The sequence below is a fragment of the Paenibacillus sp. p3-SID867 genome (assembly GCF_025142895.1).
GTDB lineage: Bacteria > Bacillota > Bacilli > Paenibacillales > Paenibacillaceae > Paenibacillus_AQ.
In genome coordinates, this window is sequence record NZ_JAMBDM010000003.1 from 461,370 (window position 1) to 519,040 (window position 57,671).

Genomic DNA, 57,671 nt, shown 5'->3' on the forward strand with positions numbered 1-57,671 from the left:
ATCGATAAACACTATACGGATCATTTGTCGCTTGATGTCTTGGCCGATGTGAGCCACGGCAGTCCGTACCATCTGCACCGGATATTTAAGCGTGTCAAAGGTCAGACCCCGATGGAATACATTCAGGATTACCGGATTGGCAAGGCCAAGGAGCTCCTGACAAATTCCAGCTTGGCCATTTCGGATATCGGCCATAAGGTGGGCATGGAGAATACGGCTTATTTTATCACGTTGTTTAAGAAGAAGACGGGGATGACGCCCCTTAGTTATCGCGGGAAATATTTGAAAAATACAAATGCGGAGGTGCAAGATCATGAAATCCAATCATTCGATTACCATTAACTGGACCCAACTGCGTCATGATAACTGGAACGTATACATCGCGGCGACGGAGCAGGGCTTATGTTACGTCGGATCACCGGATAAACCTTTAACAGAGCTGGAGAACTGGGTACAGGCGAAATTCCCTGGCTGTGAACTCGTGCAGAACGATGAAGCCATGCAGCCGTATGCTGCCGAGTTGGTGGAGTATTTTCAGGGGAAACGCGCTCGGTTTGAGGTGGCTATGGATTATAAGGGGACCGCGTTTCAAATGGCGGTATGGAATGCGCTGTGCCAGATCCCGTATGGACAAACCTTCACGTATTCGGACATCGCCAACCAGATTGGAAAGCCGGCAGCTGTTCGAGCTGTAGGAGCGGCTATAGGCGCTAATCCGCTGCTGATAACCGTGCCTTGTCATCGGGTAATTGGCAAAAGCGGTGCATTGACCGGGTATCGCGGGGGGCTGGCCATGAAGACCCGGCTGCTGGAGCTTGAGGGTGAGCGAGCCAGGATGAGGGAGAAGGTGAATAATGCCTAATTCATTGCCGCAACGCATAGCAGGGCTCGATTGGACGGGGATACAAGGAGCTTTGGATGAGCAGGGATATGCGGTTGTTCCAAAGCTGCTGCTGCCTGACGAGTGTGCGGAGATTATCAACACGTATTCGGAAGAGGAGCGGTTTCGCAGCACGATCAATATGGCTAGGCACCGGTTTGGGCTCGGAGAGTACAAGTATTATCAAGCACCGCTGCCAGAATCGCTGCAGCAGCTTCGGGAAGGCTTTTATCCTGAGCTTGCGTTGACCGCTAACCGCTGGTTGACGCAGCTTTGACATGAGGAGAGATATCCGGTGAGCTTGGATGAGTTTCTTGGCATGTGCCATGCGCAGGGGCAAGAGCGTTCGACGCCGTTGATTTTGAAATATGAAGAAGGCGGCTATAATTGCTTGCATCAGGATTTGTACGGAGATGAATTTTTCCCGTTTCAAGTGGTGTTTGTTCTGAATGAGAAGGAAGTCGATTACACGGGAGGAGAGTTTCTGCTCATCGAGCAGCGGCCGAGGGCACAGAGCCGGGGACATGTGATCACGTTGGAGCAAGGAGCGGGGCTAATCTTTCCGACCAACCATCGTCCCGTTCAGGGAACGCGAGGGTATTACCGGACCACGCTCCGTCATGGCGTCGGTACGATTACGTCGGGGACCCGATACAGCCTCGGGATTATTTTTCATGATGCAAAGTAGAGGGGCGCGTGTGTCCACTCATTCATTATGGGATGTGAGGAGAGAAATAGTATAATAGAAGAAAGTGTAGGAATGGGGTGTCCCAGGTGAAACAAGAAGTGCTCTACAAAACGCCGAAGACCCTGCTCAATAAAGGAACGGGATTCCTGAATGGATACAGCCATACCTTGAATTCGTATACGGGCTGCACCTTCGCTTGTTCTTATTGCTATGTCCGGCAAATGCCGGTATCGATGTTCCGCAATCAGGAATGGGGGAGCTGGGTTGACGTTAAGGTCGAATCTGCAGCTATCCTCCGAAAAGAACTGAAGCGTGCCAAGTCCAAGGGACCTGTCACGATTTTCATGTCTTCCAGCACCGATCCTTACCAGCCGGTTGAGGCCAAGGAAGAAGTGACACGCGCTTTGCTTGAGGTGATGGTCAGCGTACCGCCGGATTTTCTGCTCGTTCAGACGCGCAGTCCGTTGGTCCGGCGGGATATTGATCTGCTGCAGCAGTTAGGAGAACGCGTCCGGGTAAGCATGACGGTCGAGACGGACCGCGAGGAGATACGCAAGTATTTTACGCCGTCAGCGCCGCCGATCCAAGCGAGATTGAAAACTATCGAGCTGCTGAGGGACGCCGGGATTCCCGCTCAGGCAGCTATTGCACCCGTGCTTCCGAGCACGGAGGCTTTCCCGCAGATCCTGCGGCCGCTCGTTCATCGCGTGTGCATCGACGATTATTTCATGGGGGATGGCAGTGGCGGGAAACGTACGAAAAGACTGCCTGTTCAGGCTCTGTACGAGGAGCTTGGGGGGCAGGAATGGTACGATCCCGCCGCTTATCAAATGGTCTACGATCGATTTAGCAGGGAGTTTCCGGAAGAGCAGTTGTTTGTGAGCCAGAAGGGTTTTGAACCTTAGGGTTTAGATTGGCGAGTTTAGAAGATGATTCGTTACCCATGGATAGATTGATTATGATAGGTTTAGACAGAGGACCAGAAGTTCGTTTCTGGTCTTTTTTTTGTCATGTCTGGCGGTAGATGATTATGGTATGATAGGCGAAAATAACCAGTCAAACGGTAGAGGAGCGAATGAACAATGAAGATGGATTTGACGGATAAAATTGCGTTAATTACAGGAGCCGCGGGCCAATTAGGGCGTGTCATGGTCAGAACCTTGGCGGAATGCGGCGCGGATGTGGTTATCCATTACCGGGGGAGCCAAGCCAAGGCAGAAGAGCTTCAGCGCGAAGTAGAGTCGATGGGAAGACGGGCTTTCCCCGTGCAAGCCGATGTGACGGATCAAGCTTCCGTGAATGCCATGCGGGATGCGGTGCTTGCACACTTCGGCGTGCTGCCCCATATCATTGTTGCCAATGCCGTTGAATCCTATCAATGGACATCCGTCTTGGAGCAAGCGCCGGAAGATTACGAGAGTCAGTTCCAATCCTGTGTCATGCAAAGCGTCTACCTGGCGAAGGCTTTTGTTCCTGCCATGATCGAGCGTCAAGGCGGCCGGTTCATCGGGATCAACACCGAATGTTCGATCCAAAACTTCCCGAGCCAATCGGCCTACGTTGCGGGAAAACGCGGCATGGACGGTGTCTATCGCGTGCTCGCCAAAGAGATCGGCGAGCATGGGATCACCGTCAACCAGGTCGCGCCAGGCTGGACGATCAGTGACCGCGATCGGGAGAACGGAACCGAGCACAGCGCCTCCTATGAAGCCTCCGTTCCATTGAAACGCCGGGGAACGGATCAGGAGATTGCCAATGCCGTGGCATTCCTGGCTTCGGACTTGTCATCGTTTATTACCGGGGCATATATTCCAGTGTGTGGCGGGAATGTGATGGTAGGGATCTAGAGGTTTCGTTAATGGAGTGAGCTCAGCCGTGTTCATGAACTTCGCGGATTCTCATTGTGATGGGGATTTGCGAAGTTCGTGGATATGGAGTTATGCGAAATTAATTCTTGCAAGGATGATGATAATGATGTTCTGGAAATCACCGGAAGTAATAAATGAAGAGCAATTAAAATCGACAAAAGCAATGATAGATAAGTGGCTAATATTAATTGATAAGATTAGGGGGAATCTTCTTCAAAACTCTACTATTCTTGAAAACAATAAAGACTATGCAAATCAAAGACATATAATATTGTCAGAGTTAAGTATGGCCCAATTCTTCACTTTCAGTTCAATATCAACATTAATTTCGAATGCACATTATTCGGATGCATTCACATTGTTAAGAGTATTATACGAAGGACATTTACATTTATGGAATTTGTGGAATTGTGATGATGAAGAGTTTCAAAAATACGTAGCGTTAGTGGTAATGCATGAATGGGGAGTAGCCAATGAAGTTCTATCTATAAAAGATACTATACTTAAAGAAGAATACTACAGTAACGAGAGGTTAAAAACCTTAAAACAACGTTATGATGAGGCAAGACTGTTATTCAATTGCAGGGAAGGCAAGATCCCAAGGAACTATACAACCAAGACGATATTAAAGTTAGCTCAAGAAGTTGATGAATCAGAAGGTGGTAAACCTTTTAGGCAATTAATGCATAGCAGATTATACTCGTCTGGGTCGGAATATGTGCATCGCAGTTTCTATGGATTGCGAGAAGGATATACAGTAGTAGAACACAATGGAAAACATGTATTGATTCCAAATCCGCGTAGAGGGATAGAGACTTGTTGGTGGGCGACCTCCATAGAATTAGATACAGTAATATGGCAATCGACTTTTTTAGGAGTAGAGGATGTTAGTAAGATAATGAAAGAACTTAGAAATGAAGTAAGAGAATTAGCTAAAGAATGGTTGTTGTGAGGGAGGAATTAACTCCGCCTAACGATGTGTTAACGCATCGGCGGACAAGCCCCCTCGGTCCTGGAAGATAAGTCGAAGAAGCTATTGCCGGGACACGTCCATTCACCCAATCGCATCGCGGCCGGCTGAGATCGTGCTAGTCGCACGACTCTGGCAGCTTAGGGTGAGTGGACGTCGGTGAACACGGAAACGTTAGCTGAAATACCTGCAAAGAATAATAGATGAAGGAGAGATACGAATTGAGCGATAACTTTAATGACGTAATACATTCTGCTTCTGGAATAAGTGAATCTTTTGGTGAAATTGTTGAAAGCGGATTAGATTATGTTCCATATCTCGGGAAATTGCTTCAAACAGTTAAGATAAACAGGCTTATTAGACGGTTTAATGAACACAGTAGAAAGCTCGAAAATATAGGTCGACTATCGAGTGATACGGTTTTAGGTGCCGAATATATTCGAGAAAGAATTTTTCCGATTGTTTTCTCCGATCTCTTTGAGGAGCATGAGGATGCAAAGGTGAATTTAATTTTAACTGGCTTTGAGAATGTATTTATAGAAGAGAATAGCTATGAGTCACTGGTGATTAATTACTATGATACTTTGCGCTCACTGAGATATGCCGACATTAAGAGACTATATTATTTTTCGAACATCACAAAAGAATATCCTTTTGCGTTAATTGAGAGTGATGAACATGTATTACAACGAAACATAGATAAGAAGTTAGAATCAATAGGTTTGATACTTATTGAGAAGACATGGAATGATTTTGGAGACGAAACTGATACAAACAAAGATAGAGTAAAGATCACATTATATGGGGATAGGTTTCTGCGTTTTATATTAGAAAAAGAAGAATTAGAAGAGTATTTAAAAAACAGATAATTTGTAGTTAAACCACGAAGGCAGTTACATCAGCTAACAACAGATTCACGCTGCGGGCATTCGCCCTTGGTTGGAAGAAGAGAATAGCGAAGAAGTAACTCACCAACACATTCCATTCCCTGCATCAACTTTTACAGGATTTTGTAATAAACACGATTCTAAAATATTCAGTCCGATAGAAAACAATGAATATGTACCGAATGATACTAGACAAAACTTTTTATTTGCTTATCTAGCTTTTGCACTTGGATACTATGAGCGATACAGTTCATATAATTTAATGAACGCTAGATTAGAGAAAGATCCAAGTATGTTCAACACAGAATTAGGTGAGAGAATTAGACTATACAATAGTCATTTGAAGTATATTGATACTCTTAAAATGATCATGAATACAAATTTAGATAACGAAAGATTTGATAGAATTACAACGGATTTACTTGTTTGGCCTAATGAATACGGCATAGCTTCTACTTCTATGTTTTTTATCACGAATGACAATGAAGGAAAGACAGTAAATAAAATTGGATCATATATTTCGCCTTTCTTTTTTACTATATTTCCTCAAGCAGGAGCAACATATGTATTAATGGGGTATCTGACTAAAGATAAGTTGAAGTACCATTTTATTAGAAATCAAATTGTGAATTTACCAATAGAAGAGCAGAAAATAGCTATATCAAATTTAATAGCTTTACATATCGAAAACGTATTTTTTTCTCCTGAGTATTGGGACGGGTTACCAATTCAGAGTAGGGAGAGATATTATGAGATTTGTAATAAAACAATGGGAAGAAATAAACCTAATAGATTGGTAGCCTTTAAGGATTTTAACTTATTTATATGATCAGTTCAGTGGAGTCAGTGAAGTTATTCAGGCGATAAATTCAATCAGCCGAGACTGACGACCTGGAGCTACAGTCCTTAAGCTGCTTGAACATCAGGATTGCCAAACGTTATGCAAAATAATCGAACACCAGATATCAATAAATTTTTAACACCTGATGGGTGTATTTATAATGAGATACTAATTAACATAAAAGGAAAAAAATATTTGTTGTCGAAATGAGTAATATATGAACGAATAATATAGATTTAATGCTTAATAATCATATAAATCCAAAAAACTGAGAGGTGACTTTTAATGAGTAGAGACTGGGAATCAGTATTTTCCTCATGGGCTCAGGGACCTAGCAAAACTGAGCAAGAAAAAATAGATAATGCAGAAAGACAAATTAAGGAAGCGATCAGGAATAGCGAGAAGCTAAAGGCGAGGAACATTGTTGTATTTACTCAAGGTTCTTATAGGAATCGCGTAAATGTAAAAAGGGATAGTGATGTTGATATTGGCGTGCTTTGTTATGATACATATTTTCCTGAATATCCTGATGACAATGTTAAATCCGAACTTCAAAAATCCTTTACGCCCGCAACCTATACATATCAAGTTTTTAAAAATGAAATTGAGGAGGCATTAGTTGCAAGATTTGGTAGAGTAGCGGTTACTAGGGGCAATAAAGCATTTGACATTAAGGCAAATAGTTATCGTGTTGAGGCCGATGTAGCTGCATTCTTTGAACACAGACGGTATCGCAAGGACTTATCCTATTTATCTGGAGTAGAATTAATTCCTGACAATAATCGGCCACCCAGAGTAAGAAATTGGCCTCAGCAACATTATCATAATGGAGTCAGCAAAAATGATGCTACAGCTAGGAGATATAAAAGAATAATTAGAATAATTAAGACTCTCTGTAATGAAATGTCCGATAAGGGGATATCAGCAGCATTTAATATTCCTGGTTTCTTAATTGAATGCTTAGTCTGGAACGTACCTAATGATTGTTTTGGTTACACAAATTATAAAGCAACGGTTCGATCTGTTCTAGCCTTCTTGTTTAATAATACAATGAATGATGAACAATGTAATGATTGGGGAGAAGTGAGTGAATTAAAGTATTTATTTCGTACTTCTCAGCCATGGACAAGACAAGGTGCACATGGATTTATTAGTGCTGCTTGGGATTATGTGGGGTTTGATTAATGCGGAATATCATTCTTAAGAACTTTATTTACATTTTAGTTGGTTTTTCTGCAATTGCATGGTTTGTAATGGGTTCTATCTCAAATTCAGATCTATCTAAAGCCGGAGACTTTTTTGGATTGTTACCAAGGGTTGTAACGATTGACTTGCTTTTCATTACTATTTTTATTAAATGGGGATGGAAATTACGAATCTTTAAAGGTTGGTTAGTTCCGTTCCCTAATTTAAATGGAACTTGGTTAGGGGAGATACAGTCTAATTGGGTAAATCCTGAAACTGGCGAATCGACACCCCCAATACCAGCGATGTTAACTGTCAAACAAAGCTTTTCTCACATAAGTTGCTTGATGCAAACAAAAGAAATGCGAAGTTATTCAATTATCGAGGGCTTTTGTATAGATGATAATAGACAATTAAAGCAGCTTTCATATATCTACACCTGCAAACCCAGAAATAAATATAATAATCGAAGTCTCCCGCATGATGGTTCTCTAGTGTTTAATATTATTGAATCATCGTGTAGAAAGTTAGACGGCAGGTACTGGACTGAAAGACGTACTTTTGGGGAGATATGTATGGAGTTTTATAGTGATAAATTATTGGAAGAACTACCTCTGGAAATCAGTCAACATCCTGTAAGTGAGGCAGGAAGAAAACTCGGTTAGCATTAAGATAAGAAAGAACTATAAATAGAGTTTTCATCTATTAAGTAAAAATGTATTTATCGAACTTGTAAGTTACACTTAGATGTCGATTACATCGCATAACAAAATGTTCACGCATCGTGGCATACGCCCCTCGGTCGGAGAGGCATTTCAGAGAAGCATAATCAGGCGACACATCGCACCACCCTAAGGATCTAAAGTCCTTAGGGTGGTGTGATGTCGTGAACACGGGAACGTTATCTGAAAGACACGTGAATCTTAAAAAAAACATAAAAAAGGAAGATCATATGAAGCGAATAGACGTCGCATATTCTTTGATTACAGATAAAGACAAAACAAAAATCCTTATGGTGAAGAATCACAAAAACGGTACTTGGTCATTGCCAGGTGGAGGCGTTGAAGAAAACGAGACCTTAGATGCGGCTGCAATCCGTGAAGCTAAAGAAGAAACAGGATTTGATATTAAAGTCCACGGGATAGTGGCTATCAATGAAGAAATATTAACAAAACATGATGAACACGTAGTGTTTATTACTTTTAGAGCTGAAATAATAGGCGGACAACAAGCGATAACTAGACCAACCGAAATTAGTCATGTTGAATGGGTTGATATTGATAGAGCAGATGAATTTATGCCTTATTATCAAGAAGGATTAAAGAATATTGCAAAGAACGAGATTGGAATCAAGTATTTTAATGAAGGAAAAGTTTAAAGGAATATTTCAAGAAATCGAGGAGGATCTGTCGTCCTTCAGATAACACGATATTCACACATAGAGCCATTCGGCTCTCGGTCCGGAATGAGGGATTTCGGGGGAGAGGGATCAGGCGGACAACAACCCTGCACTGGCAAAGTCCGTCGGACCCGGGGCATTCGCCCCTCGGTCCGGCAGAGGAGACTTAAGAAGTAGGAAGAGACGGACACATCCGACTGCGCCGGACGTCGTAGATACTAAACGTTAGAGGAATTCAATGTAAAGGGGTACCATCTTTTGAATTCGATATTAATAGATTTTCCAAGCCAATTTTTCACTGATAGATTACTGATCAGAAGTCCATATCCTGGAGATGGAAAGATAGTATATGAATCAATAATGGCTTCACTAAATGAACTAAGAAGATGGCTTCCTTTTGCACAGAAAGAACAATCAGAAGAAATAATTGAAGCTAACTTAAGAGAGGCTTATTTGAAATTTTTAAAAAGAGAAGATCTTAGATTTCTTATCTTTCATAAAGATACAAATCAATATATTGGATCTTCAGGGTTACATAATCCTAATTGGAATATACCTAAATTCGAGATCGGATACTGGATAGACAGTCGACATAGTGGACAAGGATATATGACTGAAGCAGTGCAGGGTATTTCTGACTTTGCTTTTAAAGTATTAAAAGCTCGAAGAGTGGAAATCCGATGCGATACATTGAATGATAAGAGTAGGTCAATTCCAGAAAGATTAGGATTCACATTAGAAGGGACACTAAGAAATGAAGATACATCTGTTGATGGGAGTGCGTTAAGAGACACATTTATTTTTGCAAAGATTGATGAGAAGAACTTGTAAGTAATTCTACGAAGGCGTTGACAACCCATAACATAATATTCATGCAGCGGGACTGAAGACCTTCGGTTCACCATAAGCATTTCGGAAGTGGGTTCAGGCAGTCACACCTGAGAGGCTAACTTTGCAAGCGCAGTTAGTCTCTCGGTATCGTGAATACAAGATCGTTTGCTGAGACCTGTGCTAAAAATTGAATCTCATAACGAGGTGATTATCTTTGAATAAAGATAAAGAATTTTTGTTAATAGCCTTAGAAGAAGCTCGCTCTGCTTACGCTGAAGGAACATATCCTGTAGGAGCAATTATTGTTGCCCCTTCAGGTGAAATAATTGCACGTGGAAGAAACCGTGTATATAGTGCGTATGATGCTACCGCTCATGCTGAAATTGATGTAATCAGACAGGCGGGAAAAAAGCTCTTCGAAAAAGATTATAAAAATCAATGTACACTATATTGCACTGCTGAACCATGTCCAATGTGTGCTGGTTCACTGATAATTGCAGATATTAAAAGAGTGGTGTGGATCGCAAACGATAATTACCTTGGTGCATTTCGGAAATACAAAGAAGGACCTCACTTTAAGAATAGATTTGACCAGATAGAAATGACTCCCGCACCATATCCGGATTTAGAAGAAATACAAAGAAAGTTATCAATGGAATGGGACATTAAGAGAGGCTATACAGAGACGCATTGGAAGTAAAAAATATTTGATGTAGATTCAAAGAGGCATGGCTAATTCATGTGAAATCACTTGCATTCAGAAGATACTTGAGATGCTGGAAAAACATAAAGAAAAACTGATTGTAGTAAAGAGTAATAAGGAAATGATTTTGAGAGTAGCATATGAATGTGACATTCGATTACATACAAGAACGTTATGAGAACTCTATGCAAAGGAGAATAACATGGGATCTAGAATCATGCATTATTGTATTTCTGCCCGTCTTGCTAAAGAATTAAAGATTGATGATGATCAATTTTTCTTAGGTGGCATTGCTCCTGATGTGAATAAAAATATGAAAACTCCTAAAACCATTTCTCATTTCGTAAGGACAAATAATGAAGAACAAATATTTGCCGATTATTTGGGATTCCATGAGAAATATCTGAGATATATGAGAGAACCATTTTATCTAGGTTACTTTTATCATTTAATATCTGATGTTATATGGGTTGAAGAAATTTATTACAAGAAAATAAAGTGGTTGCCTCAACCGGATAAAAAAGAAGCGCAGTTAAAGTATTATAGAGATTTTTGGAGACTCAATGGAAAATTGATTGATTATTATTCCATTGAATATAGACCGATGGAAGTCAAGTCCATCGAGATAGAAGAGATTGATTATAGATACCTGCCAGAAATAATAAAGGATTTAGAAAATGATTTTGCAATGAAAGATGAGGCGAAAGAACAAGAATTGGAAATTCTTGAATTTGAAGAAGTCATTGATATTCTTGAAAGAACAGTAAAGGAATGTGTTGAAATTTCGATGAAGACGTAGACTTCCGATAACGTAATATTCACGCTGGCCTCGGCTGAGGGGCCGAGCTTTGACCGCTAGGGGGCTACTGGTCTGGAAACAGAATCAGGTAAATATAATCTATTCCCGGAAGACCATGAGTGTATATCATCCCACAACTTAACAGCTTCAAAGATTCCGATTAACTAAAAGAAAATTTTGATCACATTATGACTAGTCGAGTGGGCACTTAGCTGGTTTATGAATTTCCGAGAAGTTGTGTACGTCATAAAGAGGTGAACGATCTGAAGATTAAGGTAGGCATATTTATAATTCTTGTTGTATTGATAGCATTGATAGTTATTTTCCAAAAGGATAAACCAAATGACTACGCATCAATAGAAGAAGCAATGATTAATTCAAACATTGTTTATGATGAATTATATTATATTACTGAGTATAGAGGAAACTGCATTATTTTTTACGGCGAAGAAGATGTTTTGTCGGTTGGCATAGCAACCAAGAAAAGATCAAAATATCAGTGGATATATGGGTTTGGGAGTAAACATTTTAATGAAACTGAGCCTATCCTTACTAGAGCTTTCACAAACTTACCAACTAAGATATCTGGAAATGATAAACTTGTTTCGCTAACGTTTGGTGTAATAAATGATAGGGATATTGAAAATTTAAAAATCCAATACAAGGGTCAGGCAGTAAGAGATGCAACTATAATTCCAACATCAAAAGGTCCAATATGGTTTTGTTTTTCAGATATTCCAGTTAATTACGACCCGGATGTAGTAAGAATTTATAAACATGGAGAGACAAAGACCGGATGGTATTAAAATGAAGATTAATAGGTTTTTGGGGTAGAAGGGTATCAGCTAGCAACTTATCCATTCGTAGATATAAATTCATGCCTATGGGGGTGATTATGTGATTATCATGATTAATGGTGCATTCGGCTCTGGCAAGACTTCGGCAGCTAACATGCTTCAATCCTTAATCTCAAATAGCATGATTTATGATCCTGAAGAAATCGGATACATGTTAAGAAATATCATTAATGAAGAAACTAGATTTGAAGAAGAACGAACTGATGATTTTCAGGATCTGGAATTATGGAGAATCCTCACTGTTAAGACAGCTCATGAATTAATGAATAAGTATAAGAAACATCTTATTGTTCCGATGACGATTTATAAAGCTGATCATTTCGAATACATATTAAATGGATTTAAAAGCTTTGATCAAGACGTTTTTCATTTTTGTATCATTGCGTCTGGAGACACAATCAAAAAGAGAATTGAAGGACGTGGTGACCATTTTGGAACGTGGTATCAGACACATACAGAAGCTGGTTTACTTGCATTTCGGGATAGCAGATTTCGAGAACATATTGAAACGGACCATATAGGAACTGAAGAAGTTGTTAGACTAATCCTAAAAAAACTTGGTAAGAGCAATGTGTGAAGAGTTTAATGGAGGTTACTGGCCACACATAACACGATATGCGCCTTTTGGTCCGCCTCAAGACCCAGATCGTTCTGGAGGTGATACGGGCGGCACGCCCCGTACAACCTAACCCATCACGGCCGCTCACTTACGTTCGTTTTAAAGTTGGGTTGACGTCGTGAACATGGAAACTTTATATGAAATCAGTTTAAGAAAGTAAGGGAGAAAAACAATGATTCGAGAAGCGGAACCAAAAGATGCAGAACAAATTGAGGAATTATATAAGGAGTTATTACCTAGCAACACTGAAATATATGTGTCCAATGAAAGATTAAGTGAAGTCCAAAATAATCCGAATAGCTTCTTATTCGTCTACGAACTAGAGCAAAAGATTGTGGGAACTGCTCATTTGCATCTTTGCTTGGATGCATTAGTGGGGTCCAGGCCGTTTGGTGTTGTAGAAAGAGTTATTATTTCAAGAGCACAACAAGGAAAGGGATATGGTTCAGAATTAATGAAATATATTGAAGGTTTATGCGTCGAGAAAAACTGTTTAAAGATATTTCTTACAAGTGGAAGTTCAAGGACTGAGGCTCATGTATTTTACGACAGGTTGGGATATGACGGTAATTCAAGCAGAGCATTCAAAAAATATCTGTAATAAAAAGGAATACCTGTCGATACGAAGTTTGAGCTTCTTGAACGTCGAGAATACGATAGAAGTTAGGCTGGGAATTTCTGTTATACGACTAGGGGGAGAAATAATGAAGCAGTTAGCACAATTGGAAGCCTATTTACAGGCATCTGAGTATATTGATTATTTTGATGCTCAAATACAAGCAGTGATTTTATCTTTTACAGAAGAAACTGAAACTAAAAGAATACAGGCAGCATTTGAATTTGTGCGCGATCAGATTGATCATTCTTTTGATATTAAAAGCGAAGAAGTAACAAGGAAGGCCTCTGAAGTATTGAACAAAAGACATGGAATATGCTATGCCAAATCTCATTTATTATCAGGAATACTGCGAGGAATGGGTATACCTTCAGGCATTTGTTATCAAAGGTTAACCCTATTCGATAAACCCGAGGATGGGTACTGTTTGCATGCTTTGAATACAGTGTATTTGAGGGAGCATGACAGGTGGATACGTTTAGACGCAAGAGGAAATAAGGAAGGTATAAATGCGCAGTTTTCAATAGATAAGGAGAGATTAGCCTTTCCTGTTAGAGAAGAATATGGCGAGAAGGATTATGAGATTAATTACGCACAGCCCCATCCAGTCATTATTCAAACACTAGAAACCTATTCAAATGCTAAGGAGATGTACCTAGGCGGATTGCCAGAAGACCTGAGTCAGTGAAACTGTGACGCGTTTAGTAAGTGACTCAAGGATACGAAATTGCTGAAATACATATATAAAATGAGGTGCATGAATGCTTTTTCATTTTAGCGAAGAGGCTGATATTGAAATCTTCATCCCACGAGAAAAACAGAACCGACCGGACTTTCCGGCAGTGGTGTGGGCAATAGATGCGGAACATGAATTCTCATATTACTTTCCAAGGGATTGTCCGCGAATTGTATGTAGAAGAACAGAGGATATCAGTGAGAGAAACAATGAGTTGTTTTTTAACAACACGTTGGCTGACATTATCGTAACTGTAGAAAATGATTGGTACGCAAGAATCAATCAACAAACGTTGTACAAGTACCAATTTGAAGACGAGGGGTTTGAAGTTTTTGATAAAACTGCAGGCTATTATATTTCCTATCAAACCGTAAAGCCAGTGGGGATAGTGAAGGTTGATAGACTGGTTGAGAGACTTTTAAGCAAGGGAATTGAATTAAGGTTTACACCGAATTTATGTCCTCTTAGGGAATCAATAGTTTCTTCAGATTTTAAGGGATTTGGAATACATAGATTTAATAATGCCAACAGACTATAGGGGGATTTAACAACTGCATTCATGTAGCTTAGAAATATCCCTGCTGTCTCTTGGCCATTAAGGGGCTGACATTTGCCTAACGAATAAATGCCAATGCCTTTAAAGGAGAACTGTAACGAATATGATCATATTAATCAGCGGGAACAGCTGCACGGGTAAGACCTATATGGCTCAACAATTGCTCGAGAGGTATCACGCTCCATATCTTTCGATCGACCATTTAAAAATGGGCTTATACAGGGCGGATATGAGCTGCGGTTTCACCCCCCTGGATTCAGCAGAGTTTATCGGTGAGAAATTATGGCCGATCCTCAAAGAGATCATCAAGACGAACATAGAGAATAACCAGAATCTAATCATTGAAGGCTGCTACATCCTGCCTCACCATCTTCAAGATATCGAGCCATCCTACTCAGCGCACATCATACCGGTATTCTTGGGTTTCACAACCACCTACATCCAGCAAAACTTCCAATCCAACATCATTCAACATCGCAATGCAATCGAAACACGTACTTATCCTGAAGCAAGAACCATTACTGATTATATACTGGAGCATGATGCATTCCGTGAAAAGTGTTTGGCATCAGATGTCCCTTATTTTGAGATTAAAGAGAACTACGAAGAAGAGATCTCAAAAGTATACGACTACATCGAGGATGAAAAGGAGAGAATCGCGAGTGAAATCGATGTGGAGTAGCCTATGAAAAAACAATTATTACTTATCCTTGTTGTCGTCCTTTCCGTGTTTTTATTATTTCATGTTAATCAATGGATGAAGAATGAATATGAAATATGGACGGCCATTGAAAATCGGGAGTGGGAAGCAAGAGGGATTGGGGTGTATTTTTATGAAGAAAACAATCAAAAATATGGTCTCTACATGATTTATGGAAGTGGACTTCCCGTCATCTCTTCTCATAAATCCAAGGTCAGAATTATAAATGATGTTGAGATTGAGATGGAGATTCCAGATCATTCTATAAATTTGCAATCAACAGATCAACAAGTACAAGTATCCAGATTAAAATGGGATCAGGGTAAGTTGACCATGGACGGGCTGATATTTGAAGTCTCGGAGACTTCGGAGAAACATAAGTGGGTTTTAAATCTACGGGCGAAATAATATCGCTGTAATCGAGGAAAGGAAGAAGCCGTGGAATTATTCTTATATCATTATTATGATGCAGCAACCGGTCCCTTTCGAAATCTATCCGCACTATCTATCGAAGAAGCGAAGCAAGTACAGAGAAGACTCCAACAAAATAAAAATATGTTTGCGAGTCAACGCGGGGATGATTATATCGTAATCCGACGCGGATTAGAATCGCGTGCCAGAGATCTATTTATAGCCAAGGGTGGACGGCCGACCAATAAATATCCACATTACATGACACTTGGCCCTTGCGAATGGATTAAGCAGTGGTATCAGAGAGGGAGGGAAGTTAAGATACCCCTCGATGATGTTGATCCCGAGATGATTAGTTTTACTTATGGTGACTTATTTCCCACGATGCGCTTTAAAGACGACAAGCCTTACAGAGGGAAGGTCTACTTAAAGAACGAAATCCTCCGATTGGTAGACGAACATGGTTGGCCGCAAGAATGGAATAAAGACGGGGATCAAGGACCAGAACGATATATAGAAGTACAGGTATGGGACGATCGTGTGATTCGTCTTTTTTTGAATAATACTATGGAATGAGATGTAATTATAAAATCTAAAGAAGGATGTGAGTACTTATATTGATCGTAATGGATTTGTTAGAAAAGGATACTGATAAGATAAATCAAACAGCGAGGTTACTGCATGAGAGTTTTGAAGCATGGCCCACAATAGATTCTGCCATACATGAAGTTTTGGAATCTCTAAGTGATGATTCTATAAGTAGAGTATTAGTTAATGGAGATGATGAAGTTATAGGGTGGGTTGGCGGGAGAAGTCAGTATGACGGTAATGTGTGGGAACTGCATCCGTTAGTTATTAGAAAAGATAGTAGAATGCGAGGCTTAGGAAAGTCATTAGTGATCGACTTTGAACGTCAGGTCTACCAACGTGGAGGTATAACCATCATATTGGGTACGGATGATGAGTATAATCAAACCAGTCTATCTAACGTGAATTTGTATCAAGATACTCCGGCACACCTATCCAATTTTGAAAGTCTAGATCATCCAGCGAACTTTTATAGAAAGTTAGGTTTTGCAATCGTCGGTGTTATACCAGATGCGAACGGAATAGGAAAACCGGATATTATCATGGCAAAGCGTGTTAAACCTGTAGATTAGATTAAGTATAGAGTTTCCTAATGAATGCGACTGCCATTACATGGAGGGCTCCAGACGCTGCAAAGCTTATGCAGTTTTATCGATATGAAGTTGCCAGGCATTGCTTGGGTTTTGATGAACATGAGACAACGGGAGGCGTTCTTATTGCTGATCTCACAGATGAATCCAGAGATATTGACGAGAGAACAGATCACAACGGTGGTGTTCGGAGCGGAAACGGAAGTTGATGATGGTACGCAGTCTGGTGATTGTATCTTTGTGTTTGGCGGAAAAAACCTGGACCGGGTATGGAAAGCGGTTGAATTATACACAAACGGACGCGCCCCCTATCTATTATTCACGGGTGGAGACCGATTTGGCGAGTGGGAGCAGCCCGAGGCGGTTATGATGCGGAATGAAGCCATAAAAATGGGCATTCCGCCAGAATCCATTTTTATTGAAACGATGTCCAACCATACGAAGGAAAACATTATGGCCTCCCTAACCGTGCTTGATCGGGCATTGGGGTTACAACGAATCCGTCGACTCTTGCTCGTCAGTGCGCCTGGACATATGCGCCGATGCCAACTGATGCTCAGGACCTTTATGCCCCCTTGGTATGAGTATATATGGTGTCCGGACCATCGCTCTCTTGGGAGACGGGACAATTGGTGGACCGATCCTGACGAAGAGAAACGGGTGCTGAGTGAGCTTAACAAAGTGATTGGCGGGGTAAGTGGGCGATATTTTGTTGATGCGGATATTGAAATTTGAAAATAGTGCTGCCTCACCAGGAGTTGGGTGAGTATCACCATTACATACAATGATCGAAGCGGCCGTTCTCCTGAACACATTTCAAGGAGGACGGTTGTTTTTTGTGTTGCCTAGGCCAGGGGATATCTTGTTTGAAAATCTTCTTACATATACAAATTGATCCTTCAGAGCTATTGATAATAATTAACATATAAAGTAAATTTTTTACATATAAATCAACTTATGAATTATGTAAATGAATCAAAAATGAGTAAATAAAATGCATCGATATGGATTTAGAGAATTAACAAGATAATTGTATGTGATAAAGGAGGTGATGCCGTCTTATGCAAGATAGGCTAAAAGCTGAACGATCAATTTATTTATTGAGGAGGGATTAATGGATGAAGAAGGGTTTATTCAGAGTGCTGGACAAATCGAGAGTGATGATGTTGCCTTTATTGGTCGTCGTGTCTATGATGATGAACTTTTTTCCTCTTGAGGTTTCTGCAGCAGATCGGGGTGCTTGGGCCACCAATGTGTCATATGCCGTAAACGACAACGTGACATATGATGGGAAAACGTACAAAGCTATTCAAGCTCATACCTCATTACCCGGATGGGAACCGCCCAATGTGCCTGCATTGTGGCAGTTTGTCCAAGGTGGTGGAGGTAATGATACTGCAGCTCCGACAACGCCTACGAATGTAATTGTAAGCGCAGTCACTTCTTCAAGCGTTACTTTATCCTGGCAAGCCTCTAGGGACAATGTAGGCGTGACAGGATATGATTTATACCAAGGCACATCCCTTGCCATTTCTGTTACCGGTACGACAGCCACAATAACGGGTCTTTCACCGAACACGACATATTCTTTTAAGGTCATTGCTAAGGATGCTGCCGGGAACCTTTCTCCTGCCAGTGCGATCGTGAATGCAACAACTTCAGAAGGAACAGGAGGTCCCCAGCCGACGAAGCATATATTGTCAGGGTACTGGCAGAACTTTGTTAATGGTGCGAGCAAATTGAAAGTGAGAGATATACCGGATCAGTACGACATTATTGTGTTAGCGTTTGCCGAGATGGATCCTGCTAACCCTGGTGGTGTCACTTTTACTGTAGATCCTGCGCTATCCGCAGCGCTTGGCGGGTACACCAATGCTGAACTGATTGCGGATATTCAGGCCAAACGCGCTCAAGGCAAGAAGGTCATCATATCCATTGGAGGGGAACTGGGGAACATTAATTTGAATAATCCATCCCCGAATGTACCGAACTTTGTGAACAGCATGTACGGCATCATCACTCAATTTGGGCTTGATGGGATAGACATCGATCTGGAGCATGGCATGAATGTACCTAATTTAACCAATGCGATCCGCCAACTGAAGCAAAAAGTAGGAAATGACTTTGTTCTGACGATGGCTCCCCAAACGATAGACATGCAGAATCCAAACACCTCCTATATGCAGCTTTATAACAATCTGAAGGATATGACAACGGTAATTAACGTCCAGTATTATAATTCTGGATGCATGCTAGGCCGTGACGGTAAATGCTATTCCCAAGGCACGGTTGATTTTCTGACGGCTCTTTCGGACTTAACGCTGCAGTGGGTATCACCTTCCCAATTGGGATTAGGAGTGCCTGCTACCTCAGCAGCAGCTGGAGGCGGATATGTTTCTCCAACCGTCGTAAATAATGCCCTAAATTGTCTGGCAACCGGAAACAGCTGTGGGAGTTATAAACCGGTTGCTAAATACCCCGATATACGGGGAGCGATGACTTGGTCCATTAACTGGGATACGACCACGAATTACACACTTGCCAAAACGGTGAAACCATTCTTGAACACGCTGCCTTAACACTGATGAAATTTGTACAACTTAAGTAGATCTTATATTTAATATAAGGAAACCTCTCTTTGATATGTGGTGGTATAACACCTTCATTATCAAGAGAGGTTTTTGTTTGGTTTCCAAACTCCAACGGAGAAGGCGGAATCATGCTGTAGAAGCAAAGCGGTCCCCTTTGTCCCCGGATTTCAACCATGTCATAGGATCATAAGAAATCTGGGGGCAACAGGGATCGGAAGCATGATTCGCATTCGTAGTGCTGAAGTGCTGAATCGCTGCATATTTGAAACTCAAGGCTCCCATATCACCGTCGGGTACGGGAGTTGGTCATAAGCACTGGCCCAGTAATAGGAGTCGGCCATGATGCGCCGTGGCAGGAAGCCGATCTCGCCTCGGGATACGGAGATGAGCTCAGACTGCGATTGGAACACGCCGTCCGCAGTTGTCGCGGCATTGACATATTTGCCTGCCATATGGGTGAACCGTCCGCTGATCTTGGCTGAAACAGGCAGCCTTGTGTCCTTATCGACCATCTGCATGGTTACTCTGGCGATACCGGCAGAATAGGTGATGGTCATCTGATCAATGACCATCGGTTTCATTGTGGATGGCGCTGTTGTGGCTGAGGCAGCCGCGCTGGGAGCTCCTTCATTGCCTGTGATATCGACCGCTGTGATTTTATAATAATAGGTGGTGTTCGGCAGCAGCCCGGTATCTTTATATGAAAGTCCTTTAGAGATTCCGGCGTAAGTAGCGGGCCCGATCTCAAAGTCGGCTTCGGTACCGCGGTAGATCCGATATGCATTTACTGCTGTGTTGTCCATCGCCATATTATAAGTTATATTAATCCGTTGAAAATCAAACGTGGCCGCTGTTGCTCCACTGACCGTGCTCGGTGGTTCATGGTCAGCAGGAGGCTGCCAAGCGTAGCCACCAGGTCCCCATTCGCTTGGAAAATCAACGATCGAGGAGTAGTGATGGAGAGCAATGCCTCCAAACGCTGAATCGTTCAGAAAAGCATCATAAACCTTGTTTAACTCCTGCTCCATATAAGTTCGCCCTTCTTCATGGAAGCTGATGGTTTCCGGATCCCCGCCATCGGCGATGTCTTTCGTCTCGACTCCGATCACAACCGACTTCGGCTTGCCGATCGTATTTGCATAGGCCACCTCGTTTAGCGCGTGTGCGATAATGCCGGCGCTGCCATCAGCCTGATCTCGGTAATTCATAATCGAGATATAATCGGCCGTGTCCTGAATATGCTCAGACAGCCATTTCGTTTTTCCGTTCCAAGAGATATTGCTGGCGTCGGCAGAAGTATCGTACCATCTTGGAATCGCTGCGCCGACGGACAAGGTGAGGCCCGATGCCTGTTTGCGTTCCATCAGCAGCTGCAGCATATCCAGGTACTGAATCTGAACAGATGGCTTTGCTGTTTTGAAATCCGGCAGGATATACGGTTCGGTATCCAGGTTTACGCCATCAAAGCGAGCCGATTCGCCGGAAGCCAAATTGTAATTCAAGATCTGCTCAAATTCCCTAACGGCTTGAGTCTGATATCGACTATAGGCTCCGAAGTAAGGTGGGGAGGTGCCGCCGGCGATCAACGCTTGAACATAGAAACCTTGTTCATGAGCCCACTCGATGAATTGTTGAACCTCACTTCGATGATCCTCCAGCATTTTTGCCCCGTTATATTGACCTACAGCCAAATAAAGTGTCGTAATTGGACGTTGATTAAAGGTGGTTGTATCCTTTGCCATGGAAGAGAGGGCTGCTCGGGAATTCGGATTAAGTACCAGTGGGTAGGAGGCATTTTCCCAGATCCAGATCGCACGATCCTGATCCGGCAGCGGTTCCGGGTGATAGGTGTTGCTAGTCACTGTTTCAGGGTTCGTCGCGGAGGGATCGTATACATCATTTATTACGTTAACGGGAGTTGAGTTGGCAAGATCCATATAGACAGCGTCTGTCACCGTCGCGGGATGCTTGCCTTGGTTAGCCGGAGGCATCCCCCCTGTTCTTGCATAGACCGTTAGGCTATAGCCTGTATTGCCGTAAGAATCGGTTGCTCTTGCCTCCAGACTGTGAACCTGGTGAGGGGATTGACGCGAATCGAATGTATATTTATATCCGTTTTTGGCAGGGGGGGCCTGCAGCCAATCGCCTCCGTTGATGCGGAGCTCAACTTGGGCTATCGGATTTTTACCCGCTGCAGATATGTGAATATCCATTTTGTTGCGCTGCAACGTTTGCTCGCTTGGGCTGGTAATCTGCACTTCCGGGATATGAGCTGCAGGATTATCGACATTTAGGTGAATCCAAGGGGACCAGATACCATAACGCGTAACCGCATCGTTTGCTTTAAGGACCATTTCGACTGCACCGTCCAACTGACTTGTATCCAGCTTGTAAGACCAAGATCCGCTGTCATCGCCATTCGGGTCATCCATCTGAACATCCGTCACAAATTCACCGTTAACGATGAGCTGAAGTTCATACACGCCGGAGTAGGTTCCGAATAATTCAGCCACACCCGGCTGAAGCGTTTGCCCGTCCTGATGAGAATCAATAGTAATTAACGCCGCTGCCTTAGCGTGGGGAGGCGGGATACAGATTGTAGAAATCAGAACTGCCGCCAGCAACAAAAGCCCGCACCTACGTAAATGTGAAAGCATCTTTGTAGTCACATCCTTGTCAGTATGATGTAAACCTAATGGACTCTACGGCAGTTACAATGGCTTGCTTATCCTGTGAGCATACACTTTGCGTCAATATGAAGCGCTTACTTTTTAATATTACGAAAAAAATCGATTAGAACCGATGTCAGAGACGTGGCAGGTTATTATTTTTGAAGGGGAGCAGGATCGACTCCGTATTCGATAAGCCGATGAATGGTACCACGTACGTCATCAACCCGTTCAAATCTGCCGTTCTTCAAAGTTATACGTAAAGGCATGCCGTGAACGGGTCGCATCATCAGATTCGGTGTGATTTTGGCATTATGGACTAATGAAAATTGATATCGTTGAAGAAGAACAGCAAGGATAATCTTAAGTTCTTGCATGGCGAAGTGCCAGCCTATACACATATGAGGCCCTGCGCTGAATGGTAAGAATTCGTATGCGGAAGGTTTAATGGTCTCCCACCGATGCGGCTTGAATTGATTCGGACTTTCATAAAGCTCCGGGAGGCGATGGGTAATGAATTGGCTAAAAAAGATATTCGTTCCCGCCGGAAGGACATAACCATCCAATTCACAAGGCGCAGCCGTAATGCGGGTGCCGATGCTTGCCGGAGGAAGTAAACGAAGACTCTCTTTAACCACATGGTCCAGCAGGGAGAGTCGGCTCAGTTCCTCCCGAGTCGGATGGTTTCCACCCATCATGGCGTTCAATTCCTCCATTACGTTCGCATAAATGTCCGGGTGCTGTATCAGCAGAAAAAATGTCCAAGTCAAAGCATTTGCAGTGGTTTCATGACCAGCTGTATAGATTGAGAATGCATGCCCGACTAATTCCTCATCCGATAATGCAAAACCATCCTCATCATGTCCTCTAATTAGTGCGGCTAGCACATCCGTTGCATCTGACTCCTGCCGCTTCTCATGGATCATGGACCGAATTTGAGTATTAAGCTGTTGTGCAATTCGAAGAGAGCGACGATATGGAGTGAAGGGAAGATTAATGGGAGCGAGGGTGGTAAGCAAAAAAGACTTCGTAAACCGATTGATCAGCATCCCCATGGAGTCCATCATTTCAGTATGATGAACACCGAATAATGTCTTAAGGGCGATGCGCTGCGTTAACTTTTTCATTTCGGTGTTGATGTCAATCCGGGTACGTCCTCTCCATTCGTCTGCCAATAGCTCCGTTATGGATGCCATGTCCTGACCGTATTTTTCAATTTGGCCATGCAGAAAGGCGGGCTGGATCAGGCGACGGTGCTGTTTGTGCTTTTCGCCGCTCATCAGTAAAAGATTATGATAGAATAAATCCCCCATTACGGTGTCTTTGGGTATTTTAACAAGAGCCGTGCTCATCTCGAAAAAGTTCGGATTGGATAGGATTTGACGGTTCAGATCGGGTCCAAACGCAAATACAGATGAAGGCTTGTGGCTTTTCCCCAGGGCAGCGACCTTACCATACTGTTCAAATAATGTTTGCTGAAATGCGAACGGACTGCGGAAAAAATGAAACATATTTATCCTCCAATCAAGTGCAGAGTCGGGTCCAGGTATACGGTTCATAATCACACTTCCTTTGTATGATTTGTAATAAAAACATTCATATATTTCATGATATTCCTTCGAGAAGAAATGATCAAGATATTTTTGAAATATATGAATTGCATTATTACAAAACATTCCGTATAGTTTTATCCGAGAGGTGAGTATATGAACGGTTATCAACTCCGCACAGTGAAGAAAAAAGAACAGATTATGAAGGCAACCTTCGATTTGATCAGGAAATACGGAGCCGAAAAGACAAGCATTGCAGAAATCTCCAAACACGCCCGCGTGTCCCCCGTCTCCATTTATAATTATTTTGGCAGCAAGGAAGAGCTTATCCGGATGACGTTTATCGATTATATGAGTAATATCATGAACGAGTATGAGAAGCTGCTGGATAAGCCCATCCCTTTTCAGGAGAAATTGAAGTTGTTGCTGGGGGCACGAATGAATAGCATGGATCAGATCAACTCGGATCTTATTCAAATCAGCGATGAACCGTCTGTTCAAGAGCATATCGAGGCATTTTACAAGGAGAGAACGATTCCCTTTTTTGTGAAATTGATTGAGCAAGGCAAGCAGGAGGGTTTTATTGATCCAGAAATTTCGATAGAAGCGGCATTGTTTTATATTCAAGTGTTTAAGGAGGCTCTGGCACGACCGGGATTCATTACACAAGCGAGCCCTACCATGCTTCGTGATATCGATCGCTTGTTTTATTATGGATTGATAGGGAAAGCGGAGCACTCTGGGACAGAGAGTGGCTATTGAGTTAATGACATAAGCGTTAAGGCCAGGCAACCTTTGGTGCAGACCAAAGGTTGTTTTGATTTGCATACAAAGTCACTAGCCAGCAACTGTTTTGACCCGCATCTCCGTCTTGAGACCGAGAGCAACTCTGTACCTGAGACGGTGGGAACCTGTGCAGATCTTCTTTATGATGAAATTAACGGATGACTACTGGAGAATCATGGAATGACATATTCAAACTAAAAAATAGTGAGGTGTTCCATCTGCTGCGAAAATTACTTAAAACCGTCATGCAAAGCTCCTGGATGATGTGGGAACGTATCTTCAGCTTCATTTCCAGGTTCCGCAGCTCGCATATCTCGCGTTTTGGCATATGCACAGTCATGATTAAGAAGCATCGAGGAGAGCGCATCGTCTGCGAGGACTCAACGATCATTCAGAATGGAGATCTGGTAGGCGAACTGCATTTGGACAATGAAACGATTCTCAAATTAATCCGATCGGAAGGGCCGGATCGTGCGGCTCTGAAAATAGCAAGACTTGCGAGAAAGTCCATGCTGCAGATTAGCCGTGCATATGAAGACCGGTCCGAGTTCAGCGAGGTCAGCGCGTTGGTCGGGATTACTTTGCTGCACCGTGGATTAACGCACGGTCTTGGTTTTGAGCATCAAGCGATGAAACCGGACTTGTTCCAGAAGCTGACCACGTCCTACCTGCGAATGCTGTTATCCGTGATGCACCCGGATGGCAAGAACCGGATTGATCGAAGAACGGAATTACTCGTTCCTATGATGTTAATACATACCCGCTCATCGCTGATGAAGCGATTTTCAATGGCGGATAAGCGGCCTTTACATGAAGAGGGGCATGCCATCTTGGTATCGGCTGCGGTTGAAGCTTGAGTGAAAGTAGCATTGCCACGTACATAAGATAAGCCTGTTAAAAGTGCAGCTGAGTGGGAGTTCTAATAGAAATGAGGAGAGCAACAGATGGAAGAATGGTATAAACTTGACCACGCCGGGAAGCTGTTTCCCGCCGTTGCAGGAAGGGAGAATTCATCAACCTACCGGTTATCCATGATGCTGACAAGTGATGTGAAGCCACCGGTGTTGCAACAAGCGCTCGATAGCGTAATGAAGAGATTTCCTCTATTAAACGTCGAACTTAGAAATGGACTGTTCTGGAAATTTCTGCAGGAGAAGGAGACGCGTTTGATGGTGGAACCGGAATCCACCTATCCTTGTGCACCTGCAGCTCTCTCGACTGAGGGCGGAAGCTTGGTGAGGGTTTTATATCATGGCAACAAGATCAGCGTGGAGATTTTTCATGCGCTAACAGACGGGGGTGGGGCACTAGAGTTTCTCAAAACCTTGGTGTTCCAGTATTTATATCTGCTCGGCGAAAACGTAGAGGACAAGGAAGGTCTGATTTTGCCGCCAGCTTCATTTGCTCGATATGCCGAAGCACAGGATAGCTTTAAAGCTCATTATACATCGGCCACGGCCGACTCCAGAATGCCGGAGGCCCTGCAAATTCCCGGTACCCGATTCTCGCCTTATGGACACAACGTCATCCACGGCGTGATTCACGCCTCGCGGCTGAATGGGGCGGCCAAGCAGAAGGGAGTAACGCTCACCGCTTACCTGACAGCGATTTTGATTATGGCGGTTTATGAGACGACGTTGCCCTTCAACAACGATAACCGGCCGATTGTGATCAGCATGCCGGTGAACCTGCGTAAAATCTTTCCTTCGAGCAGCCTGCGAAACTTTTTTGCGGTCATTAACATTGGCGTACAGATGAAGGAAGGCATGACATTGGATGAGGTACAAGGTATCGTGCATGCACAGATGAAAGAGAAAACGACGAAGTCTTATCTAACCCAAGCGATGGCCGGCAGCATGAAATATGAGAAGAACCTGTTATCCCGATTCACGCCGCTGAAATTGAAGGATCTGGCGATTCGTTATGGGTTCGACCATTACGGTGAAGAAGCCAAAACGCTTACGCTCACCAATCTGGGCCGAGTTGATATCCCAGCGAGTATGGCTGCGCATATTGAATCAATGGAAACCACGATGTATCCTACGGCCAAGAGTCCAATGAACTGTGCCGTCAGTTCGATCAATGACCAGCTTACCATCACCTTTGCCAGGAATATCGTCGAGAGCGATGTGATCAGGCACTTTTTTCGTCAGCTTGCCAGCCTAAGCGGATTGGATATAAGGATTGTCAGCAATGATTGGGGGATGGGCGCATGAGATGCAAGAGCTGTGGGGTATCCGTAGACCCGGCGCACGCAGCATGTCCCTTATGCCGGAGAAATTTACATGGTAAGGGCGATGCACCATCAACAGGAAATTCCTGGTACCCCATCTATGAGGCTGTAGAGGAGCAGCGTGCGAGCAGTCTGTTATCCAAGTGGCTTACCTTCATTGCAGTGTCTGTCATCGGCTTATCATTACTTATCAATATTCTGGGAGACCACGAAGTATGGTGGAGTCTGTACCTCATGCCCTGCGTGCTCTATGCATGGCTGTTTATCAGACATACCTTGATGTCCAAGTCGCACCTCGGCGGCAAAATCGTCGTACAGCTGCTCGGGCTGTCCGGCATGCTGCTTTGGCTTAACGTGGCAGCGGGTACGAATTACTGGTCGACCGGTTACGTCATTCCGTTCCTGATGATGGCGGCAACCCTTCTGATTACCGTTATATGCTGCACCAGAAAAATGCGTTGGCGTGAGTTCGCAGGTTACTTGTTAACCCTGATCTTGCTTGGGTTTGTTCCCTTATTACTATATGCCGTCGGCATGACGCACGTATTATGGACAGCCGTTGCGACGGCCGTATATGCCTTACTAACGTTCGGCGGGATGTGTCTGATTGCAGATAAGGGATTCCGAAAGGATATGAAGCGCAGATTACATTTTTGACAGGAGGATAACATGATGTGCTCCATTACGATTAGAAGAATGGCAGATTATGAACGAGACGTTCGCGAGGAAGTGGCGGAAGTGTTTGTTGATGGGTATTATAACGAACTGTCCTATTTCACCGAGGATCGAAGCACGTTAAAGAAAGCATTCCGGAGTCTGTTCAGTCCTGAGGTGTTTTATGTGGCTGAGGTCCAGGGCGTCATTGTCGGGATTTTAGCCTGTTCCCATCATAGGCAGCGGGCCATGCCGGTCGAGTTAGCTCCGCTTCAGGAGGCTTTTGGAGAGAAGACAGGGGAGCTTGCATATAACGTCATGAAGAATGAATTTAACCCGGCACTGCCTTATGATGAGGAAACGGGTTATATCGAATGTGTGGCAACTACTACGAAAGCTCGCGGCAAAGGCGTTTCCACCGCTTTAATGCAGCATGTCAAAGAGGAGCTGCCATACAAGCGTTATGTTCTGGAAGTGACCGACAGCAACCAGGTCGCGCTATCGTTATATCAGAAATTAGGATTCCGGGAGATTGAACGCAAATCCGAGATAGATGCAGAGGAAAAAGGGTTCAGCGACCGTATTTACATGGAATGGAGAAAGCCGGTCTTCAGGTGATATCCATATAAACGAGAGACCTTCAACCGAATAGGATGGTATGGCGTTTAACAACCTCCGCTTTAGAACGAATTGAAGCGGGAGGTTTTTTTGTTGTTTTTTGAGCCTCTGCCATGATAATTTAGTATGTATTGCCAGGTTTACGGTAAACTTCTTAAGGAATCTATTCGTGACAAGTAAGCGATTCAAAATCAGATTGCGGGGTGACGCCATGTTTGAACTGCTGATTACAATGACCGAGCGGATTGGAATTATTGTGACGATTGCATTTATCGTAACCCGGTTGAGGTTCTTTCGGTCGATGATAAGTCAGGACAAGCTGACGTCAGTACAACAGATTCAGGCCGTATTAGTCTTCGGGATTTTAGGGATTATCGGGACGTATACCGGAATTACGGTGAACACTGAATCCCTTGAAGTCAACAAATGGATGATGCAAGTTTCCGGAGACGAAGCGATTGCAAATTCAAGAGTTGTCGGTGTTGTTATGGCCGGATTGTTCGGAGGCTATAGAATCGGGCTTGGTGCAGGACTGATTGCAGGACTTCACCGTTTTACATTAGGTGGGTTTACGAGTTTGGCCTGTGGGCTCGCGACCATACTAGCAGGTCTTCTGGCCAGCCTGTTTCATAAAAAGAATGAGCAGGTTCGTTTCTCAGCTGCGCTTCTAATGGGGGCATTGGCTGAGTCCCTTCAGATGCTGATCATCCTGCTTTTGTCCAGGCCATTCGAGCAGGCGATGTCCTTGGTCGGCTATATTGGAGTACCAATGATTGTAGCAAACGGAATCGGTTGTGCATTGTTTCTGCTCATTATCCGATCCGTTTTGAATGAAGAGGAGAAGGTGGCGGCTCAGCAGGCGCAAGCTTCTCTTCGGATTGCCCGCAGAACCATTGGGTATATGCGTCAGGGGATGAATGCGCAATCCGCGGAAGCGGTGTGCCAGATTCTTTACGAGGAAGTCAATGCCAGTGCGATTGCGATTACGAATGATCGGATGATTCTGGCCCATGTCGGAACGGGGGATGATCATCATGCGGCAGGTCGTCCGCTGCAGACGGAAGTGACGCGTCGGGTCATTGAACAAGGGGAGCAGCTGATCGCGGATCGAGCGCATATTCAGTGCCAGAAGCCGGATTGTCCGTTGGGAGCCGCTGTCATCGGACCTTTGAAACAGGGCGGTCAGACCGTGGGCACACTAAAGTTCTATTTTCGAAGTCCGAAGGACATTACCCATGTTACAACAGAATTGATGTCAGGTCTTACGATGTTGTTAAGCTACCAGCTGGAGGCTGCTCAATTGGAGGAAACCAAGGAACTTGCCAGAGAAGCTGAGATCAAGACGCTTCAAGCACAAATTCATCCGCACTTTTTGTTTAATGCATTAAACACAATACTCTCTCTAACACGAATTGATGCGGAGAAGGCAAGAAAGCTGCTGCGGAGTCTATCGGACTACATCCGCCAGAATTTGACCGCCGCAACTGCCGAGAAGGCCACGCTTCAGGATGAACTGCAGCATATACGATCTTATATGAGCATTGAACAAACCAGATTCGAGGATAAACTGCAAATTCAATATGAAGTAGAGGATTCCGCGCTGCAGGCGCTTGTACCGCCGCTGACCTTGCAGCCATTAATAGAGAACAGCATACGCCACGGTTTCAGGAACAAAACAGACGATTGTGTCATACTTATCCGCATTCAGGGTGATCCGGCTAACGGTGTATTCGTTACGATCAAGGACAACGGAACGGGGATTACGCCGGAACGGCTTCGGTTATTGGGGCGCCAAATGCTCGATTCTTCATCGGGTACGGGAATGGCTGTGTATAACGTGAACAGAAGATTGGCTTTGATGTATGGGCCCCATGCATCATTAAGCATCCAAAGTGATGAAGCGGTCGGGACTGAAATTCAATTCCAGATTCCCGCAGCCGCTAACGTATAACTCTACTCATGAAGGCAGGGATTTCTTACACATGATCGAACGCATCCGAACACTCATCGTGGATGATGAACGTTACAGCCGTGAAGAACTGATCTATTTACTGAAGCAGCATCCTACACTCGAGATCGTTGGAGAAGCGGATTCCGGGGAACAGGCGGTGTTAAAGACCATGCAGTTGAAGCCGGAAGCCGTGTTTCTGGATATTGAAATGCCCTTAATGAACGGGCTTGAAACGGCAAGAGCCTTGAACGAGTTGAAGCTCCCTCCAAAAATCGTGTTTGCCACGGCGTACCCTCAATTCGGTGTAGAGGCCTTCCGGTTCGAAGCGCTGGACTATTTGTTAAAGCCCATAGACGAAGAAAGACTGGCGGAGACGGTAAGGCGCCTTGAGCAATCATTACGAAGGGAAGGCCCGACAGCACCCGGTCATTCCAAATCTTCGGGCAAGCTGTCGTTGGATGTGGATGGGGAAATTATGTTCATAGACCCGAAAGATATTATTTATATCTCACGGGAGGATGCATACTCCAAGATCGTCACAGTTGATAAGCAATATCATGTTAAAACGCCACTCAAGGAGCTGGAAACGAAGCTTCGGCAGTATCCGTTCTTCCGGATTCATAAAAGCTATGTGGTACATCTTGATTATGTCAAAAGCCTGGTTCCTTGGTTTAACGGCGCATTCCAGCTTGAGCTGAAGGGGTGCAGCGACAAACTAGCCGTAAGCCGTAATTATGCCAAGGCATTTCGAGAGGCTTTGGAGCTTTAATGAAACGTGGATGGGTTAAGGATGGAACGCTCATGATGTGAATGAAGACTGCATGAGAGCCCTTTAATGTGCATAATAACCTTAGATTTGAACATCTTAATGCGTCTAGACGACATGTTAGTTTAAAATCGCCCTCTGATCTCGATAATTTCTTATAATCAATGTAAGCGATTTCAAGAAAAAGGGGGCGAAGGCATGTATACCTTCATCATATCGATCATTCTGCTGGTTATTGGGTATTTCACTTATGGAAAATACATTGAAAAAATGTTCGGAGTTAAAGAAGAGCGGGCAACGCCTGCTTATGTCAATCAGGACGGCGTTGATTATCTGCCGATGAGCTCGAACAAAAACTCGCTGATTCAGCTCCTCAATATAGCCGGTGTGGGACCCATCTTCGGACCTATTATGGGCGCACTCTATGGACCGGTTGCTTTTATCTGGATTGTGCTGGGGTGTATTTTTGCCGGGGCTGTGCATGATTATCTGACGGGTATGATCTCCATCCGCAACCGCGGCGCGCATCTGCCGGAGCTTGCTGGCAAGTTTCTGGGCAAAGTGATGAAGCATGTTGTGAACGCTTTCGCGATTCTTCTTCTGGTCTTGGTAGGTACCGTCTTTGTGACTTCACCGGCCAGCCTGCTTCACAATCTGATGAACGGCAAAGTCAGTTTGTGGATCATCACCCTGTTTATTTTCGGCTATTACATTCTGGCTACACTGCTGCCCATTGATAAAATCATTGGCCGCTTCTATCCGATATTCGGCGCTCTGTTACTCATAGCATCTCTTGGTGTCGGCGGGATGCTGATTGTACAGCAGGTACCGATACCGGAATTGACATTAGCCAATTTACATCCGGATCATATGCCGATTTTCCCGCTATTGTTTCTGACGATTACGTGCGGTGCCTTATCCGGATTCCATGCGACCCAGACACCGATTATTTCCCGGACTACACAGACCGAGAAGCAGGGACGTAAAATTTTCTATGGCATGATGATTGCCGAGGGGATTATTGCCATGGTATGGGCCGCAGCGGCGATGAGTTTGTTCCAGGGGTCTAACGGCTTGAACGAGCTTCTGGCAACCGGCGGAACGGGTCTTGTCGTAAGCGAGGTCGCGAAGGTGACGTTAGGTGCCGTTATAGGCACATTGGCTGTGCTGGGCGTGATCGTGCTGCCGATTACGTCGGGGGATACCGCATTCCGGAGCGCGCGCATGATCATTGCGGATTATATCAAGCTGCCACAATTCAGCATGAAGCGGCGCCTTAGCATTGCCATTCCTTTGTTTGTCATTTCCATTGCCTTAACGCAGATTGATTTCAATATTCTCTGGAGATACTTCTCCTGGGCCAATCAGGCCACCGCGGTTATTGCTTTGTTTGTCAGCGCGATGTATCTGTTCATTGCCCGTAAAAATTACTGGGTAGCGCTGATTCCGGGTGCGTTTATGCTCTACACAACGACGGTGTATATTCTGAACGCGGAGATCGGATTCAGGCAGTCCATGAATGTTTCTTATATCGCGGGTGCTGTCATCAGTGTCATACTGGTCATCGTATTTTTTAAAGCAGCTCAAAAAGCGCGCGCAGCCGAAATGCCGCTTGAGGTTGATATCTCGGATTATCATAAAGTCGCATAACCATATCAGCGAGCATGCTTGCATAAATCCAAACCGTCTTTGGAGATTATCCATGGACGGTTTCTTTTATTCTCAATGAAATAGCCATGTAGGAGCATACCCAATGGATCGGATATTTGTATAAATAATCGACAGGCTGTCACTCATAAGATGAAGGAGTGAAGGGTTCATTTAGGGATGACGGGGAGGTGGCATGGCTTGCTGTCGATATTGCTCTTTATATTTGCCGTCGGTGCCGCGGTAGCCAGCGTCGATACCACCTGTGGGCTGAATGTGTTAGGCAGTCTGGAGGGTACGAAGGTCAGTAAATCCAAATATGCGCTGGTGTACATCGTGTCTTGTACCCTGGGCGGCGCTATGACCGGACTGGCGATCGGATGCATCAATTTTGGGCTGAAATTAACCCCTGTTGGTTTATATCAAAACTATATTATTGTGGTGCTGTTTGCGATACTCCTGGGCTTGGAGCTCATTCATAAAACGGGGATTCTCCCATCCGGCAATTTCATCGTTCCCTCCGAATGGATCAAGCATGCAGGGTACCGTTCGGCGGCATTATGGGGCCAGATTCTGGGCTTGGGTTTCATCACATTGCAGGTGGGCGTCCTCTTTCACGCTTATATCCTGGTCTCCTTATTCGCGGCTCCATGGTGGCTTAGCTTGCTGGCAGGGGCAACATTTGGAGTCGTTCGCGGCACCGTGTTCAGTCTCCCGCTGATCCGATCCATCGTATACCGTATGCTTGAAAAAAGGGTGCGCAATCTCACGCTGCTCTCGGCCGTGCGGCAAACGGTCTCCATGCTGTTGATCATCGGTTCCATCATCTGGATCATCAGCTATTGAAGAGAAAGGAGCATATGGGCCCATGTATGATTTGCTCGCAATATCCGTTACGCTGCCCATGCTGTTGTCCGTGGTGAGCTTTGGCTGGAGCCGTGCATTCGGTGATACGGATCGGTTCCCCGGAAGTGCCCGATTGCATGCGCTGCTCATCCTCCTGCAGGTCTTGTCAGTGACCATGGTATATGGTTTTCCATCGCGGTTCAGCTTCCTGGTCATCTCTTTACTTTATTTTGTTCAGGGTGTGGGCGTCGCTTATTTCATCCGAAAAAAAGGGAGGGTGGACTGCGGCTGTCTCGGGCCTCAGATCAGCTCCAAGCTAGGCTTTCCATTAATTGGGTTCAATCTGGCGATGGGACTCATGGGGTTGGCCTACAGCCATTCTGACTGGTTTGCGCATCGCCACTCATTTGATGTCACCGGTCTGCTTATGGAGGGGATGATGCTGCTGCTATCGCTCTTTATCATCATAGGGGTTCCGGATGCCCTGCATGCGATCCGAATATACCGCGAGATTGCAGCAACTCATATTTCCAAAATAAAAAGGTTGTAAGGGGGCCGCGATGAACACCTTCTTCTGGATTTCATATACCATGCTGTGGATTCTGGTTGTACCTTTGGTCATTCTGAACCTGGTCCTGTTTCGGCAGTTGGGGATTATGGTGATGGGTACCGCGAGAGGCGTGAATCAGTCCGGTATTCCGGTCGGCCATAAAATCCCCGGGGCCACAACGACAACCCTGCGGGGTGCCGAGTGGTCCACAAGCGAGCTGATTGGCACGCCTTCCATCATGCTGTTTGGATCGCCGACGTGTAAGGAATGCGCCGATATTTTGCCGGATTTTAAGCGGATCGCCAGGATGAATAACGTGAAACCCATCCTTTTGCTATTCTCGTCCGCGGATTTGGCATCGGAGTATGTCCGAAAAATAGGTTATGACGATGAGGTGCTGATCGTTAGTTCGGAGTTTGCGAATCATCTCGATGTGCAGGTCACCCCTTATGCCTACGCGGTGGATATGGACGGCGTGATCAGACATAAGGGATTGGTCAACAGTCGGGAACAGCTTGAAGCGTACGCGAAAGCATCAAGGGCTTCTTAAGACGAGGTGAGAGTATGTGGTGGAAGCCGGAGAACAAGGACGAAGAGATGCAGGTGGTGATCAGCCGGGTTACCCGGAAGATGAATCGGAAGTCGCTGTTGAATAAATTTGCGCAAAAAACGGCCGAGACGCTTGCCAAAGTATTAGTCCGTCCCGATGATAACGATATCGTTAAAATCTCGTTTGCTGCGGGGCCCTGCCGGCCTCCGCATGGACAATATTGCTCAGGCTGCGGCGCAGATGCCTCCTGTCCGTCGGATTATATTATTTGCACCCCCAAGACGGTGATCGACGATTGTAAAGGCTTATGCCCTTATCCTTCCGGCTGGTGGTATACGAGTGATCCTGCGGGACAACGGGCCAAGTGCCAGGATTGCATCTCGCGTTATGTACATCCGTATGTCGGAAGGAATTGGTGCTATCAGGGAGCACGGGTCTATGGGCGGTATGTAATCTGTGCATGCAGGTCAACGGAGTTGTATTGATAGAAAAGAGGGAAGTGATTCAAGCAATTTATGATGAAATCACTGCCTCCAACACATGATCGAGTCCGTTCCGGGCAGCCGGCAGGTTGCCCCATAGCGAGAGCTGCATCAAGGCTTTCGCGGCTTGCTCCTTCGGTTGTACAAGCTGTTCACATGGATAACGAATGTGACAAAATTCATTTCGGTGGTTTCGTACATCGTTCATACTAGGGTTCCAAAGACTGTGCATGTGGAGGAGGGAACATGTTGTCCAGAATAAGTCGCGGAGATATGATCCTGTTTGCCTTGATCCTGATCCTTGGCTCCTTCACGGGACTGCAGTGGTGGAAGCATAGCCATGTAGATTACCAGCAGGGAGAACTCAAGGCTTTGATTACAGTGAATGGCAAAGAATACGAGACTGTCCCGCTGACCGCGGACGAACGTATCATTGATATTAAAACCAAGTTTGGACACAACACACTGAAAGTGTATGACTACGGGATCCAGATGATATACTCGGATGCTCCGAAGCGAATTGCACTGGATATGGGATTTATCTCGGAACCCTACCAGCAGATCATCTGCGTACCGACTAGAGTCGTGGTTGAGGTGTTAGTTCCCGAACACGAACAGCGAGAGACAGAACTGGATGCTGTGGTAGGCTAAGATCAAGGTACAAGAGAGAATGTTTATCATAAATTTTACTAGAACCGGGGGTTAATACCGGTTCTTTTCGTTATGTAGGACAATGGTGTGAATGCAAGGTTAGCGTAACTTTTTAGCAGAAAGAATAGTTATAATTAAAGAGGAAACGAAGTCAGACAACCATCATTTTCCGATGAATAGATCCGAAGGAGGCTGTTACATGCTTTCCATTGTGAAGGGACGAGAATTTTCAGCCGGATTCGAAAAAGCGCTGAGGGCAAGAGGGATTATACATAGAAGAGTTATGGTCGATTGGAGGTCTCCAGTCAGAGCAGCAAAGGTGGAGAGATTATGGATATGATCGCATTGATATTGATTGTAGGCTTTTTATTCATTGTGGTATATTTGCGGGCGATCTGGAACGTATTGCTGGACATTCGAAACGAGTTAAGAAAAGATAACGACAGAGGAGCATGATTAGATGATGAACGAGAAAAAAGACTACTCCCACGTATACTGGATCGGAGGTTCCCCTTGTTCAGGCAAATCCACGATTGCCGAAATGATCACGAAAGATTACGGCTACACCAATTATCAATGTGATCTGTTTAACGAGAAGCACGTAAACGCATGCAATCCGTCGGAGCATCCCACCATGTTCCGTTTGAAGGATATGGGCTGGAATACATTATGGTCACGACCGGTGGAGCAGCAGATTCATGAGGAGCTGGAGTTTTATCGCGAGGAATTTCCGATGATCGTGGATGATATATCGGCCATGCCGGCCGGCCCCCCCATCATTGTAGAGGGAGCAGCGCTTTTACCTGAAAAAGTAGCACAGCTGGTATCCAGCCCGCATCAGGCAATATGGATCGTACCGGTTCCGGATTTCCAGAAGGAGCATTATGGGAAGCGCGAATGGATCCACGATATTCTGAATCAATGCGATGATCCCGACAACGCTTTTCGGAATTGGATGGGACGAGATATCGGTTTTGCGGCATATGTGGCCAAGGATGCCATGGATCGGGGGTTCAAGGTTATATTCGTGGACGGAAGCAAAAGCATTCAGGAGAACTACGAAGAGGTTAAGCGGCATTTTAATCTATGAAAATATTAGGGAAATAAAATGAAGAAACTCAAAATTACAATTTTGGTTTTGTTGGTGTTCGTGCTTGCCGATTGACTCCAGAGGGGGAAGCCCGTGGAATTACCCGCTCGGAGCTAAAACATTATATTCCCAGGGACGGATAGGTAATTGTCTAATTTTAGTTAAGTAGTTCAAGGGGGGCGTCGCATGACCATTACGATACAAACTTCTCGTCTGCAATTGAAGACGATTGATCGGGATCGGGCAGGGGATGTGGTGGATTTTATCGTCAAGAACGATGAGCATTGGAAGGTATGGGAGCCAGCTAGAGAAGCTGAGTTTTATACCATCGATAAGCAGGCGGAGATACTGGGAGCGGAGAGTCGAAGCATAGCAGACGGATTTCTGTTTAAAGTGTGGCTGCATAAAGATGATGAAATTATCGGTTCGATTGCGATCAGCAATATCGTTCGGGGCGTCTTTCAATCGGCCCATGTGGGATACAAGCTGGCAAAGGCTCATACGGGGCAAGGGTATATGACCGAAGCGCTAAGGGCCGTGGTTGCCTATTGTTTTGATACGATGGGGCTGCACCGGCTGGAAGCTAACATTATGCCAAGAAACATAGCTTCGTTGAATGTAGCGAGAAGATTAGGCTTTTACGAAGAAGGACTGGCCATCAAATATTTGAAGATTAACGGCGTCTGGGAAGACCACCTACATATGGTAATCCGCAATGAACGCATGGAATAACGCATGAGAACGATATTTCTAGGGTGAATGGAGTTAGTGACGAAGGGATCCCTTATTGGGATGATCTCTATCTGGATGTTATTGTGCTTCCAGACGGAAGCCTCTTCATTCAAGATGAAGATGAGCTTGAGGAAGCCTTACGCCAAGGGCATATTGAGTTTCAAGATTATAAGCTGGCTAAAGAAACGGCGGCAAAAATCATTTTGGAGATCCGGTCTGGAGAAAACAAGGTGATCAACAATAGTATCAAGCACTTTTGGCAACTGATCAACCTCTAACCATCCACATCCCTGATGATCATGCTTGGAAACCTGTCCAGTTAACCGATGAACAAAAGGATGAGGTTAAAGCCCATGTTATGAAACACACCAAAGATCTGTGAGACTATTGTAATTGAAGTTACAAGGAGGCCTAACATGCTTCAAGTAGAAGTCAGGCGACCAAATCGCGGCGATATAAAAGCCATAGAGCATTTTTTCAGGCTCGTAATTACCGATACTTTTGCCAAAGAAGGCTTGGCAGACTTACTGGAGGATATTGAACAGGAGATTGACAGCAAAAATAGGTACTTGAACGCAGATTTTGAAACGAACGGAGAGCAGAGATATTTTCTTATCGGACTGCTAGATAACAGCATTGTGAGCTGCATCGAGTATGGACCATCCACTGCATTGATCCGGGAAGCTACCGATGGGAAATTGCGTGATGTGGTTGAAATCGGAACGGTATTTGTTCATCCGGATTGCCAACAGCAAGGGATCGGAAATCTAATGTTAAACATCATGTATCTTACGCTTCTCAATAAAGGATTGACGGAATTTTGTTTGGATAGCGGATACTCTCGTGCACAGAAGATATGGAAGAAGAAGCTGGGTGAACCCGATTATGTCCTACAGGACCATTGGGGGAGTGGAGCAGATCATATGATATGGAAACGAAGACTCGCAGATGTTCCAGTTATATTCAGTTTATAAGGCGGTGAATTCCACTAACGAAACAGGGGGAATGGTCTGGTTCAGAGTAAGGAATACATTTTTTAATTGAATAAAAATCCATATTAACGTATATTTATTCCTAACATATTTGTAGGAGTGATTTACGTGCATAAGAGAATCGAGGAGCTTACCTTAAACGCTTGGCCAGCGCTCCAAACCTTGACACAACAGGGATGGCTGTTACGATTTGCAGACGGCTATACCAAGAGATCCAACTCAATTCAAGCTCTCTATACGGAGTCTTCGATCGACCTTAATAGCCAGATTGAACAATGTGAGCGTTTATATGTTAAGGCCGGACTAGACGTCGTATTTAAAATCACACCATTCAATCCGCAGGAACTCGATCCTATTTTAGAATCCAGGGGTTATACCCTATTGGATCTTACCAGTCTCCGAGTATTGGCTCACCTGGATGATATGGAGTCCCCATCCCATAAGGAAGTTCAGATCGAAGACAAGCTGACCGATGAATGGCTGGATGTGCTTGCGGACATAACCGGAATATCCGAGAAGAACAAGGCTGTAAAAAGAAAGCTGTTTAACTATTCCGTGATACAATATGGATTCTTCATCCTATATGATCGTACTGAACCTGTAGCATGCGGAATTGGTGCATTGGAGCAGGGCTATGTAGGAATATATGATCTGGTTACCGCTCCGGCCTGTCGAAATCGTGGGTACGGCAAACAGTTAATGTTACATATTCTGCATTGGGCCAAGAAACATGGGGCTTCAAGCAGCTATTTACAGGTGGTACAGAATAATTTTGCCGCAAGCCGATTGTATGATCGTCTTCAGTATAAAGAGATCTATTCCTATTGGTATAGGCACAAGCATATCGAAGGGTAAGCACATGCAACCATAATCATGGATGTTCATGAGACTGCTGCTTCCTTGAACAAAGGGTTACTCAAACTGAGGAACGGTTGTATAATCATGGAAGATGACTGGCACGGATACCCGGCTTTAGATGATGTTATCTAAGTAGGGTCTTTTTAGTTTACGAACTCTTATTTGGCTGCTGATAAAGATGTGAAGGTAAGGTTACTTATTATGCGGAAAGTTGGTGTATCCATGTTTGATTTATCGTCGAAATATTATGACGTGATTTACAGCTTTAAGGATTATGAGCAGGAGGCGCAGCAGGTCCGGCAATATATTAAAAGACAGGGTAAGGATTACCGGACTGTACTCGACGTTGCTTGTGGAACCGCGGAACACGCCTTTTTCTTAAAGCAGCACTATACGATCGATGGTATCGATTTAAATCCGGAATTCGTCTCGATCGCGAAGTCGAAAAATCCGGATGGTCATTATTCGGTTGCCGACATGACCCGTTTTCGCTTGGACCGGAAATATGATGTGATCCTATGTCTGTTCAGCTCCATCGGTTATGTGAAAACGCTGGAACTGTTGGTGCAGACCCTTACGCAGTTTAAGGAGCATCTGAACGAGGAGGGTGTCATTCTGGTTGAGCCTTGGCTGACACCGGATGTCTGGACCGCCGGTAGAGTGGACACGATCATGACCGAGCGTCATGGGATCCATATGAGCAGGATGTCCCATTCGGACCGCGAAGGCGATATTTCGATCATGAGATTCGAGTATTTGTTTGGAAGTGAGCATGGAATCGAGCATTATACGGAGGAGCATCGCTTGGGGCTCTTTACCGTGAAAGAGATGATCGAGGCATTCCAGGAAGCGGGCCTTCGCGTGGAGCACGATCCGGAAGGCTTGATTGGAAGAGGCATGTATATTGCACGAAATATGATGTAAGGAGGACCTTGTATTATGTACATCCATCGGCCGCTGGCAGACGAGGATTTATCAACGATATGCAGCTTTCCTCAGACGCCGGAGGAGCTGTTTTATGTGAGTCCCAGATCGGAGTTTCCTTGGACTCCGAAGCAAGTCTTAAGTTTGCTGGAAAATCGATATGATCCCACGGTTATTGTTGAAGAATCTAGAGGGCAAGTAGTGGCTTACGCAAATTTTTATGAGGATATTGATCAATCTCTGTGGCTTGGCAATGTTATTGTTGCTCCGTCGCATAGGGGAATGGGAGCCGCGCAGAAGCTGTTACAGACCATGATGGATATAGCCAAAGAGAAATATGGAATGACTCGCTTTTATCTTAGCTGCCATAATACCAATTCCAGAGGGCTTGTTTTTTATCATAAACTTGGTTTTGAGCCCTACGATGTCCGTATTACGACGCTAGATGATGACCGGAAGATGATTACCATTCAGATGAGACTGAATTTGGTCTGAGCTGGAAGGAAATATTCAAAGCCTCTCAATTGTTGAGCCTGATGATGCTTATACTCGGGCCGGTCAATTGATGCCATCGTCATGGGCAGGGAACATACGCGAAACAATACAGGAGGACTAAATTGAACCACAAGATAAATATCGCTGCTCAAGAAATACCCTTTACAATTGAATGTGAGGACATCCTGCTCAGGGAATATATGGTGGAAGATCTTGACGCGATCTTTAAGATCACGTTTGAACCGGAGATCAGACAGTTCCTGCCTGGTTGGGATGTACCCAGGGAACAGCGGCTTGAATGGTTAACCAACTATGAAATTGTGGAGAATCGGCAGTTCTTGCAGGCTGTTCAAAACGGCGGGGATGTGGGGCAGCTGCGTCTGCGGCTAGCCATGGTCTTGAAAGAAACAGACGAATGTATCGGCTGGTGCAATACGGGCCCTAAAGGGGAGCTGCCCCAGCCCAATCGAGAAATTATGTACGGAATCTCGAATCAGCATTACAATAAGGGATATACCACTCAAGCTGTAAGGGCATTAATCCAGTTTTTGTTCCAAAATACAAGCGAGTACGAGCTGAATGCATTAGCCGTCGTTCATAATCATGCCTCCAATAAAGTAATCCAAAAATGCGGGTTTAAGTATGTGGGCGAAATTGAGCTTGAGCAGGAGCGGCATCATCTCTATAAACTCCGCAGAGAGAGTTAAGGAGGTATTATGAAACAGCTTGCTTTGGGTGCAGGAATCTTCATTTTGGTAGAATTGCTTTTATTTATACTCTATGGAATAGACGAATGGATCATGCTCATACTAGCAGCAGGGGTAATCATTACATTATTATTGTTAATACTTGTTCGTCTAACGGAGCTGGTAAAGAGTAACAGGGATCATCTAATGCACCAGCAACGGCAAAAGATTCGGGAAATGAATGATCAATCCAGATTGGAATAAGTAAGCAGCATGTAAGGAGGGCAGCCGTGCGTTACAACGTTATTTTATTTGATGCAGATGAAACCTTATACGACTATGCCAAGTCGGAGGCTTTTGCGTTATCCGGCGTATTTGGCGAGATTGATCAGGAGTGCACGGATGCCATCGTAGACAGCTACAGACGCATTAATCAGCAGTTGTGGAGTGATTTTGAGCAGGGGAAGGTTACACAGCGTGAATTGCGTACAGCCAGATTTGAGCGTCTGTTGGCAGAACACGGCATAACGTGCACCTTGGATGCCGATGCCTTTAGCGATGTTTACATAAAATATTTAGGGCAAGGCTCCTTCCTAATGGAAGGGGCGGAAGAGCTGTGCAGACAACTGACCGAGCGCGGTCAACGAATGGCTATCATTACGAACGGAATTAAGGAGGTGCAGTTTAACCGTATTAGCCGATCGTCGTTATACGATTCCTTTGAATGCATCATTGTTTCAGAGGATGCAGGGTCCCAAAAGCCTCATGAAGGCATATTCGATTATGCCTTTGATAAGTTGAACCATCCCGACAAGAGCGAGGTTCTTATTGTTGGTGATTCATTAACTTCCGATATACAAGGAGGTATTCGTTACGGGATCGACACCTGCTGGTACAACCCGCTGCGCAAGGCAAACCCGACAGCCATTCAACCTAAGTATGAGATTCATTCCCTTATGGAGCTGCACGATATCATTTCATTTGAGTGATATCTTTGTAATCCTGTACCCGATGCGGCTTCGTCGAAGTATTCAGTCCCGATGTCCTCAGAGGCCATAAATCCGGAGTGCTGGGAACGGTACTCGATATAATCTGGCGTTAACTAAAAACATTTCATCAAAGGAGTTTGAACATGATACAGGCATTTATTTTTGACATGGATGGGGTTATTATTGACAGCGAACCGCTTCACTTTGAAGTCGATATTCAGGTGATGAACTACTACGGATCGGCGATAACCCATGAACAGCTGGAGCAGTATGTAGGTATGACCAATCCGGAGATGTGGGCAGCCATTAAGGATGAACATCAGCTTACCCAATCCGTCTCGGAAATCATTGAATACCAATTGTCCAATAAAATTGAAATGCTTACTTCGCGGGAAATGGAGCCTATTGATGGCATACGGGAGCTCCTTGCGGAGCTTAAGGCACGTAAGATACCTGCGGCTATTGCATCTTCATCGCCACCTGTATTTATTTCGGCCGTTTTGCGTAAGTTTGATCTCCTGGATCATTTTAAATGCGTTGTGAGCGGTGAAGAAGTGGAGAAGGGAAAACCGGCGCCGGATGTATATCTGAAGGCGGCTGAATTGCTCGGTGTGGATCCGGAGCATTGCATGGTGCTTGAGGATGCAAGGCACGGCGTTGCTGCAGCGAAGGCGGCTGGCATGAAATGCATCGGCTTCGTGAACCCGAATTCGGGGAATCAGGACTTATCGCAGGCCGATCATGTGGTGAACTCGGTCCGAGAAGTCGCGCAAATTTGTCAATTTGAATAGCACATGGTCTTAGAACTTGGCAGCCTGGCCGCACATTGCGGCTAAGCTGTTTTTTTGTTTTTGGTCCAAATGGTTATAAACTCAACTTATTGATCATAAAACTCGTTTATACTATATCTACTATATTATATCTACTATTAGTATCTAGACCTAAGTCTAGGTTCATTATCGTCTGAAGACGGAAGTCATCCTTCTCCAATCATGATATCCTTTCATTAACATGATTTCGGAGAGGAATGTGAACGCATGATTTCGATTTTAAATGTAACCAACGATATCGCACAGCATACGGGCTACCAAGTAGGAAGCCTAGCAGAGGAGACAAGGCCTGATGGATTTTTTACGTAATTTAGGCGATATCGGATTATTTATTCATGCTATGATCGATGCGATTATTTTTCCGATTCCGGCTCTTTTCTCGCAATTGTCTTTGAGTGCATTGAGTCCAGACCGTGCGATCTGGCTTGCCACGATCGGATTTGTCGGCTGCCTGATCGGAACGCCGATTGGTTATGGAATCGGCAAGGTTTCCGGAAATTTGGTCTTAACCAAGATCATGAAGAAAAAATGGTACGATTCGGCCACCACATTGTTCACCAAGCATGGGGAAGCCGCTATTCTTGTTGGTGCGTTTACGCCGATTCCGTTCAAAATCTTCACCATCCTCTCCGGTTGTATGAGTTATCCTTTATGGAAACTACTCAGTTACGCAGCCCTCGGGCGTGCCGTGAAGTTCTATACCGTAGGTATCCTGTTCTACGTGTACGGGCGTGCTGCAGAGCATATGGTGGACGGTGTACTTACGATCATTCTACTGTCTGTAGGTGCTCTGATAGGAGGGATCTGGCTGACAGTGCGTCTTATCAAGAACCGCAAGAAGAAACGTGCGGAGGTCCCTGTTGTGCAGGGTCCACCAGAATCAACGGATGTAACGGCAGGTGAAGAGTAATGATAGAGCGATTGCGGAGATTCGATCATCGGGTATTCGTCTGGTGTAACCAGACCATCAGCAACAGAGCTTTTGATCGGTTGTTCGGAGGTATCACCCATCTCGGTGGAGCCACCTTCACGATTCTGAGTGCACTGCTCATCGCCTGGGCAGCGTTTGAAGCATGGGACATAACGGCATATCAGAGTGCCATTGCTTTAACCGTTAGCCATCTGATTGTTGTCCTCATCAAGAAGATCGTCAGAAGAGATCGCCCATTCCGGGTTCTGGAGCAGGTGAAGATCGGAAATTTCCCATTGAAGGACTATTCCTTCCCGTCAGGACATACCACAGCGATCTTTGCAGTCATTACACCACTCCTGTTTCTGGTATCACCGCTGCCAACGATACTGCTGCTTATCCTGGCTGTGCTGGTCGGTCTATCCCGTATTTATTGGGGATATCATTACCCGACGGATTGTCTGGCAGGCAGTCTGATTGGATTGGGTTCAGGATGGCTGGTCGTTTACCTGATGCATGTCATTGGAATCACATAACGTTAGATAAGGAGTAATATTCATGAGATCCATATATGAGCAAAAAATCATCATATTAACCGGAAGTCTGGGAGAGGGTCACAACCAGGCATCAAAGGCCATTGTGGAATCAGCAAAAAGAAACTACCCTCATCTGCGCGTTAAAGTCATTGATTATATGGAGTTAACCCATCCACGGCTGCATGTGGCCGGTCAGTTTTTCTTTGTGCAGTGGATGAAGCATTTCCCATCCGTTTACGGCTATTTATTCCAAAAAACGCGCGAGGAAAACACGCTCATCCATATGCTGAAACGCTTCAGCACCTTCAGTCTTCACAAACTCAGCACGATGCTGGAAACGGAAAATCCGGCTATCGTGGTCAGTACGTTTCCGCCGGCAGCAGCAGGGATGTCTCTGCTGAAAGGGATGGGCTTTACCAATGTGCCGACGGCAACCGTCATGACGGACCATACGGATCACAGCTACTGGATACACGCTCATACGGATTATTACATGGTTGGTTCCGATGTGGTACAGGTTGCGTTGGAGCGCAAAGGCGTGCCAAGCGAAAAGATTTCTGTAACCGGCATCCCCGTCAATCCGCTGTATAGCCAGCCAATGGATCCCGGACGGCTCCGAGCGCATTATGGCTTGCGTCCATCCGAGCAGGTTGTGTTGATCATGGGCGGCGGAGAAGGGATGATCGATAAAGAAATTATCGAGCTCTTGAAATCAAGGGCATACCCAAAGGACGTTCGGTTTATGGTCGTGTGCGGCCGTAATATGAAGTTATATCAAGCACTGCTCGAGGAGTTTGCAGGTCATCCGCAAATCACTGTTATGGGTTATGTGGATCGCATGCATGAATTGATGGCGATAGCGGACCTGATGGTGACAAAACCGGGAGGACTCACGATTTCCGAGGCGCTAACGATGGAGCGGCCGATGCTGTTAGTAAAACCCTTGCCAGGCCAAGAACAAGATAATGCGGATTATCTGGTTGGAATAGGCGTGGCACGGCAGGCCATGGCCGGTGAATTGAAGCAACAACTGCTGACATTAATTAAGAGTCCGTCCTTGTTGCAAGAGATGAAACGACAGGCCTCCTTGAACACGCATAAAGATTCGGCTTTGCTGGTCCTGACAAGACTGATGGATATACAGCAGAATCAGCGCTTTTCCCGTGAATGGTCTGAAGAGGTGAATCCGGTGCCCTACGAGGTCCTGAACAGAGAAGTTTATGTGAATGAAACGCTGCAACACTACTATGACAGTTATCGGTAAGATGAAGGAGTTTTCCCCATGAATTTGTTTGAATTGGTTGAGCAGTTATTTGAACAATATGGTTATCTAGTGTTATTGATTGGGCTCCCCCTTGATTTTATTGCTCTTCCAATTCCTCCTGGAAACAGCACATTGACCTATACCGGTTTTTTAACCTATAAAGGAATTATCGATATGGTTCCTGCAGTTGGATCTGCTTTTATGGGAGCGGCCATGGGGTTAACCATTACCTATATCCTGGGATACAAACTCGGGATGCCCCTTATCGAGCGATATGGAAAATGGCTGTTTATCAAGCCGTCCCTTGTAGAGAAGACGCAGGCCTATTACAACAAATATGGAAATAAGCTGCTCATTATTTGTTTTTTCATACCCGGGGTCAGGCAGTTTATCGGATATTTTATCGGCATGATTCGGGTTCCCTATCGGACGGTGTGGCTGTATGGATATACGGGCGTGGCTGCATGGGTATTGGCTTTTTTCAGCATTGGTTTTATATTCGGCGAGCAGTGGCAGTACATTCTGAACGTGGTGGAGCATTATTTGAAAGTGATCTTCATTTGCCTGGCCAGTTCATTTGTCGTTTTGCTAGTGTGGAGTCGTATTAAACGCGAGAAGGCCAAGAAGTTAGCCAAAGTGACCAGGAATGAATAATGATAAATAAAATGAATACTTGCAAAATATGGCCCAGCAATGTGGATGTATGGATCTGTGCTGGGTTTTTAGATTTAGGACGAGCCTGGCGGAATATATGATATATTCTAAATAAGTCAACGGCAGCGCATACATAACGAGTTAGAAAAAATACGGGTGTAGTTAGGGGCAGACCATGAGCAAAGTCATACCTTTATTCAGAGTGTTCGATGAACCGAAGGCAAGGGAATTCTATATTCACTATCTTGGTTTTACTTTGGATTGGGAACACCGCTTTGATGAAACGGCACCGCTTTACATGCAAATATCAAAGGAATCGGTAACGATTCATTTGACGGAGCATTACGGTGACTGTTCCCCGGGAGCAGCCATTCGCGTGGAGATGGCGGGGATTGAGGGGTTTCACAAACAGCTGTTAAACCAGAACTACCCGTATTCCAGACCCGGAATAGAGATTGCACCATGGAACAGCAAAGAGCTATGTGTCACGGATCCATTCGGCAACCGAATCACTTTCTACGAGGAGTTGGAACCCAAGTGAAGAAGCTAAACAGGATGCGATTTGAACAAGCCAGGCAATATATGCTGCACCAGGCCAGGGATCTTGAACGGTCATTGTTCCGGTATGATTTCGAGAACGGGTCGTTTACGGATGTGTTGACTGCGCTGGACAGCTATCAGAACGAGGACGGTGGATATGGTCATGGACTTGAGCCTGATCTTCGGTGCAAAGAGTCATCTGCTCTGGCCACAACCAGAGCGCTGGAGATTCTTCGCTTGAATCCAAATCATCCGGAGCGGAACGAACGGGTGATATCCGCTTTAGAGTATCTTGAGCATTCCTATGTGCCAGAACGGTCAGGGTGGGATATCATTCCTAAGGAAGCCGAGCAGTCTCCGAGGGCGATATGGTGGCAGTATGGTGCCTTCAAAGATCATTGGGGAAATCCGAATGCGGATATTATCGCCTATTTTATCGACCATCGGGAGCTATACCCTTTGGAGTTTTTGGAATCAAGGATTGATTATGCTGTGAACTACCTGAAACAATCCAGCGATCTTCATGAAATGCATGAATTGTTTTGTTATTTACGTATGAACGAAAGATTGTCAACAGAACAGGCGTCCGAGATCGGAGAAACACTTGAGGTCTTCATGGATCATTGCATAAGCAGGGATCCTTGCAGCCGCGAGGGATACGGAGCAACGCCCCTTAGCATTATGGATTCGCCGGATTCGCCCTATTTTGCTAAATACCACGAGCTTCTTCCGCTGGAACTGGATGAGCTTATAGGGAATCAAGGGGAAGATGGTGCCTGGGAGCCCAATTGGAGCTGGTACCAGTACGAAGAGGTATGGCCGTTGGCCAAGGAGGAATGGAAGGGCATTCTGACATGGAATGCACTTCGGACACTGCGTAATTTTGAACGAATTGAGGGAATTTGACATCGAATCCCAGGATAAAACAGAAATGGCTCGGTTCCCATACAGCGGACGAGCCATTTTTTTGATGTAGTGGGTGAAAGCATGAATCCATATAAAATCCATAACATGTCAATATTCAAGCGAGTGTCTTTCAAGAGGAAGCAAACAAGTAAAGTCGGCGTAATCCTTCCTCGATTTCTTCGGATGACAGGTTCCCATATCCTAACACGATACCGGTTGAACGGAGAGGGCTGGAGGATGAGATTCTGTAATTCGATACAGGCTCAACACGGAACCCGTAAGAGGTCGTGTCATTCCATGGAAGAAGGGCGTAGGGCTGTGAATGGAAAATAATCTGAAGATGCATTCCCGCATCATCGCCGAGAATGGAAATATCCGCTCCGAATAAGTGCTGAAGCTGCTCCGTCATGACATTACGCCGCTTCTTGTACATTTTCTTCATCGTATGGATATGCCGTTCCAGATACCCATCCAACATGAATTGGCTTAATGCTTTTTGAATGATGTACGGAGTATGTAAATTCAATTTATCTTTCATTTCGGCAACGGCATCGGTTAGACTCGGTGGTACAATCATAAATCCGATCCGAAGGCTGGGCGACAGCGTCTTGCTGAAAGTTCCTACATAGATAACCCTTGAAGGCGACAGCGTCTGTAGAGGAGGCACAGGGATCCCTCGAAGCCGGAACTCGCTGTCATAATCATCCTCGATAGCGAAAGAGTCGGCTTCCTCCAGCATCCCAACGATCTGATGTCTCCGCTGAATGGATAATACGCTGCCGGTTGGAAACTGATGTGATGGCGTTAATAAAACCAGATGACCTGGAGCGATACTCGACAAGGCGTCGACGCGCATTCCGCTAGGATCAACCTCGACCGGAACAAGATTATAGTTCATCGTCTGAAAAATATCCCGGGTAATATCGATTGTCGGGTCTTCGATATAGATGGAATGAAACTTGGAAGATAACGATTTGGCAAGGAGAAGGAACCCTTCAGTGGCACCGGACACAATCACAATTTGTTCGGGTGAGCATTGGATGCCTTTAGCCCGAAATACATAGTCGCAGATCGCAGAGCGCAGAGTCGAATCCCCTTTGATGTGACCGTACTCATGGTCTTCATATTCGGAAGATTCAGAGGCTGCTTTCAAATACTTGGCCCAGATGTGTCGTGGAAACATGTTCCGATCGGGAAACGCCCGTGGCAAAATCAATGACGTGTTCATGCTGAGTGATTATCTGCCTTTGGAACGGCTGCTTGCTCGAAGAGGGAGCGGTACGCGGATTGGGAACGGGGATGATACCTTCCGCTACATAGGTGCCGGAGCCTACACGCCCCTCCAGATATCCTTCAGCCGTCAGCTGCTCATATACTTCAATGACGACATTGCGCGCAATCCCCCATTCTTTTGCCAGAACGCGCGTAGGAAGCAGACGAGTTCCGGCTGTCAGTTGTCCCGATTCGATGATCCTTCGCAGCTGCTGGCATATCTGACGGGTTACCGTCAGTTTAGATTCACGGTCGATCTGAATGCTGTACACCGTATCCCTCCTCTAATTGGTTCCTCCAAATTCGTTATCATTGGATCTCATCACAGACCATTCTCCTTATTATAATGATGACGAACTGATTCGAAAAGGGAGGAAATATAACAATGAAACGAATGTTAGGCAGATCGCAAATATCGGTAAGTCCGCTCGGTCTGGGCTGCTGGGCCATAGGTGGGAAATTTACATTGGACGGCTTGGCGGATGGATGGGGAGAGGTGAATGAACGCGAATCCATAGCGGGGATTCACGCTGCGTTGGAACGAGGCGTTAACTTTTTTGATACTGCAGATGTATACGGAACGGGCCATAGTGAACGGGTCCTGGGCCAAGCGTTAAAGGGAAGGCGGCAGGATGCGGTGATTGCCACCAAATTCGGTTATACGTATGATGAGTCAACGAAGGAGGTTTTCACTCGTCACAATGTTTCAGCGGATTATGTCCGGAGCGCTTGCGAGCGATCACTTCAACGCCTGGATACTGATTATATCGATGTCTATCAAATTCATGTAGGTGGATTAAGTCTTGGCGAGGTGGAGTCGGTGATTGATACCTTGAACGGTCTTCGTCAAGATGGGCTGATCCGAACATATGGCTGGAGTACATGGGATGTGGCTAATGCCGAATGGTTTGCTCGAAAATCGGAAGCCGCGGCAATCCAACATGTGCTGAATGTTCTCAGTGACGACAAGGAGATGCTTGCCCTCTGTGAGCGTTACGGTTTAGCAAGCATCAATAATACACCTTTGGCTATGGGGCTCTTAAGCGGGAAATTCAATCATGACTCAAGATTCAGTGATCAAGATGTAAGGGGGAGCGGTCACGATTGGGTTTCCTATTTCAAGGAAGGTAAACCGGTACCATCGTTTCTGGCTAAACTTGAGGCGGTTCGGGAGATTTTAACCAGTGAAAATCGGACTTTGGTGCAAGGGGCGCTGGCATGGATTTGGGGAAGAAGCCACGTCGCGATCCCGATTCCGGGTTTTAAAACGAGGAAGCAAGTGGAGGAATTGACTGGGGCCGCTCTTTTCGGACCACTATCGGACGGTCAAATAAACGAAATTGAAGATATAATGGGGTCGTTGTAAAATGCTATTATCATTACTATACGAATGATTCAAAAAATGATGGTCAAGGAGTGAGGGAACATGGACTTGAGATACCCGATAGGACAATTTGAATGGGAAGGGCCATCGACGCCTGAACAAAGGGAGCTCTGGATTCAAGAGATTAAGAGCCTGCCGGAGAAACTGAGGGCTGCCGTGCAGGGGCTAAGCCAGGAACAGCTGGATTTATCATATCGAGATGGAGGCTGGAGCATCCGACAGGTCGTTCACCATCTGGCTGACAGTCATATGAACAGCTATATCCGGTTCAAACTTGCTTTAACGGAAGACAACCCAACGATTAAGCCTTATGACGAGCAGAAGTGGGCAGCCCTTCAGGATTCAATGACGGTGGACGTTGATGCATCACTCGTTTTGATTGATGGCCTACACGCCAGATGGGTCGCTTTATTAGAGATCATGAATACCGAGGATTATCTCAGAACCTTCTATCACCCTGAGAACCAGCAAAAAACGAGCCTGGAATACGCAACGGGCATGTACGCCTGGCACGGTAAACATCATACTGCACATATCACAACTGCAAGAGAACGCTTGAAACTGTGAGTTTTCAGATGATTCTGCTCCGTCAACTGGCGGAGTTTTTGTTTGTCGTCATGTCGTGATATCTAACTTGATTGTCGCAATTTTACACTGTGAATCGGGCGGTTCGTGTGATAGATTAATGGCATGATGTCTTAATATTAGATACTGAGGTGACGAGAATGATTAGAATCGGAAAAATTAGTTATTGGCATGTACACGCGTGGGATTATACGAAACAGGCGCAGGAGCATCCGGATGCTCAAATCGTAGCGGTATGGGATGAGAATCCGGAGCGGGGAAGAGAAGCTGCAGAGAAGCAAGGCGTGCCTTTTTATGAGTCCCTGGACGACATGCTGCAAAGTGACGATATCGATGCCGTGATTGTGGATGCTCCGACATCCATGCATAGAGAAGTCATGTTGAAAGCTGCGGCGGCAGGCAAACACATTTTCACGGAAAAAGTAATTGCGGCCACCTTGCAAGAGGTCAACGATATCATCAACGCCGTGAATGAGAACCAAGTCAAATTCACGGTATCGCTACCGCGGCTGAATGACGGCTATACCTTGGCAATCCGTGAGGTATTGCAGCAGGAGCTGCTCGGTACCGTAACACTCGTTCGTGTACGCTTGTCTCATAATGGCGCGACTGCCGGTTGGCTGCCTGAGCATTTCTACAGCCTGGAGGAGTGCCGTGGAGGCGCATTAATCGATCTGGGATGCCATCCGATGTATTTGACACGCTTGTTCCTCGGTGAAGAAGCGGTTGATGTCCATGCGAATTTCGGATACATTACGGGTAAAGAGGTGGAAGACAACGCCGTTGCTACGCTTTCTACGGCTGCGGGAGCTGTCGGTGTGGTTGAAGCCGGATTTGTAAACAACTTCTCGCCATTTACAATTGAAATTCATGGTACGGACGGAACGATTCTGTACGGAACGCCTGACGACAAACTTCTGATTCGTTCAACGAAAAAAGAAGAGTACAAGGATGCCTGGGCCCAGCTGCCGGTGCCTGCGAATCGTGCAAGTGCATTTGAGCAATGGATTTCCCATATTCAAGAAGATACCATTGCAGAGGAAAATATTGCATATGCGGTTGAATTAACCAAACTGATGGAAGCCTCCAACCGTTCGGCCAAAGAGCATCGCGCCATTCGTTTGGATGAACTGCAAGCATAAGAGTATAAGATACAGGGATGATGCATCAGGATGAATAACCATTTTCCATACGAATTGATGAAAGATCGGCAGGATGCCTTGGAGCGACTTGACCTGAGAGTTTATTGGGGACGTTATGAGATCCGTGTTCTTCGGTTTCATCTCACCACCTTTCCCCCAGGAAAGATTGTCTCCTTCCACAAGCATGCGGAGTATGAATTTCATTTCATACCCCGCGGCAAGGGGACCGTTATTATGGAAGAAGAGCCTTATGCGCTGCGGGAAGGCATGTTTTATCTAACAGGTCCGAATGTGCTTCATTATCAGGAGGCGGATGCAGCGGAGCCGATGGATGAATTATGTCTGCACGTGGACATTATTCCGCGCGATGAGGTATCCGATCATGAGAGTCCGGCACTGCCTCCTTCGGATCCGTGGGAAATGGCGGAAGCCGATGACTGTATGGAGAAGCTGAGAGGATTACCGCTGAAGCCAACGATGGATATCCATCGTGCGATGCCTTATTTCCTTGAGGCTTATCAGGCTTCTCAAGAGAAGTATTCGGGTCTGTACACAACGATTAAGCAGTGCATTATTCAGATACTGCTGCGCGCTGTACGCGCATATGAATCCGAGCCATCGGAAGCGGAACTGCCTTCACGGGATATGAAGGCTTACCGCTATCAATTGGCACTGGAGTATATTCATGCGAACTCTTCGGGAGAGGTTGTATTGGATGACGTCGCGGAGAAGCTGCATATCAGCTCAAGGCAGCTGCAGCGAATATTCAAGGAGCAAGCGGAAGGGCAGTCCTTCAGCGAAATACTGGAGCATGTCCGCCTTGAAGCCGTATGCAGGAAGCTGATCGATACCAATTGGTCGATTGATAAAATCGCAATTCACGAAGGCTTCTCAAGCGGAAGTTATTTGCATACCGTGTTTCGAAAGAGATATGGATATACGCCATCAACATATCGGGCAATGAATGTGAAATTGTAGGGGGAGTATCAGCCATGAGCAAAACCATTCGAATTGGAATTATTGGAAGCGGCGGCATTGCGGGGGAGCATGCAAAATATTATAAACAAATCGACGATGTGCAGATTGTCGCTGTAGCTGATATTTTACCCGGCAGAGCCGATCAATTTATTGAGCGCTGGGGACTTCAGGGAGCGATCGGATTTGATGATCACCGCAGATTGTTGGATCTCGACCTGGATGGCGTGAGCATCTGTACGCCAAACGTTGCGCATTATAGCACCACGGTTGATGCGCTGTCAGCGGGCAAACACGTAATGCTCGAGAAACCGATGTCGGTCACGTTGGATGAAGCCATCGAGATGGTTCAGATTTCGAAGAAAACCGGAAATATGCTCAATGTCGGCTTCCAGCCGCGTTATGATCCGAATATGGGAATCATTAAGAATCTGATTCAAAAGGGCGAGCTTGGAAAAGTGTATTATGTGGAAACCGGAGGCGGCCGCCGCCGTGGAATGCCGGGTGGAACGTTTGTCCGGCAGGAGATTTCAGGGGCAGGCGCCATGGCGGACATTGGCTGTTATTCCTTGGACATGGCCCTGAACGCGCTTGGATATCCCAAGCCGTTAACGGTATCCGCGTATACATCGAATTATTTTGGAACAAACCCCAAATACCACTCCGAATCCAGTGCGTTTAATGTTGAGGATTTCGGCGTAGCGATGATTCGATTCGAAGGAGACCTTGTGCTTAACTTCAAAACGTCATGGGCTATGCATATGGATACCCTGGGGGCGACGATGTTCCTGGGCACGGATGCGGGCATGAAGATTACACCGGCAGGTTCAGGCCCTTGGAGCGGTGTGTGGGACGGGAAGGTAGGATCAATCTCCATGTTCCATGATATCCAAGGTCATCATACCGAAAGCGCCATACCGCTGGTCCATCATGAGCTTAACGTATTTCAGGAGAAAATCAAGGATTTCGTAAGCGCTGTGCGCGAAGGCAAGCCGGCGCCGATCCCGGGAGAGCAGGTGCTTCGGAATCAAGCGATTCTGGACGGCATTTTGCGTTCTTCCCAGAGCAAAAAAGAGGTTGAGATTCATATTCCGGACCTGGATTGATGGTCAGAAAGCCGCGCTGCAGCGCGGCTTTTTTTATGTGCATGATTATACTTGCAAGGTGATATTTTTAACATATAAAGCTTCCATTTTTTAGATGGATATGATAGTATGAATGCGAACAATTGTTCTTCGAACGTTTTGGATTGGACCCATACATAATATCCGGAATGAAGGATGGTGCAGACCTGATGACTGATCGATATGCTGAAATCGATGAGGTAATCGCGTATATTCACAACAATATTTATGAGCCCCTTCCGTTATCGGCACTGGCGGATTACATAGGATACAGCCCATATCATTTTTCACGTATATTTAAGGATCGAATCGGACTGCCCCCATTATATTACGTGTCCTCGCTTCGTTTGGAGAAGGCGAAGGATTTGCTCTTACATACACATCTGAGTATCCGGGATATCGCCATGGAGATCGGTCAGCAGAGTCTGGGTACATTTACGACACGCTTCACGGAAAGAGTAGGCGTGACCCCTTCCCAGTTTCGGAACTCGAAGGAGGAGGCGGACGAGCATCTATTATCCCTACAGAAACTGAACAGCTGGCGTGAATCCATACCGGTCGAGAATCCCAATCTGACAGTTGAAGGCACGGTAGAGGCAACGGCTCCATTTCAGGGCGTCATCTTGATCGGGCTGTTTGCCAAGCCGATTCCCGAAGGGCTTCCGTTATACGGAACCTTGTTACCTTCCGTCGGCTCGTTTCGGTTCGGCGATGTCAGTCCCGGAACGTATTATCTGATGGCTACTTCGGTCCCATGGGGCATGCAGGCGGTCGATTTTTTGCTTCCGAAGTCTACCACACTGCGTACCCGTTCGAAGGAACCTATTATCGTTACCCCAAACGCTAAGACTCCGCATCTTCATGTAACTCTGCATGTTCCCCGGCTGGATGATCCGCCGATATTGATTTCTTTGCCATTATTAATGAATCACTTCCTCAAGAGGGTTGCTCCCATGTTACGTTAGATAAGGGATATGATCGGTGCCCTATGCATTTCGTTGACATTTGAGTTCCGATTCCTGATACTAAAATGAGAGAAAACGGCTTAGGCAGTAGTAAGCAGTATGTAGGTAAGAACGAGAGATTTGAGGTGGCCTTTGTGATTGTTGTAAGCTCATGTTTAGCCGGTTTGAAGGTTCGTTATAACGCTACGGACAGCCTGGATACGAATATTCAGCAGCTGGTTGAAGCGAAGAAAGCCGTGGCCGTATGTCCCGAACTGCTTGGCGGATTCTCAACTCCACGGGAGCCGGCGGAGATCGTTGGAGGAAACGGAGATGATGTACTGGCAGGGCATGCTAGAGTGGTTGAGCTTTCCGGAAAAGACGTGACCGAGATGTATATAAAAGGTGCATACCAAACGCTTCGAATGGCGCAAGAGCTCGGAGCTTTGCTGATCGTATTAAAAGAGAGCAGTCCTTCCTGCGGAAGCTCCATGATTTATAATGGAGAATTTGCCAATGAGAAAACAGCCGGTTATGGCGTGACAACGGCTCTGCTGCGCAAGGAAGGCTATACGGTTATTTCGGAGCATGAGCTTAATGCATATGCAGTACAACCGGAATACGCCACGCTTTTTACTGCGAGATAAAATCATGCGTCTTGGTTTATGTATTTTCGTCCTGCTCTAAAATTATGATAGAATGATCCTATCGACTGCTTGCATGTTGTGATTCTTTATATTGGAGGGAAATATGGAACTCATAAATCAAACCGAAGTACAACAAATGATTGATAAATTGAAGGACCAGGATTTATATATTCATCTTGAGATGACGACAGGCGCTTATGCTGCCCATTATGACAGCACGAAGCATCCCGCGGCTAACTTTATTACGAATGCAATCATTCGTTACAGCCACGGTTCGATATCCGGTAATGGACCCTATCGGGTTGGATTGAAAATGAGTCAGGGCTGGGTATATACCGAAGGACTCACCCATTTCGAACAGACGGATACCGATCGGCTGATTATGGCAGGTCATGACAGTCAGGGCAAACTGGTTGTCGCTTTGCAGTTGAGCCGGGAGCCTTTTTAATAGAGAGAGGAGACGAGGATTGATGGAGCAAAACATACTGGTCGTATTGCCGCACCCGGATGATGAAGCATTTGGTTTGTCCGGTACGCTGGCTAAATATATTATGGAAGGCGCTCATGTTACCTATGCCTGCTTAACGCTTGGGGAGATGGGCCGTAATATGGGCATTCCACCGTTTGCGAACCGTATCACGCTTCCAACCATTCGCAAAGCAGAGCTGGAGAAATCCTGCAATGCAATAGGCATACAGGATTTGAGATTGCTTGGTTTCCATGATAAAACGATTGAATTCGAGGATCAAAATAAGCTGGATAGCGTGATTGCCGCTTTGCTTCAGGAGATAAAGCCATCGCTGGTGTTCACGTTCTACCCTGGATATAGCGTCCACCCTGACCATGACGCAACGGGCGCGGCCGTAATTCGCACGATTCAGCGGATGCCGGCCGGAGATAGACCTGTCGTTCAATGTCTGGCATTCTCCAACAATTGTGAGCAAGAATTGGGTAAACCGGATGTTTATCAAGATGTATCCATGTTCATGGTACAGAAGCTGAACTCCATTCAAGCCCATCGCTCTCAATTCCAGGCAGCGGAGCTGCTGGGCAAGAAACAGATGAAGGCCAAGGAAGTGGAGCAGCGCTTTGGTACGGAACGTTTCTGGACCTATACATTTGCATAAAATCCCGTCATGGGATGATCCATAAAAAGAGCCGCAGAATCAGCATCTGCGGCTCTTTTGCATGGTTTGGAATCGAGTGCTTTGTTTGAAGATGACAGCCTTCAGGGAAGATTTCACTTCATTTGCTATCTAGGAGGCTCTACGATCAAGCATAAAATATTAGGGGCTGCTGATGGATAAAGGATAGAGGGTGCCCTCCATGCAGAAGGAGGTCTTGCCCGTCTCCTCCGATACAACGAGCACCAGGGCATCGCTGATCTCGGACAAGCCAATGGCTGCACGGTGACGCGTGCCAAGCTTACGATCCCCATACGTTTTGGCTGTTAAAGGCAACACGTTCGCGGCGGAAATAATCATCTCTTTACGTACAAGCACCGCTCCATCGTGCAGCGGGCTATCTGGAACGAATATGGATTCAAGCAGGGGGCTTGTGATTTCTGCAGACAAGGGAATCCCTGGCGTCATTAACGAATCAAGCCCATCTTCCCGTTGAATCACAATGAGCGCACCCCGTTTTTTTGACTGAGATGATATATGGATTTCGCGATTTCTTGATATTTGCTGGTGAAGGGGAAGAGAAAACAATTGAGATAATACGTAGAAGAAATCGATTCAGCTTCTAAAAATTTTGTTCTGACAAGATCCAGCTCACCCAGCAGACATGAACTGTCCTGGTCCAAATTGACGATGATATGCTGTAGTTGTCTTGTAATATCTGTGAGCTGTTCCTTCAATTTGTTTTTCAGCGGCGTAAAATTGCAATCATGATTTAACATCCGAAATCTTCCTCCTTATCA

The 57,671-nt window shown here is 45.3% G+C and carries 69 protein-coding genes and 2 pseudogenes (1 of these 71 only partly in view); 65 read left to right on the plus strand and 6 right to left on the minus strand.

The features are described 5' to 3' along the window. From M4D81_RS08270 to M4D81_RS08390, 25 genes and pseudogenes are all read left to right on the plus strand, one after another. Window positions 1-342 carry the 3' portion of a bifunctional transcriptional activator/DNA repair enzyme AdaA gene (locus M4D81_RS08270; protein WP_260065547.1) on the plus strand. Its footprint begins 270 nt before the window's first position, so only the last 342 of its 612 coding nucleotides appear in the window; its start codon lies beyond the left edge, outside the window; it ends in the stop codon at window positions 340-342. Beyond that, window positions 314-862, plus strand: coding sequence for a methylated-DNA--[protein]-cysteine S-methyltransferase (locus tag M4D81_RS08275; protein WP_260065549.1), 549 nt, complete (start codon window positions 314-316; stop codon window positions 860-862). The genes M4D81_RS08270 and M4D81_RS08275 overlap by 29 nt, the downstream gene beginning before the upstream one ends. Then, window positions 855-1,568: pseudogene (locus tag M4D81_RS08280) on the plus strand (2OG-Fe(II) oxygenase). Before M4D81_RS08275 ends, M4D81_RS08280 begins: the two are co-directional and overlap by 8 nt. 86 nt (window positions 1,569-1,654) lie before the next feature. Further along, window positions 1,655-2,473, plus strand: coding sequence for an SPL family radical SAM protein (locus tag M4D81_RS08285; protein WP_260065551.1), 819 nt, complete (start codon window positions 1,655-1,657; stop codon window positions 2,471-2,473). Between the two features lie 177 nt (window positions 2,474-2,650). Next, a complete protein-coding gene (locus M4D81_RS08290) occupies window positions 2,651-3,415 on the plus strand; it encodes an SDR family NAD(P)-dependent oxidoreductase (RefSeq protein WP_260065553.1) in 765 nt (254 codons plus the stop codon). 124 nt (window positions 3,416-3,539) lie between these two features. Further along, complete coding sequence (locus M4D81_RS08295; protein ID WP_260065555.1) at window positions 3,540-4,388, plus strand: DUF5677 domain-containing protein; 849 nt, start codon at window positions 3,540-3,542, stop codon at window positions 4,386-4,388. A gap of 239 nt (window positions 4,389-4,627) precedes the next feature. After that, on the plus strand, window positions 4,628-5,275 hold the full coding sequence (locus tag M4D81_RS08300; protein WP_155619158.1) for a hypothetical protein: 648 nt from the start codon (window positions 4,628-4,630) through the stop codon (window positions 5,273-5,275). 70 nt (window positions 5,276-5,345) lie between these two features. Further along, window positions 5,346-6,122 carry a hypothetical protein gene (locus M4D81_RS08305; protein WP_260065558.1) on the plus strand — a complete coding sequence of 259 codons (777 nt, stop codon included), beginning with the start codon at window positions 5,346-5,348 and terminating at the stop codon, window positions 6,120-6,122. 297 nt (window positions 6,123-6,419) lie between these two features. Further along, on the plus strand, window positions 6,420-7,319 hold the full coding sequence (locus M4D81_RS08310) for a nucleotidyltransferase domain-containing protein (RefSeq protein WP_260065559.1): 900 nt from the start codon (window positions 6,420-6,422) through the stop codon (window positions 7,317-7,319). Then, window positions 7,319-7,984, plus strand: coding sequence for a Cap15 family cyclic dinucleotide receptor domain-containing protein (locus tag M4D81_RS08315; RefSeq protein WP_260065561.1), 666 nt, complete (start codon window positions 7,319-7,321; stop codon window positions 7,982-7,984). The genes M4D81_RS08310 and M4D81_RS08315 overlap by 1 nt, the downstream gene beginning before the upstream one ends. A 221-nt stretch (window positions 7,985-8,205) precedes the next feature. Then, window positions 8,206-8,697, plus strand: a complete 492-nt coding sequence (locus M4D81_RS08320; RefSeq protein WP_483874636.1) for an NUDIX hydrolase — start codon at window positions 8,206-8,208, stop codon at window positions 8,695-8,697. Window positions 8,698-8,976: 279 nt separating this feature from the next. Continuing rightward, entirely contained in the window at window positions 8,977-9,549 is a 573-nt protein-coding gene (locus M4D81_RS08325; protein ID WP_260065563.1) for a GNAT family N-acetyltransferase, read from the plus strand. Window positions 9,550-9,763: 214 nt separating this feature from the next. After that, on the plus strand, window positions 9,764-10,249 hold the full coding sequence (locus M4D81_RS08330; RefSeq protein WP_260065565.1) for a nucleoside deaminase: 486 nt from the start codon (window positions 9,764-9,766) through the stop codon (window positions 10,247-10,249). A 205-nt stretch (window positions 10,250-10,454) separates the two neighbouring features. Beyond that, entirely contained in the window at window positions 10,455-11,051 is a 597-nt protein-coding gene (locus M4D81_RS08335; protein WP_260065567.1) for a hypothetical protein, read from the plus strand. Between the two features lie 254 nt (window positions 11,052-11,305). Next, window positions 11,306-11,857 (plus strand): hypothetical protein, encoded by a 552-nt coding sequence (locus tag M4D81_RS08340; RefSeq protein WP_260065569.1) that lies wholly within the window; start codon window positions 11,306-11,308, stop codon window positions 11,855-11,857. A 100-nt stretch (window positions 11,858-11,957) separates the two neighbouring features. Then, the gene (locus tag M4D81_RS08345; protein ID WP_260065740.1) at window positions 11,958-12,485 is read left to right on the plus strand and encodes an AAA family ATPase; all 528 of its coding nucleotides are present in this window, start codon (window positions 11,958-11,960) and stop codon (window positions 12,483-12,485) included. 214 nt (window positions 12,486-12,699) lie between these two features. After that, window positions 12,700-13,128: a GNAT family N-acetyltransferase gene (locus M4D81_RS08350; RefSeq protein ID WP_260065570.1), complete on the plus strand. Its 429-nt coding sequence runs from the start codon at window positions 12,700-12,702 to the stop codon at window positions 13,126-13,128. Between the two features lie 103 nt (window positions 13,129-13,231). After that, a complete protein-coding gene (locus tag M4D81_RS08355; protein ID WP_260065571.1) occupies window positions 13,232-13,831 on the plus strand; it encodes a transglutaminase-like domain-containing protein in 600 nt (199 codons plus the stop codon). Between the two features lie 73 nt (window positions 13,832-13,904). Beyond that, window positions 13,905-14,417 (plus strand): DUF6886 family protein, encoded by a 513-nt coding sequence (locus M4D81_RS08360; RefSeq protein ID WP_260065573.1) that lies wholly within the window; start codon window positions 13,905-13,907, stop codon window positions 14,415-14,417. Between the two features lie 121 nt (window positions 14,418-14,538). Further along, window positions 14,539-15,117: a P-loop nucleotide/nucleoside kinase family protein gene (locus tag M4D81_RS08365; RefSeq protein ID WP_260065575.1), complete on the plus strand. Its 579-nt coding sequence runs from the start codon at window positions 14,539-14,541 to the stop codon at window positions 15,115-15,117. Window positions 15,118-15,120: 3 nt separating this feature from the next. Beyond that, complete coding sequence (locus tag M4D81_RS08370; RefSeq protein ID WP_260065577.1) at window positions 15,121-15,543, plus strand: hypothetical protein; 423 nt, start codon at window positions 15,121-15,123, stop codon at window positions 15,541-15,543. A 30-nt stretch (window positions 15,544-15,573) separates the two neighbouring features. Beyond that, complete coding sequence (locus tag M4D81_RS08375) at window positions 15,574-16,122, plus strand: hypothetical protein (protein ID WP_260065578.1); 549 nt, start codon at window positions 15,574-15,576, stop codon at window positions 16,120-16,122. Between the two features lie 50 nt (window positions 16,123-16,172). Further along, entirely contained in the window at window positions 16,173-16,706 is a 534-nt protein-coding gene (locus M4D81_RS08380; protein WP_260065742.1) for a GNAT family N-acetyltransferase, read from the plus strand. Between the two features lie 144 nt (window positions 16,707-16,850). After that, window positions 16,851-17,459: a YdcF family protein gene (locus M4D81_RS08385; RefSeq protein ID WP_260065580.1), complete on the plus strand. Its 609-nt coding sequence runs from the start codon at window positions 16,851-16,853 to the stop codon at window positions 17,457-17,459. Window positions 17,460-17,842: 383 nt separating this feature from the next. After that, complete coding sequence (locus M4D81_RS08390; RefSeq protein WP_260065582.1) at window positions 17,843-19,303, plus strand: chitinase; 1,461 nt, start codon at window positions 17,843-17,845, stop codon at window positions 19,301-19,303. A 281-nt stretch (window positions 19,304-19,584) separates the two neighbouring features. Here M4D81_RS08390 and M4D81_RS08395 read toward each other — a convergent pair whose 3' ends face one another. Then, complete coding sequence (locus tag M4D81_RS08395) at window positions 19,585-21,939, minus strand: Ig-like domain-containing protein (RefSeq protein ID WP_260065584.1); 2,355 nt, start codon at window positions 21,937-21,939, stop codon at window positions 19,585-19,587. Window positions 21,940-22,139: 200 nt separating this feature from the next. Continuing rightward, window positions 22,140-23,543, minus strand: a complete 1,404-nt coding sequence (locus M4D81_RS08400) for a cytochrome P450 (protein WP_260065587.1) — start codon at window positions 23,541-23,543, stop codon at window positions 22,140-22,142. Window positions 23,544-23,690: 147 nt separating this feature from the next. On the opposite strand from M4D81_RS08400, the gene M4D81_RS08405 reads away from it, so the two are divergent. From M4D81_RS08405 to M4D81_RS08460, 12 genes are all read left to right on the plus strand, one after another. Beyond that, entirely contained in the window at window positions 23,691-24,296 is a 606-nt protein-coding gene (locus tag M4D81_RS08405) for a TetR/AcrR family transcriptional regulator (RefSeq protein WP_260065588.1), read from the plus strand. Window positions 24,297-24,478: 182 nt separating this feature from the next. Continuing rightward, complete coding sequence (locus M4D81_RS08410; protein WP_260065590.1) at window positions 24,479-25,177, plus strand: YkoP family protein; 699 nt, start codon at window positions 24,479-24,481, stop codon at window positions 25,175-25,177. Between the two features lie 87 nt (window positions 25,178-25,264). Then, window positions 25,265-26,536, plus strand: a complete 1,272-nt coding sequence (locus tag M4D81_RS08415; RefSeq protein WP_260065592.1) for an alcohol acetyltransferase — start codon at window positions 25,265-25,267, stop codon at window positions 26,534-26,536. Further along, the gene (locus tag M4D81_RS08420; RefSeq protein WP_260065594.1) at window positions 26,533-27,210 is read left to right on the plus strand and encodes a DUF6320 domain-containing protein; all 678 of its coding nucleotides are present in this window, start codon (window positions 26,533-26,535) and stop codon (window positions 27,208-27,210) included. The genes M4D81_RS08415 and M4D81_RS08420 overlap by 4 nt, the downstream gene beginning before the upstream one ends. A gap of 12 nt (window positions 27,211-27,222) precedes the next feature. Continuing rightward, window positions 27,223-27,825 carry a GNAT family N-acetyltransferase gene (locus M4D81_RS08425; RefSeq protein WP_311200623.1) on the plus strand — a complete coding sequence of 201 codons (603 nt, stop codon included), beginning with the start codon at window positions 27,223-27,225 and terminating at the stop codon, window positions 27,823-27,825. 211 nt (window positions 27,826-28,036) lie between these two features. Beyond that, the gene (locus M4D81_RS08430; RefSeq protein ID WP_260065744.1) at window positions 28,037-29,776 is read left to right on the plus strand and encodes a sensor histidine kinase; all 1,740 of its coding nucleotides are present in this window, start codon (window positions 28,037-28,039) and stop codon (window positions 29,774-29,776) included. A 31-nt stretch (window positions 29,777-29,807) separates the two neighbouring features. Then, a complete protein-coding gene (locus M4D81_RS08435) occupies window positions 29,808-30,545 on the plus strand; it encodes a LytR/AlgR family response regulator transcription factor (RefSeq protein WP_260065596.1) in 738 nt (245 codons plus the stop codon). A gap of 195 nt (window positions 30,546-30,740) precedes the next feature. Beyond that, window positions 30,741-32,192: a carbon starvation CstA family protein gene (locus tag M4D81_RS08440; RefSeq protein WP_071218657.1), complete on the plus strand. Its 1,452-nt coding sequence runs from the start codon at window positions 30,741-30,743 to the stop codon at window positions 32,190-32,192. Between the two features lie 198 nt (window positions 32,193-32,390). Further along, entirely contained in the window at window positions 32,391-33,035 is a 645-nt protein-coding gene (locus tag M4D81_RS08445; RefSeq protein WP_260065598.1) for a hypothetical protein, read from the plus strand. Between the two features lie 22 nt (window positions 33,036-33,057). Continuing rightward, entirely contained in the window at window positions 33,058-33,585 is a 528-nt protein-coding gene (locus tag M4D81_RS08450) for a MauE/DoxX family redox-associated membrane protein (protein WP_260065599.1), read from the plus strand. Between the two features lie 10 nt (window positions 33,586-33,595). Beyond that, complete coding sequence (locus tag M4D81_RS08455) at window positions 33,596-34,135, plus strand: thioredoxin domain-containing protein (protein WP_260065600.1); 540 nt, start codon at window positions 33,596-33,598, stop codon at window positions 34,133-34,135. A gap of 14 nt (window positions 34,136-34,149) precedes the next feature. After that, a complete protein-coding gene (locus M4D81_RS08460; RefSeq protein WP_260065601.1) occupies window positions 34,150-34,620 on the plus strand; it encodes a hypothetical protein in 471 nt (156 codons plus the stop codon). Between the two features lie 28 nt (window positions 34,621-34,648). Here M4D81_RS08460 and M4D81_RS08465 read toward each other — a convergent pair whose 3' ends face one another. Beyond that, window positions 34,649-34,825: a hypothetical protein gene (locus M4D81_RS08465; protein WP_260065603.1), complete on the minus strand. Its 177-nt coding sequence runs from the start codon at window positions 34,823-34,825 to the stop codon at window positions 34,649-34,651. Window positions 34,826-34,863: 38 nt separating this feature from the next. Between M4D81_RS08465 and M4D81_RS08470 the strand changes: the two genes are divergently transcribed. From M4D81_RS08470 to M4D81_RS08565, 19 genes are all read left to right on the plus strand, one after another. Then, a complete protein-coding gene (locus tag M4D81_RS08470) occupies window positions 34,864-35,268 on the plus strand; it encodes a NusG domain II-containing protein (protein ID WP_260065604.1) in 405 nt (134 codons plus the stop codon). Window positions 35,269-35,598: 330 nt separating this feature from the next. Beyond that, a complete protein-coding gene (locus tag M4D81_RS08475) occupies window positions 35,599-35,724 on the plus strand; it encodes a hypothetical protein (protein ID WP_260065605.1) in 126 nt (41 codons plus the stop codon). Between the two features lie 4 nt (window positions 35,725-35,728). Further along, the gene (locus M4D81_RS08480) at window positions 35,729-36,358 is read left to right on the plus strand and encodes a hypothetical protein (RefSeq protein ID WP_260065606.1); all 630 of its coding nucleotides are present in this window, start codon (window positions 35,729-35,731) and stop codon (window positions 36,356-36,358) included. Between the two features lie 186 nt (window positions 36,359-36,544). Next, window positions 36,545-37,090 (plus strand): GNAT family N-acetyltransferase, encoded by a 546-nt coding sequence (locus tag M4D81_RS08485; RefSeq protein ID WP_071218650.1) that lies wholly within the window; start codon window positions 36,545-36,547, stop codon window positions 37,088-37,090. Window positions 37,091-37,113: 23 nt separating this feature from the next. Continuing rightward, a complete protein-coding gene (locus M4D81_RS08490; protein WP_260065607.1) occupies window positions 37,114-37,368 on the plus strand; it encodes a DUF402 domain-containing protein in 255 nt (84 codons plus the stop codon). Between the two features lie 138 nt (window positions 37,369-37,506). Beyond that, on the plus strand, window positions 37,507-38,064 hold the full coding sequence (locus M4D81_RS08495; RefSeq protein ID WP_071218647.1) for a GNAT family N-acetyltransferase: 558 nt from the start codon (window positions 37,507-37,509) through the stop codon (window positions 38,062-38,064). Window positions 38,065-38,190: 126 nt separating this feature from the next. Further along, window positions 38,191-38,937: a GNAT family N-acetyltransferase gene (locus M4D81_RS08500; protein WP_260065609.1), complete on the plus strand. Its 747-nt coding sequence runs from the start codon at window positions 38,191-38,193 to the stop codon at window positions 38,935-38,937. Between the two features lie 204 nt (window positions 38,938-39,141). Beyond that, the gene (locus M4D81_RS08505) at window positions 39,142-39,864 is read left to right on the plus strand and encodes a class I SAM-dependent DNA methyltransferase (RefSeq protein WP_260065611.1); all 723 of its coding nucleotides are present in this window, start codon (window positions 39,142-39,144) and stop codon (window positions 39,862-39,864) included. 15 nt (window positions 39,865-39,879) lie between these two features. Continuing rightward, on the plus strand, window positions 39,880-40,359 hold the full coding sequence (locus tag M4D81_RS08510) for a GNAT family N-acetyltransferase (protein WP_260065613.1): 480 nt from the start codon (window positions 39,880-39,882) through the stop codon (window positions 40,357-40,359). A gap of 122 nt (window positions 40,360-40,481) precedes the next feature. After that, window positions 40,482-41,066, plus strand: coding sequence for a GNAT family N-acetyltransferase (locus M4D81_RS08515; protein ID WP_260065614.1), 585 nt, complete (start codon window positions 40,482-40,484; stop codon window positions 41,064-41,066). 9 nt (window positions 41,067-41,075) lie between these two features. Beyond that, on the plus strand, window positions 41,076-41,309 hold the full coding sequence (locus tag M4D81_RS08520; protein ID WP_260065616.1) for a hypothetical protein: 234 nt from the start codon (window positions 41,076-41,078) through the stop codon (window positions 41,307-41,309). 26 nt (window positions 41,310-41,335) lie between these two features. Beyond that, on the plus strand, window positions 41,336-42,034 hold the full coding sequence (locus M4D81_RS08525) for a YjjG family noncanonical pyrimidine nucleotidase (protein ID WP_260065617.1): 699 nt from the start codon (window positions 41,336-41,338) through the stop codon (window positions 42,032-42,034). A gap of 143 nt (window positions 42,035-42,177) precedes the next feature. Beyond that, window positions 42,178-42,825, plus strand: a complete 648-nt coding sequence (locus M4D81_RS08535; RefSeq protein ID WP_260065619.1) for an HAD family hydrolase — start codon at window positions 42,178-42,180, stop codon at window positions 42,823-42,825. A gap of 331 nt (window positions 42,826-43,156) precedes the next feature. Next, the gene (locus tag M4D81_RS08540) at window positions 43,157-43,774 is read left to right on the plus strand and encodes a YqaA family protein (RefSeq protein ID WP_194543255.1); all 618 of its coding nucleotides are present in this window, start codon (window positions 43,157-43,159) and stop codon (window positions 43,772-43,774) included. Continuing rightward, window positions 43,774-44,310 carry a phosphatase PAP2 family protein gene (locus M4D81_RS08545; RefSeq protein WP_071218639.1) on the plus strand — a complete coding sequence of 179 codons (537 nt, stop codon included), beginning with the start codon at window positions 43,774-43,776 and terminating at the stop codon, window positions 44,308-44,310. The genes M4D81_RS08540 and M4D81_RS08545 overlap by 1 nt, the downstream gene beginning before the upstream one ends. 22 nt (window positions 44,311-44,332) lie before the next feature. Beyond that, the gene (locus M4D81_RS08550; protein ID WP_260065622.1) at window positions 44,333-45,574 is read left to right on the plus strand and encodes an MGDG synthase family glycosyltransferase; all 1,242 of its coding nucleotides are present in this window, start codon (window positions 44,333-44,335) and stop codon (window positions 45,572-45,574) included. Window positions 45,575-45,592: 18 nt separating this feature from the next. Further along, window positions 45,593-46,228, plus strand: coding sequence for a DedA family protein (locus M4D81_RS08555; protein WP_071218637.1), 636 nt, complete (start codon window positions 45,593-45,595; stop codon window positions 46,226-46,228). 175 nt (window positions 46,229-46,403) lie between these two features. Continuing rightward, a complete protein-coding gene (locus M4D81_RS08560) occupies window positions 46,404-46,769 on the plus strand; it encodes a glyoxalase superfamily protein (RefSeq protein ID WP_071218635.1) in 366 nt (121 codons plus the stop codon). Further along, complete coding sequence (locus M4D81_RS08565) at window positions 46,766-47,674, plus strand: hypothetical protein (RefSeq protein ID WP_260065624.1); 909 nt, start codon at window positions 46,766-46,768, stop codon at window positions 47,672-47,674. Before M4D81_RS08560 ends, M4D81_RS08565 begins: the two co-directional genes overlap by 4 nt. 130 nt (window positions 47,675-47,804) lie before the next feature. Here M4D81_RS08565 and pdxR read toward each other — a convergent pair whose 3' ends face one another. Then, window positions 47,805-48,857, minus strand: a complete 1,053-nt coding sequence (gene pdxR, locus M4D81_RS08570) for a MocR-like pyridoxine biosynthesis transcription factor PdxR (RefSeq protein ID WP_260065626.1) — start codon at window positions 48,855-48,857, stop codon at window positions 47,805-47,807. Further along, window positions 48,811-49,218: a winged helix-turn-helix domain-containing protein gene (locus tag M4D81_RS08575; protein ID WP_260065627.1), complete on the minus strand. Its 408-nt coding sequence runs from the start codon at window positions 49,216-49,218 to the stop codon at window positions 48,811-48,813. Before M4D81_RS08575 ends, pdxR begins: the two co-directional genes overlap by 47 nt. 113 nt (window positions 49,219-49,331) lie before the next feature. Here M4D81_RS08575 and M4D81_RS08580 point away from each other — a divergent pair, with 113 nt between their 5' ends. The 9 genes from M4D81_RS08580 to bshB2 all read left to right on the plus strand — a co-directional run bounded on the left by M4D81_RS08580 (window position 49,332) and on the right by bshB2 (window position 56,874). Then, complete coding sequence (locus M4D81_RS08580) at window positions 49,332-50,312, plus strand: aldo/keto reductase (RefSeq protein ID WP_260065629.1); 981 nt, start codon at window positions 49,332-49,334, stop codon at window positions 50,310-50,312. A 60-nt stretch (window positions 50,313-50,372) separates the two neighbouring features. Then, entirely contained in the window at window positions 50,373-50,897 is a 525-nt protein-coding gene (locus tag M4D81_RS08585) for a YfiT family bacillithiol transferase (RefSeq protein ID WP_260065631.1), read from the plus strand. Between the two features lie 158 nt (window positions 50,898-51,055). Then, the gene (locus tag M4D81_RS08590) at window positions 51,056-52,057 is read left to right on the plus strand and encodes a Gfo/Idh/MocA family protein (protein ID WP_260065632.1); all 1,002 of its coding nucleotides are present in this window, start codon (window positions 51,056-51,058) and stop codon (window positions 52,055-52,057) included. Window positions 52,058-52,087: 30 nt separating this feature from the next. Beyond that, window positions 52,088-53,035, plus strand: coding sequence for an AraC family transcriptional regulator (locus M4D81_RS08595; RefSeq protein ID WP_260065633.1), 948 nt, complete (start codon window positions 52,088-52,090; stop codon window positions 53,033-53,035). 14 nt (window positions 53,036-53,049) lie between these two features. Continuing rightward, window positions 53,050-54,138, plus strand: coding sequence for a Gfo/Idh/MocA family protein (locus M4D81_RS08600; protein ID WP_071218625.1), 1,089 nt, complete (start codon window positions 53,050-53,052; stop codon window positions 54,136-54,138). Window positions 54,139-54,326: 188 nt separating this feature from the next. After that, a complete protein-coding gene (locus tag M4D81_RS08605) occupies window positions 54,327-55,121 on the plus strand; it encodes a helix-turn-helix transcriptional regulator (protein WP_071218623.1) in 795 nt (264 codons plus the stop codon). Between the two features lie 134 nt (window positions 55,122-55,255). Next, window positions 55,256-55,747: a 2-thiouracil desulfurase family protein gene (locus tag M4D81_RS08610; protein WP_194543243.1), complete on the plus strand. Its 492-nt coding sequence runs from the start codon at window positions 55,256-55,258 to the stop codon at window positions 55,745-55,747. A gap of 103 nt (window positions 55,748-55,850) precedes the next feature. Beyond that, window positions 55,851-56,195 (plus strand): YojF family protein, encoded by a 345-nt coding sequence (locus tag M4D81_RS08615; RefSeq protein ID WP_071218620.1) that lies wholly within the window; start codon window positions 55,851-55,853, stop codon window positions 56,193-56,195. Window positions 56,196-56,217: 22 nt separating this feature from the next. Next, a complete protein-coding gene (bshB2, locus tag M4D81_RS08620; protein ID WP_260065635.1) occupies window positions 56,218-56,874 on the plus strand; it encodes a bacillithiol biosynthesis deacetylase BshB2 in 657 nt (218 codons plus the stop codon). A 159-nt stretch (window positions 56,875-57,033) separates the two neighbouring features. On the opposite strand, the pseudogene cdaS reads toward bshB2, so the two are convergent. Next, a pseudogene (gene cdaS, locus M4D81_RS08625) lies at window positions 57,034-57,650 on the minus strand (sporulation-specific diadenylate cyclase CdaS). Window positions 57,651-57,671: the final 21 nt, after the last annotated feature.

Coding starts and splice junctions, on each gene's coding strand:
- M4D81_RS08275 (WP_260065549.1), top strand. CDS start 314: ATGAAATCCAATCATTCGATTACCATTAACTGGACCCAACTGCGTCAT.
- M4D81_RS08290 (WP_260065553.1), top strand. CDS start 2,651: ATGAAGATGGATTTGACGGATAAAATTGCGTTAATTACAGGAGCCGCG.
- M4D81_RS08295 (WP_260065555.1), top strand. CDS start 3,540: ATGATGTTCTGGAAATCACCGGAAGTAATAAATGAAGAGCAATTAAAA.
- M4D81_RS08310 (WP_260065559.1), top strand. CDS start 6,420: ATGAGTAGAGACTGGGAATCAGTATTTTCCTCATGGGCTCAGGGACCT.
- M4D81_RS08315 (WP_260065561.1), top strand. CDS start 7,319: ATGCGGAATATCATTCTTAAGAACTTTATTTACATTTTAGTTGGTTTT.
- M4D81_RS08335 (WP_260065567.1), top strand. CDS start 10,455: ATGGGATCTAGAATCATGCATTATTGTATTTCTGCCCGTCTTGCTAAA.
- M4D81_RS08345 (WP_260065740.1), top strand. CDS start 11,958: ATGATTAATGGTGCATTCGGCTCTGGCAAGACTTCGGCAGCTAACATG.
- M4D81_RS08350 (WP_260065570.1), top strand. CDS start 12,700: ATGATTCGAGAAGCGGAACCAAAAGATGCAGAACAAATTGAGGAATTA.
- M4D81_RS08355 (WP_260065571.1), top strand. CDS start 13,232: ATGAAGCAGTTAGCACAATTGGAAGCCTATTTACAGGCATCTGAGTAT.
- M4D81_RS08360 (WP_260065573.1), top strand. CDS start 13,905: ATGCTTTTTCATTTTAGCGAAGAGGCTGATATTGAAATCTTCATCCCA.
- M4D81_RS08365 (WP_260065575.1), top strand. CDS start 14,539: ATGATCATATTAATCAGCGGGAACAGCTGCACGGGTAAGACCTATATG.
- M4D81_RS08370 (WP_260065577.1), top strand. CDS start 15,121: ATGAAAAAACAATTATTACTTATCCTTGTTGTCGTCCTTTCCGTGTTT.
- M4D81_RS08380 (WP_260065742.1), top strand. CDS start 16,173: ATGGATTTGTTAGAAAAGGATACTGATAAGATAAATCAAACAGCGAGG.
- M4D81_RS08390 (WP_260065582.1), top strand. CDS start 17,843: ATGAAGAAGGGTTTATTCAGAGTGCTGGACAAATCGAGAGTGATGATG.
- M4D81_RS08400 (WP_260065587.1), bottom strand. CDS start 23,543: ATGAACCGTATACCTGGACCCGACTCTGCACTTGATTGGAGGATAAAT.
- M4D81_RS08405 (WP_260065588.1), top strand. CDS start 23,691: ATGAACGGTTATCAACTCCGCACAGTGAAGAAAAAAGAACAGATTATG.
- M4D81_RS08410 (WP_260065590.1), top strand. CDS start 24,479: ATGACTACTGGAGAATCATGGAATGACATATTCAAACTAAAAAATAGT.
- M4D81_RS08415 (WP_260065592.1), top strand. CDS start 25,265: ATGGAAGAATGGTATAAACTTGACCACGCCGGGAAGCTGTTTCCCGCC.
- M4D81_RS08420 (WP_260065594.1), top strand. CDS start 26,533: ATGAGATGCAAGAGCTGTGGGGTATCCGTAGACCCGGCGCACGCAGCA.
- M4D81_RS08425 (WP_311200623.1), top strand. CDS start 27,223: ATGATGTGCTCCATTACGATTAGAAGAATGGCAGATTATGAACGAGAC.
- M4D81_RS08430 (WP_260065744.1), top strand. CDS start 28,037: ATGTTTGAACTGCTGATTACAATGACCGAGCGGATTGGAATTATTGTG.
- M4D81_RS08435 (WP_260065596.1), top strand. CDS start 29,808: ATGATCGAACGCATCCGAACACTCATCGTGGATGATGAACGTTACAGC.
- M4D81_RS08440 (WP_071218657.1), top strand. CDS start 30,741: ATGTATACCTTCATCATATCGATCATTCTGCTGGTTATTGGGTATTTC.
- M4D81_RS08450 (WP_260065599.1), top strand. CDS start 33,058: ATGTATGATTTGCTCGCAATATCCGTTACGCTGCCCATGCTGTTGTCC.
- M4D81_RS08455 (WP_260065600.1), top strand. CDS start 33,596: ATGAACACCTTCTTCTGGATTTCATATACCATGCTGTGGATTCTGGTT.
- M4D81_RS08460 (WP_260065601.1), top strand. CDS start 34,150: ATGTGGTGGAAGCCGGAGAACAAGGACGAAGAGATGCAGGTGGTGATC.
- M4D81_RS08465 (WP_260065603.1), bottom strand. CDS start 34,825: ATGAACGATGTACGAAACCACCGAAATGAATTTTGTCACATTCGTTAT.
- M4D81_RS08470 (WP_260065604.1), top strand. CDS start 34,864: ATGTTGTCCAGAATAAGTCGCGGAGATATGATCCTGTTTGCCTTGATC.
- M4D81_RS08475 (WP_260065605.1), top strand. CDS start 35,599: ATGGATATGATCGCATTGATATTGATTGTAGGCTTTTTATTCATTGTG.
- M4D81_RS08480 (WP_260065606.1), top strand. CDS start 35,729: ATGATGAACGAGAAAAAAGACTACTCCCACGTATACTGGATCGGAGGT.
- M4D81_RS08485 (WP_071218650.1), top strand. CDS start 36,545: ATGACCATTACGATACAAACTTCTCGTCTGCAATTGAAGACGATTGAT.
- M4D81_RS08495 (WP_071218647.1), top strand. CDS start 37,507: ATGCTTCAAGTAGAAGTCAGGCGACCAAATCGCGGCGATATAAAAGCC.
- M4D81_RS08505 (WP_260065611.1), top strand. CDS start 39,142: ATGCGGAAAGTTGGTGTATCCATGTTTGATTTATCGTCGAAATATTAT.
- M4D81_RS08510 (WP_260065613.1), top strand. CDS start 39,880: ATGTACATCCATCGGCCGCTGGCAGACGAGGATTTATCAACGATATGC.
- M4D81_RS08520 (WP_260065616.1), top strand. CDS start 41,076: ATGAAACAGCTTGCTTTGGGTGCAGGAATCTTCATTTTGGTAGAATTG.
- M4D81_RS08535 (WP_260065619.1), top strand. CDS start 42,178: ATGATACAGGCATTTATTTTTGACATGGATGGGGTTATTATTGACAGC.
- M4D81_RS08540 (WP_194543255.1), top strand. CDS start 43,157: ATGGATTTTTTACGTAATTTAGGCGATATCGGATTATTTATTCATGCT.
- M4D81_RS08545 (WP_071218639.1), top strand. CDS start 43,774: ATGATAGAGCGATTGCGGAGATTCGATCATCGGGTATTCGTCTGGTGT.
- M4D81_RS08550 (WP_260065622.1), top strand. CDS start 44,333: ATGAGATCCATATATGAGCAAAAAATCATCATATTAACCGGAAGTCTG.
- M4D81_RS08555 (WP_071218637.1), top strand. CDS start 45,593: ATGAATTTGTTTGAATTGGTTGAGCAGTTATTTGAACAATATGGTTAT.
- M4D81_RS08560 (WP_071218635.1), top strand. CDS start 46,404: ATGAGCAAAGTCATACCTTTATTCAGAGTGTTCGATGAACCGAAGGCA.
- pdxR (WP_260065626.1), bottom strand. CDS start 48,857: ATGTTTCCACGACACATCTGGGCCAAGTATTTGAAAGCAGCCTCTGAA.
- M4D81_RS08580 (WP_260065629.1), top strand. CDS start 49,332: ATGAAACGAATGTTAGGCAGATCGCAAATATCGGTAAGTCCGCTCGGT.
- M4D81_RS08585 (WP_260065631.1), top strand. CDS start 50,373: ATGGACTTGAGATACCCGATAGGACAATTTGAATGGGAAGGGCCATCG.
- M4D81_RS08590 (WP_260065632.1), top strand. CDS start 51,056: ATGATTAGAATCGGAAAAATTAGTTATTGGCATGTACACGCGTGGGAT.
- M4D81_RS08595 (WP_260065633.1), top strand. CDS start 52,088: ATGAATAACCATTTTCCATACGAATTGATGAAAGATCGGCAGGATGCC.
- M4D81_RS08600 (WP_071218625.1), top strand. CDS start 53,050: ATGAGCAAAACCATTCGAATTGGAATTATTGGAAGCGGCGGCATTGCG.
- M4D81_RS08605 (WP_071218623.1), top strand. CDS start 54,327: ATGACTGATCGATATGCTGAAATCGATGAGGTAATCGCGTATATTCAC.
- M4D81_RS08615 (WP_071218620.1), top strand. CDS start 55,851: ATGGAACTCATAAATCAAACCGAAGTACAACAAATGATTGATAAATTG.
- bshB2 (WP_260065635.1), top strand. CDS start 56,218: ATGGAGCAAAACATACTGGTCGTATTGCCGCACCCGGATGATGAAGCA.